53 protein-coding genes and 1 riboswitch (2 of these 54 only partly in view) are annotated in these 56,562 nt (G+C 67.6%); of the genes, 31 read left to right on the forward strand and 22 right to left on the reverse strand.

The genetic code is table 11. The features are described from left to right. From ACIP5Y_RS46540 to ACIP5Y_RS46550, 3 genes are all read right to left on the reverse strand, one after another. A protein-coding gene (locus ACIP5Y_RS46540; RefSeq protein ID WP_400360226.1) for an RNA-binding S4 domain-containing protein crosses the window boundary here: on the reverse strand, positions 1–303 show its 5' portion. The gene continues 108 nt to the left of window position 1, outside the view; the window shows 303 of its 411 coding nt (coding positions 1–303); its start codon is at positions 301–303; the stop codon falls past the left edge of the window. 55 nt (positions 304–358) lie between these two features. Then, positions 359–1,036: a C40 family peptidase gene (locus ACIP5Y_RS46545; RefSeq protein ID WP_400360227.1), complete on the reverse strand. Its 678-nt coding sequence runs from the start codon at positions 1,034–1,036 to the stop codon at positions 359–361. Between the two features lie 16 nt (positions 1,037–1,052). Then, positions 1,053–1,215, reverse strand: a riboswitch (cyclic di-AMP (ydaO/yuaA leader). 185 nt (positions 1,216–1,400) lie between these two features. Further along, positions 1,401–1,649, reverse strand: coding sequence for a hypothetical protein (locus ACIP5Y_RS46550; protein ID WP_400360228.1), 249 nt, complete (start codon positions 1,647–1,649; stop codon positions 1,401–1,403). A 188-nt stretch (positions 1,650–1,837) separates the two neighbouring features. Between ACIP5Y_RS46550 and ACIP5Y_RS46555 the strand changes: the two genes are divergently transcribed. From ACIP5Y_RS46555 to ACIP5Y_RS46570, 4 genes are all read left to right on the forward strand, one after another. Beyond that, positions 1,838–3,022, forward strand: coding sequence for an AAA family ATPase (locus tag ACIP5Y_RS46555; protein ID WP_400360229.1), 1,185 nt, complete (start codon positions 1,838–1,840; stop codon positions 3,020–3,022). Between the two features lie 127 nt (positions 3,023–3,149). Then, positions 3,150–5,105, forward strand: a complete 1,956-nt coding sequence (locus tag ACIP5Y_RS46560; protein WP_400360303.1) for an acyl-CoA dehydrogenase family protein — start codon at positions 3,150–3,152, stop codon at positions 5,103–5,105. A 346-nt stretch (positions 5,106–5,451) separates the two neighbouring features. Continuing rightward, a complete protein-coding gene (locus ACIP5Y_RS46565; protein ID WP_400360230.1) occupies positions 5,452–6,429 on the forward strand; it encodes an alpha/beta fold hydrolase in 978 nt (325 codons plus the stop codon). Between the two features lie 203 nt (positions 6,430–6,632). Then, positions 6,633–6,923 carry a hypothetical protein gene (locus ACIP5Y_RS46570; protein ID WP_400360231.1) on the forward strand — a complete coding sequence of 97 codons (291 nt, stop codon included), beginning with the start codon at positions 6,633–6,635 and terminating at the stop codon, positions 6,921–6,923. Positions 6,924–7,072: 149 nt separating this feature from the next. Here the strand turns inward: ACIP5Y_RS46570 and ACIP5Y_RS46575 are convergent, their stop codons facing one another. Next, positions 7,073–8,533, reverse strand: coding sequence for a hypothetical protein (locus ACIP5Y_RS46575; protein WP_400360232.1), 1,461 nt, complete (start codon positions 8,531–8,533; stop codon positions 7,073–7,075). A gap of 206 nt (positions 8,534–8,739) precedes the next feature. Here ACIP5Y_RS46575 and ACIP5Y_RS46580 point away from each other — a divergent pair, with 206 nt between their 5' ends. Beyond that, the gene (locus ACIP5Y_RS46580) at positions 8,740–10,167 is read left to right on the forward strand and encodes a wax ester/triacylglycerol synthase domain-containing protein (protein ID WP_400360233.1); all 1,428 of its coding nucleotides are present in this window, start codon (positions 8,740–8,742) and stop codon (positions 10,165–10,167) included. Here ACIP5Y_RS46580 and ACIP5Y_RS46585 read toward each other — a convergent pair. Next, positions 10,129–11,148: an alpha/beta hydrolase gene (locus ACIP5Y_RS46585; RefSeq protein ID WP_400360234.1), complete on the reverse strand. Its 1,020-nt coding sequence runs from the start codon at positions 11,146–11,148 to the stop codon at positions 10,129–10,131. The two genes, ACIP5Y_RS46580 and ACIP5Y_RS46585, sit on opposite strands and share 39 nt — an antisense overlap. Positions 11,149–11,894: 746 nt before the next feature. On the opposite strand from ACIP5Y_RS46585, the gene ACIP5Y_RS46590 reads away from it, so the two are divergent. The 4 genes from ACIP5Y_RS46590 (at position 11,895) to ACIP5Y_RS46605 (ending at position 15,736) form a co-directional block, all read left to right on the forward strand. Further along, on the forward strand, positions 11,895–12,725 hold the full coding sequence (locus ACIP5Y_RS46590; protein ID WP_400360235.1) for a hypothetical protein: 831 nt from the start codon (positions 11,895–11,897) through the stop codon (positions 12,723–12,725). A gap of 36 nt (positions 12,726–12,761) precedes the next feature. Next, a complete protein-coding gene (locus ACIP5Y_RS46595; protein ID WP_400360236.1) occupies positions 12,762–14,684 on the forward strand; it encodes a fumarate reductase/succinate dehydrogenase flavoprotein subunit in 1,923 nt (640 codons plus the stop codon). A 2-nt stretch (positions 14,685–14,686) separates the two neighbouring features. Beyond that, positions 14,687–15,433, forward strand: a complete 747-nt coding sequence (locus ACIP5Y_RS46600) for a succinate dehydrogenase/fumarate reductase iron-sulfur subunit (RefSeq protein ID WP_400360237.1) — start codon at positions 14,687–14,689, stop codon at positions 15,431–15,433. Positions 15,434–15,598: 165 nt separating this feature from the next. Beyond that, entirely contained in the window at positions 15,599–15,736 is a 138-nt protein-coding gene (locus ACIP5Y_RS46605) for a hypothetical protein (RefSeq protein ID WP_397007779.1), read from the forward strand. 42 nt (positions 15,737–15,778) lie between these two features. Here the strand turns inward: ACIP5Y_RS46605 and ACIP5Y_RS46610 are convergent, their stop codons facing one another. Together ACIP5Y_RS46610 and ACIP5Y_RS46615 are read right to left on the reverse strand one after the other, a co-directional pair. Further along, positions 15,779–15,982, reverse strand: coding sequence for a DUF397 domain-containing protein (locus ACIP5Y_RS46610; protein WP_400360238.1), 204 nt, complete (start codon positions 15,980–15,982; stop codon positions 15,779–15,781). Then, positions 15,979–16,866, reverse strand: a complete 888-nt coding sequence (locus ACIP5Y_RS46615) for a helix-turn-helix domain-containing protein (RefSeq protein WP_400360239.1) — start codon at positions 16,864–16,866, stop codon at positions 15,979–15,981. The genes ACIP5Y_RS46610 and ACIP5Y_RS46615 overlap by 4 nt, the downstream gene beginning before the upstream one ends. Before the next feature lie 235 nt (positions 16,867–17,101). Between ACIP5Y_RS46615 and ACIP5Y_RS46620 the strand changes: the two genes are divergently transcribed. The 3 genes from ACIP5Y_RS46620 (at position 17,102) to ACIP5Y_RS46630 (ending at position 18,950) form a co-directional block, all read left to right on the forward strand. Beyond that, entirely contained in the window at positions 17,102–17,305 is a 204-nt protein-coding gene (locus ACIP5Y_RS46620) for a hypothetical protein (protein WP_397007785.1), read from the forward strand. A 314-nt stretch (positions 17,306–17,619) separates the two neighbouring features. Continuing rightward, the gene (locus tag ACIP5Y_RS46625) at positions 17,620–18,087 is read left to right on the forward strand and encodes a GNAT family N-acetyltransferase (protein WP_400360240.1); all 468 of its coding nucleotides are present in this window, start codon (positions 17,620–17,622) and stop codon (positions 18,085–18,087) included. A gap of 2 nt (positions 18,088–18,089) precedes the next feature. After that, positions 18,090–18,950: a hypothetical protein gene (locus tag ACIP5Y_RS46630; protein ID WP_400360241.1), complete on the forward strand. Its 861-nt coding sequence runs from the start codon at positions 18,090–18,092 to the stop codon at positions 18,948–18,950. A 16-nt stretch (positions 18,951–18,966) separates the two neighbouring features. Here ACIP5Y_RS46630 and ACIP5Y_RS46635 read toward each other — a convergent pair whose 3' ends face one another. From ACIP5Y_RS46635 to ACIP5Y_RS46650, 4 genes are read right to left on the reverse strand one after another with little or no spacing between them, the layout of a single operon-like run. Continuing rightward, complete coding sequence (locus tag ACIP5Y_RS46635; RefSeq protein ID WP_400360242.1) at positions 18,967–19,959, reverse strand: SCO2521 family protein; 993 nt, start codon at positions 19,957–19,959, stop codon at positions 18,967–18,969. Continuing rightward, positions 19,952–20,965: an SCO2522 family protein gene (locus ACIP5Y_RS46640; RefSeq protein WP_400360243.1), complete on the reverse strand. Its 1,014-nt coding sequence runs from the start codon at positions 20,963–20,965 to the stop codon at positions 19,952–19,954. The genes ACIP5Y_RS46635 and ACIP5Y_RS46640 overlap by 8 nt, the downstream gene beginning before the upstream one ends. Continuing rightward, on the reverse strand, positions 20,962–21,885 hold the full coding sequence (locus ACIP5Y_RS46645) for an SCO2523 family variant P-loop protein (RefSeq protein WP_400360244.1): 924 nt from the start codon (positions 21,883–21,885) through the stop codon (positions 20,962–20,964). The genes ACIP5Y_RS46640 and ACIP5Y_RS46645 overlap by 4 nt, the downstream gene beginning before the upstream one ends. After that, on the reverse strand, positions 21,882–23,759 hold the full coding sequence (locus tag ACIP5Y_RS46650; RefSeq protein ID WP_400360245.1) for an SCO2524 family protein: 1,878 nt from the start codon (positions 23,757–23,759) through the stop codon (positions 21,882–21,884). Before ACIP5Y_RS46650 ends, ACIP5Y_RS46645 begins: the two co-directional genes overlap by 4 nt. Before the next feature lie 208 nt (positions 23,760–23,967). Between ACIP5Y_RS46650 and ACIP5Y_RS46655 the strand changes: the two genes are divergently transcribed. The 3 genes from ACIP5Y_RS46655 to ACIP5Y_RS46665 are packed head-to-tail and all read left to right on the forward strand — an operon-like array spanning position 23,968 to position 27,005. After that, entirely contained in the window at positions 23,968–24,876 is a 909-nt protein-coding gene (locus ACIP5Y_RS46655) for a carbohydrate ABC transporter permease (RefSeq protein ID WP_400360246.1), read from the forward strand. Beyond that, positions 24,866–25,699 (forward strand): carbohydrate ABC transporter permease, encoded by an 834-nt coding sequence (locus tag ACIP5Y_RS46660; protein WP_400360247.1) that lies wholly within the window; start codon positions 24,866–24,868, stop codon positions 25,697–25,699. The genes ACIP5Y_RS46655 and ACIP5Y_RS46660 overlap by 11 nt, the downstream gene beginning before the upstream one ends. A gap of 16 nt (positions 25,700–25,715) precedes the next feature. Next, positions 25,716–27,005 carry an extracellular solute-binding protein gene (locus ACIP5Y_RS46665; RefSeq protein WP_400360304.1) on the forward strand — a complete coding sequence of 430 codons (1,290 nt, stop codon included), beginning with the start codon at positions 25,716–25,718 and terminating at the stop codon, positions 27,003–27,005. 15 nt (positions 27,006–27,020) lie between these two features. Here ACIP5Y_RS46665 and ACIP5Y_RS46670 read toward each other — a convergent pair whose 3' ends face one another. Both ACIP5Y_RS46670 and ACIP5Y_RS46675 read right to left on the reverse strand, forming a co-directional pair. Next, positions 27,021–27,953: a DNA-3-methyladenine glycosylase family protein gene (locus ACIP5Y_RS46670; RefSeq protein ID WP_400360248.1), complete on the reverse strand. Its 933-nt coding sequence runs from the start codon at positions 27,951–27,953 to the stop codon at positions 27,021–27,023. A 209-nt stretch (positions 27,954–28,162) separates the two neighbouring features. Next, positions 28,163–30,919 (reverse strand): FAD-binding and (Fe-S)-binding domain-containing protein, encoded by a 2,757-nt coding sequence (locus tag ACIP5Y_RS46675; protein WP_400360249.1) that lies wholly within the window; start codon positions 30,917–30,919, stop codon positions 28,163–28,165. A gap of 146 nt (positions 30,920–31,065) precedes the next feature. Between ACIP5Y_RS46675 and ACIP5Y_RS46680 the strand changes: the two genes are divergently transcribed. The 5 genes from ACIP5Y_RS46680 (at position 31,066) to ACIP5Y_RS46700 (ending at position 36,526) form a co-directional block, all read left to right on the forward strand. Next, a complete protein-coding gene (locus tag ACIP5Y_RS46680; RefSeq protein ID WP_400360250.1) occupies positions 31,066–32,946 on the forward strand; it encodes an ABC transporter ATP-binding protein in 1,881 nt (626 codons plus the stop codon). An 86-nt stretch (positions 32,947–33,032) separates the two neighbouring features. Next, positions 33,033–33,962 carry a class I SAM-dependent methyltransferase gene (locus ACIP5Y_RS46685; protein WP_400360251.1) on the forward strand — a complete coding sequence of 310 codons (930 nt, stop codon included), beginning with the start codon at positions 33,033–33,035 and terminating at the stop codon, positions 33,960–33,962. A 135-nt stretch (positions 33,963–34,097) separates the two neighbouring features. Next, on the forward strand, positions 34,098–34,565 hold the full coding sequence (locus tag ACIP5Y_RS46690) for a hypothetical protein (protein WP_400360252.1): 468 nt from the start codon (positions 34,098–34,100) through the stop codon (positions 34,563–34,565). A gap of 72 nt (positions 34,566–34,637) precedes the next feature. Beyond that, complete coding sequence (locus ACIP5Y_RS46695; RefSeq protein WP_400360305.1) at positions 34,638–35,714, forward strand: DNA polymerase IV; 1,077 nt, start codon at positions 34,638–34,640, stop codon at positions 35,712–35,714. A 29-nt stretch (positions 35,715–35,743) separates the two neighbouring features. Then, the gene (locus tag ACIP5Y_RS46700) at positions 35,744–36,526 is read left to right on the forward strand and encodes an enoyl-CoA hydratase/isomerase family protein (RefSeq protein WP_400360253.1); all 783 of its coding nucleotides are present in this window, start codon (positions 35,744–35,746) and stop codon (positions 36,524–36,526) included. Positions 36,527–36,611: 85 nt separating this feature from the next. Here the strand turns inward: ACIP5Y_RS46700 and ACIP5Y_RS46705 are convergent, their stop codons facing one another. Beyond that, the gene (locus ACIP5Y_RS46705) at positions 36,612–37,433 is read right to left on the reverse strand and encodes an alpha/beta fold hydrolase (RefSeq protein ID WP_400360254.1); all 822 of its coding nucleotides are present in this window, start codon (positions 37,431–37,433) and stop codon (positions 36,612–36,614) included. A 141-nt stretch (positions 37,434–37,574) separates the two neighbouring features. Here ACIP5Y_RS46705 and ACIP5Y_RS46710 point away from each other — a divergent pair, with 141 nt between their 5' ends. After that, positions 37,575–38,564: an oxidoreductase gene (locus ACIP5Y_RS46710; protein ID WP_400360255.1), complete on the forward strand. Its 990-nt coding sequence runs from the start codon at positions 37,575–37,577 to the stop codon at positions 38,562–38,564. Here the strand turns inward: ACIP5Y_RS46710 and ACIP5Y_RS46715 are convergent. From ACIP5Y_RS46715 to lon, 4 genes are all read right to left on the reverse strand, one after another. Then, complete coding sequence (locus ACIP5Y_RS46715) at positions 38,561–39,262, reverse strand: endonuclease/exonuclease/phosphatase family protein (protein WP_400360256.1); 702 nt, start codon at positions 39,260–39,262, stop codon at positions 38,561–38,563. The two genes, ACIP5Y_RS46710 and ACIP5Y_RS46715, sit on opposite strands and share 4 nt — an antisense overlap. A gap of 82 nt (positions 39,263–39,344) precedes the next feature. Continuing rightward, on the reverse strand, positions 39,345–39,710 hold the full coding sequence (locus ACIP5Y_RS46720; protein WP_400360257.1) for a DUF5073 family protein: 366 nt from the start codon (positions 39,708–39,710) through the stop codon (positions 39,345–39,347). Further along, a complete protein-coding gene (locus ACIP5Y_RS46725; RefSeq protein ID WP_400360258.1) occupies positions 39,707–40,516 on the reverse strand; it encodes a heavy metal-binding domain-containing protein in 810 nt (269 codons plus the stop codon). Before ACIP5Y_RS46725 ends, ACIP5Y_RS46720 begins: the two co-directional genes overlap by 4 nt. 122 nt (positions 40,517–40,638) lie before the next feature. Beyond that, complete coding sequence (lon, locus tag ACIP5Y_RS46730) at positions 40,639–43,092, reverse strand: endopeptidase La (RefSeq protein WP_400360259.1); 2,454 nt, start codon at positions 43,090–43,092, stop codon at positions 40,639–40,641. Positions 43,093–43,293: 201 nt separating this feature from the next. Here lon and ACIP5Y_RS46735 point away from each other — a divergent pair, with 201 nt between their 5' ends. From ACIP5Y_RS46735 to ACIP5Y_RS46745, 3 genes are all read left to right on the forward strand, one after another. Further along, on the forward strand, positions 43,294–44,142 hold the full coding sequence (locus ACIP5Y_RS46735) for an alpha/beta fold hydrolase (RefSeq protein ID WP_400360260.1): 849 nt from the start codon (positions 43,294–43,296) through the stop codon (positions 44,140–44,142). Then, complete coding sequence (locus ACIP5Y_RS46740; protein ID WP_400360261.1) at positions 44,135–44,707, forward strand: TetR/AcrR family transcriptional regulator; 573 nt, start codon at positions 44,135–44,137, stop codon at positions 44,705–44,707. The genes ACIP5Y_RS46735 and ACIP5Y_RS46740 overlap by 8 nt, the downstream gene beginning before the upstream one ends. A 97-nt stretch (positions 44,708–44,804) precedes the next feature. Next, positions 44,805–45,710 carry an alpha/beta fold hydrolase gene (locus tag ACIP5Y_RS46745; protein WP_400360262.1) on the forward strand — a complete coding sequence of 302 codons (906 nt, stop codon included), beginning with the start codon at positions 44,805–44,807 and terminating at the stop codon, positions 45,708–45,710. Here ACIP5Y_RS46745 and ACIP5Y_RS46750 read toward each other — a convergent pair. Then, positions 45,626–46,813 (reverse strand): erythromycin esterase family protein, encoded by a 1,188-nt coding sequence (locus ACIP5Y_RS46750; RefSeq protein WP_400360263.1) that lies wholly within the window; start codon positions 46,811–46,813, stop codon positions 45,626–45,628. The genes ACIP5Y_RS46745 and ACIP5Y_RS46750 overlap by 85 nt on opposite strands. Before the next feature lie 144 nt (positions 46,814–46,957). On the opposite strand from ACIP5Y_RS46750, the gene ACIP5Y_RS46755 reads away from it, so the two are divergent. Beyond that, complete coding sequence (locus tag ACIP5Y_RS46755; RefSeq protein WP_400360264.1) at positions 46,958–47,959, forward strand: zinc-binding dehydrogenase; 1,002 nt, start codon at positions 46,958–46,960, stop codon at positions 47,957–47,959. 3 nt (positions 47,960–47,962) lie between these two features. Here ACIP5Y_RS46755 and ACIP5Y_RS46760 read toward each other — a convergent pair whose 3' ends face one another. After that, the gene (locus ACIP5Y_RS46760; RefSeq protein ID WP_400360265.1) at positions 47,963–49,039 is read right to left on the reverse strand and encodes a metallophosphoesterase; all 1,077 of its coding nucleotides are present in this window, start codon (positions 49,037–49,039) and stop codon (positions 47,963–47,965) included. A 123-nt stretch (positions 49,040–49,162) separates the two neighbouring features. Between ACIP5Y_RS46760 and ACIP5Y_RS46765 the strand changes: the two genes are divergently transcribed. The 6 genes from ACIP5Y_RS46765 (at position 49,163) to ACIP5Y_RS46790 (ending at position 54,812) form a co-directional block, all read left to right on the forward strand. Further along, positions 49,163–50,518 (forward strand): hypothetical protein, encoded by a 1,356-nt coding sequence (locus ACIP5Y_RS46765; RefSeq protein WP_400360266.1) that lies wholly within the window; start codon positions 49,163–49,165, stop codon positions 50,516–50,518. Positions 50,519–50,584: 66 nt separating this feature from the next. Beyond that, the gene (locus tag ACIP5Y_RS46770) at positions 50,585–51,376 is read left to right on the forward strand and encodes a TIGR03084 family metal-binding protein (protein ID WP_400360267.1); all 792 of its coding nucleotides are present in this window, start codon (positions 50,585–50,587) and stop codon (positions 51,374–51,376) included. 363 nt (positions 51,377–51,739) lie between these two features. Next, positions 51,740–52,378, forward strand: coding sequence for a hypothetical protein (locus tag ACIP5Y_RS46775; RefSeq protein ID WP_400360268.1), 639 nt, complete (start codon positions 51,740–51,742; stop codon positions 52,376–52,378). Between the two features lie 10 nt (positions 52,379–52,388). Next, positions 52,389–53,579, forward strand: a complete 1,191-nt coding sequence (gene lhgO / locus ACIP5Y_RS46780) for an L-2-hydroxyglutarate oxidase (protein ID WP_400360269.1) — start codon at positions 52,389–52,391, stop codon at positions 53,577–53,579. Between the two features lie 72 nt (positions 53,580–53,651). After that, positions 53,652–54,152, forward strand: a complete 501-nt coding sequence (locus ACIP5Y_RS46785; RefSeq protein ID WP_400360270.1) for an SRPBCC family protein — start codon at positions 53,652–53,654, stop codon at positions 54,150–54,152. 9 nt (positions 54,153–54,161) lie between these two features. Next, positions 54,162–54,812, forward strand: coding sequence for a ribonuclease H (locus ACIP5Y_RS46790; protein WP_400360271.1), 651 nt, complete (start codon positions 54,162–54,164; stop codon positions 54,810–54,812). Positions 54,813–54,902: 90 nt separating this feature from the next. On the opposite strand, the gene ACIP5Y_RS46795 is transcribed toward ACIP5Y_RS46790, so the two are convergent. Together ACIP5Y_RS46795 and ACIP5Y_RS46800 are read right to left on the reverse strand one after the other, a co-directional pair. Then, a complete protein-coding gene (locus ACIP5Y_RS46795; protein ID WP_400360272.1) occupies positions 54,903–55,802 on the reverse strand; it encodes a hypothetical protein in 900 nt (299 codons plus the stop codon). Positions 55,803–55,885: 83 nt separating this feature from the next. Next, positions 55,886–56,562, reverse strand: partial view of an MlaD family protein gene (locus ACIP5Y_RS46800; protein WP_400360273.1) — the 3' portion only. 487 nt of this gene lie beyond the right edge of the window; only the last 677 of its 1,164 coding nucleotides appear in the window; its start codon lies beyond the right edge, outside the window; the stop codon is at positions 55,886–55,888.

Raw genomic sequence — 56,562 nt, forward strand, 5'->3', positions numbered from 1 at the left:
GGGTGGCGGCGGGCTCTTGTCGATCAGCACCTGGCTCACGACGGCCGCGCCCACCCGCTTGGTGATGAGCCGCTCGACGATGACGATGCGTTCCAGGCCATTGACCCGGACGCGGATCTCGTCACCGGGTTTCAGGGTGTGCGCGGGTTTCACGGGGACCCCGTTCACGCGCACATGGCCTGCGCGGCAGGCGGTTGCGGCGGCCGACCTGGTTTTGAACAGCCGGACGGCCCAGGTCCAAGAATCGACTCGGGCCTGGGCCGTTTCGGAAAATCCGGTGCTCGCTGGAGCTGGCGTCACCACGCCACCATACGGTGTCGGCGCGACGCGGTGGGTACCTACGTAGGTGGGTGGGTACCTAGGCGTTGATGCGGCGGGCGGTGACGACTTCGCTCGGACGCAGGGTCGCGTAGGAGACGGTCTCGCCGCTCTGCGGGGCGTTCAGCAGCTTGCCGTCGCCGGCGTAGATGCCGGCGTGGCCGCCGCCGTTGGTGATGACGATATCGCCGGGCTGCAGGTCCTGGTAGGCGACCGGCATGCCGACGTTGGACTGCTCGAAGCTGGTGCGCGGCAGCTGAACTCCGGCCTGCTTGTAGGCCCACTGGACGAGACCGGAGCAGTCGAAGCTGTACGGGCCGGTGGCCCCCCAGACGTACTCGGAGCCGATCTTGGTCTGCGCGGCCTGCAGGGCGACGTCACCCGGGCTCTGGTGCTGCGGGGCGGGGAAGAGATTGGGGAACGGCGACTGGCCGAGCTGCGGCAGCAGGGGCGCGGGGTTGGCGGGCTGGCCCACCTGAACGCCGGCGCCGGGGACGGCGTTCTGGACGTTCTTGACCGTCTCGTTGAACTGCTGCACCTGGGGTGCGAACTGATCCGGCACATCGAAGTTTCCGATGCCCGGGATGTCGACCGTGGCAGCGGCGGCGGTGATCGCCGGGAACGCGCCTGTAGTCGTTGCCGCCATGGCGCCCATGACAATGGCGCCCTTGACAGAATTCGGCAGCCGGGATTCCCGCTGCAAGCTGTGCCTACCCACCGAGCCGCATCTCCGATCTTCCTACTCTGACCGCCGACCGAGTTAGCTGACGGGTTCGGGCCCGGAAGTAGGCCCTACTCCAACGGCGGTTGGCCGTAAGGAGATTCACCCCGAACTGGATTGGGTCCCCGGCTCGAGTGAGAGATTGTTGCTCTCACTCGATTGGGCGGTAACGTCGCGGGCCGCCTCTCCGATGAAGCGACAGACTCCGCTAAGTCACGAGAAGATTACGGCTAGCGATGTGTGTTGTCCACCCCAACGCACGGGTGTGTTGTGACCTATGCAATTTCCCCAGGTGGATGCTCGAAATCCCGTTCAGCGCCCTGGATCACGGCTCGATATACCTGATCGAATTGACCGTTATCTAGCCATCCCCGAGCACTCGTTCGAGATCCTCGATGCGCCGGCGCGCGTCCGCCAGTTCGACCTCGAGCTGACCGAGCGCCATGACGAGCGGGCCCACCGCGAGATCGGCGACCAGTTGCGGATCGTCGTAGCCGCGTTCGATGGCGACCAGGATGTTCTTCCGGATGCGCGCCGCGACGGTCGCCTCGGCGGGTACGTTCCAGGACTCCACCACCTCCGCGACGGTGGGCACTGTTTCTTCCGTCATGAACCCTCCTGCGCTGGATCCTTCGCGAACCACGCATAAGGGTAGAGAAGCGAACAGACCCTGGGGGTGCGAACGCAATCGGTCGCGTATGCCTATCGATAGCTGTATCTACTTCTCCCGGTAGACGCCCGGATAATCCCGGATTCTTCCCCTTCGGATCCGGCGTTCGCACGCTACGGTTGGGCGGCATGGACCCGGTCAGGAATCCCTACGCGCCCGGCGCCGGCCAGCGGCCGCCCGAACTCGCGGGCCGCGATCGCCAGCTGGACGCCTTCGACATCGTGCTGGAGCGGGTGTCGCGCGGGCGGCCGGAACGCAGCGTCATGCTCACCGGACTGCGCGGCGTGGGGAAGACGGTGCTGCTCAATCAGCTTCGCTCGGCGGCGCGTTCGCGCGGCTGGGGCACCGGCAAGCTGGAGGCGCGCCCGGATCAGGAGCTGCGCCGGCCCTTGTCCTCGGCGCTGCACATGGCGGTGCGGTCGATCGCGGTGGAGCACCGGAATCCGGAGCAGGCGGACGACTTCCTCGGCATTCTCAAGGCATTCGCGCTGCGCTCCACCGCGGATAAGGGGATGCGGGAGCGCTGGAATCCGGGCATCGATGTGCCCGCGGTGACCGGACGCGCCGATTCCGGGGATATCGAGATCGATCTGGTGGAGCTGCTCATGGAGGCCGCGCAGCTGGCGCGGGACACCGGCGTGGGCATCGCCCTCTTCATCGATGAGCTGCAAGATCTGGGCGCAGCGGACATTTCGGCCATCTGCGGGGCCTGCCACGAACTCAGCCAGGACGCCGCGCCCTTGATCGTGGTGGGGGCGGGCCTGCCGCATCTGCCCGCGGTGCTGTCGGCCTCCAAGAGCTATTCGGAGCGCCTGTTCTCCTATCACCGCATCGATCGCCTGGACCGGGAGTCCGCCGACCTGGCGCTGCTCGCGCCCGCCGAGCGGGAGGACGTGAAGTTCACCCAGGAGGCGCTGGAGGAGCTCTACCGCAAGGCGGACGGCTACCCGTATTTCGTGCAGGCGTACGGGAAGGCGACCTGGGATGTGGCGGCGCAGAGCCCGATCTCGGCCGATGATGTGGCGGTGGCGGCGCCGCATGCCGAAGAGGAACTAGCGGTCGGTTTCTTTGGCTCTCGCTACGAGCGAGCTACTCCGGCCGAGCGTGAATATATGCGAGCGATGGCCGATTTGTCCGGAGATGACGGCCCGGTGGCCACGTCTGCGGTCGCAAATGAGTTGGGCCGCAAGCCCGCATCACTGTCCCCCGCCCGTGACGGGCTGATCAAGAAGGGCCTGATCTACTCGGCGGAGCGCGGAACCATCGGATTCACGGTGCCACACTTCGGTCGTTATCTTCGCGGAGTGCAGTAACCAGCCACTAGCTACACAACCAAGATCATTGCCCGACAAGCCATTTCGATCTTTGCCAGCCCCTACCGGTGGGTAACAAACACTCCTACACTCGAATGTGATTCTCATCACGGTCGAGGAGGACATCATGGCGACTGCCGCGAAAGTCGATGCCACCGAAGAACAAGCGAGAGCGCTTGTCGAAGAATCCCGCGAAACCACCTGGGTCAAGCCCTCTTTCGCGAAGGAGATGTTCCTCGGCCGGTTCCGGCTGGACCTCATCCATCCGTTCCCGCAGCCCAGCGCCGCGGATTCGGCCAAGATCGAGGCCTACCTGACCCGGCTGCGGGCATTCTGCGAAACCATCGACGGTCAGCGCATCGAGGCGGAAGGTCGCATACCGGACGAATACGTACGCGGGCTGGCCGAACTCGGCTGCTTCGGCCTGAAGATCCCGGAGGAGTACGGCGGCGTCGGCCTCTCCCAGGTCGGCTACAACCGGGCCCTCATGCTGGTCGGCTCGGCGCATGCCAGCCTCGGCGTGCTGCTCTCGGCGCACCAGTCCATCGGCGTCCCCGAACCGCTCAAGCTGGCCGGCACCCCGGAGCAGAAGCGAGAGTTCCTGCCGCGCTGCGCGAAAGGCGCGGTGAGCGCCTTCCTGCTCACCGAGCCGGATGTCGGCTCCGACCCGGCCCGCATGGCCTCCACCGCCACCCCGACCGCCGACGGCGAGGCCTACGAGATCAATGGCGTGAAGCTGTGGACCACCAATGGCGTGGTCGCCGAACTGCTCGTGGTCATGGCCCGGGTGCCGAAGAGCGAGGGGCACCGCGGCGGCATCTCCGCCTTCATCGTGGAGGCGGACAGCCCGGGAATCACTGTGGAGCGCCGTAATTCGTTCATGGGCCTGCGCGGCATCGAGAACGGCGTCACCCGCATGTACAACGTGCGGGTGCCCAAGCGGAATCTGGTCGGCCGCGAGGGCGACGGGCTGAAGATCGCGCTCACCACCCTGAATGCCGGGCGGCTCGCCATCCCGGCCATGTGCACGGCGGCGGCCAAGTGGTCGCTCAAGATCGCCCGGGAATGGTCGGGCACCCGTGTGCAGTGGGGCCGGCCGGTCGGTGAGCACGCGGCGGTGGCCGAGAAGATCTCCTTCATCGCCGCCTCGACCTTCGCGCTGGAGTCGGTGCTGGACCTGTCCGCCACCATGTGCGACGAGAACCGCAACGACATTCGTATCGAGGCGGCGCTGGCCAAGCTCTGGGCCTCCGAAATGGCCTGCCGGATCGCCGATGAACTGGTGCAGATCCGCGGCGGGCGCGGTTACGAGACCGCGGCCTCGCTGCAGGCGCGCGGCGAAAGAGCCGTCGGCGCCGAGCAAATGGTGCGCGATCTGCGCATCAACCGCATCTTCGAGGGCTCCAGCGAGATCATGCGGCTGCTCGTCGCCCGCGAGATGGCGGATGCGCACATGGCCGCGGCCGGCGCGCTGGTCGACCGCAATGCCGAACTCAAGGACAAGGCCAAGGCGGCGGTCGGCGCGAGCGGTTTCTACGCCAAGTGGTTCCCGCAATTGGCGGTGGGCGTGGGCACGGCCCCGGTCGCCTTCGGCGAATTCGGCCCGCTGGCAAGGCATATGCGCTTCGTCGAGCGGATGTCGCGCAAGCAGGCCCGCGCGCTCATGTACGGCATGGCGCGCTGGCAGGCCAAGCTCGAGTACAAGCAGGGCTTCCTGGGCCGCATCGTGGATATCGGCGCGGAACTCTTCGCCATGGCGGCCGCCTGCGTCCGCGCCCAGTCGCTGCGCGTGGCCGGCGACCCGGACGGTGTGGCGGCCGAGGAACTGGCCGACGTCTTCTGCCGCCAGTCCCGCCTGCGCGTGGAGCAGCTCTTCGAATCCCTGTGGGCCAATACCGATGACGCGGACACCGACCTCACCCGCGGCGTCCTCGACGGCCGCTACAAGTGGCTGGAGGGTGGTGCGCTCGACCCGAGCGAGGGCACCGGTCCGTGGATCTCCGAATGGCAGTTCGGTCCCTCGGTGGAGCAGAACCTGCTGCGCCCGTTCCTCCCGTCGACCAAGTCGGCGGCCACCACCTAACGGGAGCAGTAGATAGAAATCTGCCGCTTTCTAGCGATTCGGCTAGAGAGCGGCAGACTTCGGTCGAGATAGGGAGCCGAGGTGGGCCGGGCTGCACTCGTGGCCTATCTACAGATATCTACTCAATTCGCTAGAAATCTGTAGATACCGCAGACGAGGCTGGTTGGCAGGAATCTCTAGCGGGCTCTAGCGAGATGCAGAGAAGTTCGTAGATTTGCCTGGCAAGCCGTAGGTCGATCATCGGCGACAGTTGCACAACTTGTGCATAACGCCTGGTGTAGCGGGTTAACGCGGCGGCAATCACTATCGACAACCGGGCAAGAGGCGAACTCTTCAGGAGCACGTCATGTCCACTGCCAACCGCCCGGCGGCCGAGTTCGACGGCCGCCACATCACCGTCTCGGCCGACGACGGCGTCCCGATCGCGGTCCGCGAGTTCGGCACGCCCGAGGCTCCGGTCACCGTGGTCTTCGTGCACGGGCATTGCCTGCGCACCGAATCCTGGGCCTTCATGCGCACGCATCTGCTGGAACGCTGGGGCGACGACACCCATATGGTGTTCTACGACCATCGGGGACACGGGGATTCGGGTGCGGCCGATCCGGCCACGTACACCATCGACCAGCTGGCGCACGATCTCGACGCCGTGCTGCGCACGGTCGTGCCGGTGGGTCCGATTGTGCTGGTGGGCCATTCGATGGGCGCCATGACCGTGCTCGCCTACGCGCGCCTGTTCCCGCAGACGATCGGGACCCGGGTGGTGGGCGTCGGCCTCATCTCGGCGGCGGCCAACGGGGTGACCCGGGTGGGCCTGGGCCGGCTGCTCAGCGGGCCGGCGGTGAGTTCGCTGCAGCTGGCCATCCGGCGCGCGCCGCGGGCCATGCAGGCGTCGAAACACTTCAGCCGCAGGATCTTCGAGCCCATCATGCGCGATGCCACCCTGGGCACCCGCAAGGTGAGCCCGCGGGTGCTGGCGGTGGCCACCGCCATGGTCAACGAGACGCCGCTGCTCACCATGGCCAGCTTCCTGCACTCGCTGATCCGTTTCGACGAGACCGCGACGCTGCACCAGCTGGGTGCGATTCCGGCGCTGGTGCTGGCCGGTTCGGCGGACATCATGATCCCGTTCGCGCATTCGGTGGTGCTGGCCTCGCAGCTCGACGACGCCGAGCTGGTGCGGCTGGACGGGGCCGGTCACAGCGTGATTCTGGAGCGCGCCGAGGAGGTGGCGACGGCCATCGTGACGCTGGTCGATCGGGCGGTCGCGAGCCGGTCCGGGCGGGGGCCGGAGGAGTGCGGTCCGGAGTTGGCCATCGCGGGCTAGAAAGGGACCCCGTTTCGGGTGTACCCGGTACGGGTTGGGGGTTTCGGGGTGTTTGTCCAGAGGCCCGAAAATGGCACGGGCGTGCGGTCGGGACAGGCCCGCTACCTGTGGATTTGCGTTTCGGACGAGACGGATCGCCAGTCTTCACGTACTGTGTTGTAGATCACGATGTGTGGTCTGTCACACGGCTCGAGGAGGTTTCGATGACACGCAGCGAGATTGCCGAACTCCGCTACGCGGTCGGCCAGCTCCGGCAGTGCGTCGGCGCTCTGCGTACGCACTACGGGGACGACAACACGGTCCGCCGTTTGGAAAACGATCTCGAACGGCTCGTCATCGACGCCGACGAGTTCGAGCACACCCCGCCGGCTGAGGTGGTGACCCAGCGGCAGCAGGAGACCATCTACGTCCCGGACGCCAAGCACCAGGAACAGGACTGGCTGGGCGCGCAGGACGAGGGACTGGGCTTCCACTCCCGTCCCCGCACCAAGTAAGCAGAGAACCGACCCCGGGAGCTCTCAGCGGCGCTCGGGGCACAACGCCGTGCGGCTTCGACAATGGCGTCGAGGTCCGGCAGGTCGCGCAGGGCCGCCGGCGGGCCGAGCCGACGTCGCAGCGCGCATTGGCGGCCGAGTCGCGCGCATCAGGCGCGGTGGCGACCGGAGCGGCGAGCGCGGACACCGTGGAAACGGGCGCCGCGCGGGGCCTGCTCCATCGGGACCACATAGGCGGATTCGACGATCACCGAGACGGCCCGGGCAGGACCGGCCGAGGTCGCGGCCAGGCCGTAACCGCCGGCGCTGCGGGCCAATTCGTGCAGCAGGGTGGTGATCATGCAGAGGCCGGAGGCGCCGCCCGGATCACCCAGCGCGAGGGTGCCGCCGTGCACATTGAGGCGCTCACCGTCCGGGTCCTCGTAGCCGAGTGCGCGCATCAGGGCCAGCACCTCGACGGCGCTCGGCTCGTCGACGGCCAGCAGATCCAGATCGTCGAGGTCGAATCCGGTGTGCCACAGGGATTTGGCGATGGCCGAGGTGACGGCGGGCACCGGGGCGTCCGGTTCCGCGGTCGCGGTGGTCCAGCCGGTCAGGTAGCCCATGGGGGCGAGGCCGAGGTCGGCCAGGCGATCCTCGGCCACGATCAGGCAAGCCGAGGCGCCGAAGGCCCGGGCGCTGCTGTTGCCCGCGGTGAGTATGCCGTCCGGACGCAGCGACGGCAGCAGGGCGAAGGCGCGAGGCGAGACGTCGTCGCGCAATCCCTCGTCCCGATCGACCAATTGGGCCGCACCGGAATTCCCGCTGCCCGGCGCGGCGCACACCACCGGCGCGGTCTCCTCTCCGAAGAACCCCTGCCGTCGCGCCCGCGCCGCCCGCCGATGACTGGTCGCCGCGAACTCGTCGGCCGCCACCCGCGAAATGCCGTACCGCTGCGCCAGCATCTCGGCGTACTCCAATTCCGCTGCGCCGAAACTGGACTCGGCCGCCGCGAGTACCGCGGCCTGCTCGACGGTCGTCGCCTCACGCGGGTCGGCGACGGCGACGGACCGCGCAGCGGACTCGGCCGCGGGGTCATCGTGGGCGGAAACCGGGGGCGATGTGGCGGCGCCGAGCATCGCCGCCACGATCCCGGGGCGGGGCTGAGCTGCATTGCCGGGGGGAGCCGGCGGCCGGGCCGGATCGCTCGGGAACGGCAAGCGCTGGGCGGGCGGCGGATCGGCGGGCGGGTGGCTGCGGACCGCCGGTCGGTCGGATTCGGTGGTGGCGCAGGCGTATTCGGCGCCGATGGCGAGGACTATGTCGGCGGCGCCGGATTGGATCATCATGGCGGCGGTGATGAGGGCGCGCAGGCCGCCGCCGGGGCCACCGCCGATGGGGAATTCGCCGGCGGTGGGGGAGACGCCGGTGCGGGCGGCCGCGGCGCGGACGGCGTGGGGTTCGGGGACCGCGGTGACGAGGGTTTCGATGCGGGCGGGGTCGAGGCCGCTGCGTTCGGTGGCGGCGCGGATGACGGTGGCCAGCAGGCGGTCCGGGGGCACCGTCGACAGTTGCCCGCCCGGTAGGCCGATCGGTGTGCGCACCGGCATCACGATCGCGGCTCTCCTCATCACCGGCTCCCTTCGAACCTCATCACCGGCTCCCCCGCGGGGTATAGCTCGGACACAGGCCATCACAGAGTTGTTGCTGTCGTGTGACGAAATGTGAACGGCTTTCCGCGCTCCGCCCGTCGCGGGTGAAATGTGGTGCAAGTCACTGAATCTCCGGGTCGCGCCCTATCGAACGACCGGTAGCTAGACTTTGCCTCATCGAACAATTGACCCCGCGGGACGCCGTTTTCGTCTATGACGAATTCGAACGGCATCCGTCGAATATCGTCGCCGTCTACGCTTTCGACGCCACCGCGCCGGAGGCGACGCCACCCGAGTCCGATGCGGTGCGCGCATGGGTACGGGCGCGCATCGGGCACTTCCCTCGCTCTCGGCAGCGGCTGGCGCGCGTGCCCTGGGATCTGGATCTGCCGTACTGGGTGCCGGACCGGGACTTCGCTCTGGACCGGCACGTGGCATCGAGCGAACCCGGCCTGACATGGGATGATGCGCGCGAGCGCATCGCGGAGATCGCCGCCGCGCGAATGGATCTCGATCGGCCGCCGTGGCGCGTCGATGTCTTCGCCCGGGTACGCGGAGTTCCCGGCGCACCGGGGGACACCGCGACCCTGGTGGTGGTCCGGTTCCACCACAGCGCGGGGGACGGAGTCGCCACTCGCGCCCTGGAATCGAAGCTGTTCGACGCCGGCGCCGAAATCCCTGCAGGTGCTGCGGATACGGGCCGAGCATGGTCGGCTCCGCGGGCGGTCGCGCGGGCGGTGGCCGTACAGCCGTATCGGCTGGCGCGCTTCGCAATCGGCTTGCGCCGGACCGGTCTCGCGGCGGTCGAGGTGCGGAAACGGGCCGCGGCGGGGCTGATTCACGAACCACCGGCCTGCCGGCCCGCCACCCGCTTCAATCGCCGCGTCGACCCGGTGTTCGGCTTCGATCTGGTGCGTATTCCACTGTCGTCGGTGCTGCGCGCCAAAGCGGCAGCCCCGGAACGGGTTACGGTCAACGACTTGATCCTGGCGGTGGTGTCCGGCGCGCTCAGGACCTTACTGGCGGAGCTGGAAGAGACTCCGCCGTCGGCACTGGCCGCCATGGTGCCGCGTTCCATGCGAGGTGTGGCGCAGTGGGATTCGGCCAATCAGTTGGTGCAGCTCTCCGTCGATCTGCATACCGATCTGGCCGATCCGGTGGCTCGGCTGCTCGCCATCCGGGAGTCGGCGCGACGGGAGAAGGAGCGCAGCGCCGATGAGGCGGTGCAGGGCCGGGAGTCGCGGGTACAGACGTCCCCGGCGTGGCTGCTGCGGCTCGCGGGCTGGGCCCGGGCGCGGCGGGTGTTCGACGAGCTGGACACGGTGCCGTTGTCCAATACCACCGTCAGCAATGTGCCGCCGGTGGCGGAGCGGCTGGAATTCCTGGGCGCGCCGATGATCTGCGCGTTCGGCGCACTGCCGATCATGGACGGGGACGGCCTGCGGCAGGTGACCACGTCACAGGGGGACGAGCTGATCATCGCGTTCAGCGCGGACAAGACGATGATGCCGTCGACCCGGCACTACGGCGAACTGCTGCTGCGCTCTTTCGACCAGCTGTGTGTGGCGCTCGAATCAGCCGAGGCCGAGCGCGTTCTCGAACATCGGCCATGACTTGTGCAGCTCGTCCTGCCAGTAACCCCAGGAGTGGGTGCCCGGATCGTCGAGGCTGTAGGTGATGTCGGTGCGCCCGAGTTCGCGGGTGCGTTCGGCGAGCCGGGTGGTGCAGTAGTGGGCGGCGGCTTCGATGCCGCCGCCGAGCAGCATCTGATCGGCGAGGGTCTGCGGGTTGTCCCGGACGGTCGGGTCGTCGATCCGGTCGTGTGCGCCCGGTAGTCCGGTGCCGCTGGAGATGTACATGGGGATGTCCGGCAGCCGGTCCGCGTGCAGCAGCACATCGTGGTCGCGCCACGCCTCGCCGTCGAGCGGGCCCCACATGTTCCGGGCCTTCCCGTTTCCGATGCTGATCACCAGGTTCATGAAGGCTTGTCCCAGTGGATCACTTGTCATGGCGCAGCCACTGTAGGAAGCGACCGAACGGTAGAGCGCCGGTGCTTCCATGGCGAGATCGAGGACCGAGCTGCCCGCCATGGAGATGCCCGCCAGGCCGTTCACGCCGTTGGTTCCGTAGGTCCGGTCGATGACCGGGGGTAGTTCACGAGTGAGGAAGGTCGACCACATATTGCGGCCGTTGTTGCCGAGCGTCTTGCCGAGGCCCGGGTCGGGCTGCTGCCAGTCGGTGTAATAACTGAACGCGCCTTCCATCGGGATGACGACGTTGATGTGCTTGTCCGCGAAGAAGTTCTGCAGGTCGGTCTGTGCCACCCAGCTCGCTTCGTCTTCACCGCCGCCCGCGCCGTTCAGCAGATACAGGGTGGGGGCCGGGGTCCGGGTGTCCCGCGGGCGCAGGATCTGCAGGGTGATGTCGCGGTCCATGGCCGCGGAGTGGACGGTGAGCCGGACCAGCCTGCCGGTGTCGCCGAGGGTGGCAGGTGCGGCGAGGGTGCGGGGCTGCGCCGCCGTCAGGAAGCACAATGCGGCCGCGAGGAGGAACGTTGCCCGGAACATATTGCCGTGCAACAACTTCGGAATCATGAGAGCGCCTGGATAGCGGGATCGGCAGGGGGCACACCGGATCCGGGCGTGCCCCCACTCGTGTTCGGTCCGGGTTACTTGCCGGCGGCCGGTGTGCCGCCGCTGATGGTGATCAGCGCGTTCACCAGCTTGGTGCCGACGTCGCCGATGCTGCCGCTACCCTTGCCGAGCAGGTCGAACAGCGATCCCATGGTGTCTCCTTCGAATTGCTTTGTGTTGCTTTGTGTTTCTTGCGGTCTTGCCCGGCTACTTGCGGAAGTGCGCCAGTGAACCGAGGAAGGTGTCCAGTAGTCCGTCGCCCGCTACGGCGGAGCCGAGGGCCGGTATGAGACTGGACAGCAGGGAACTCAAAGAACCCATGGTGGATCTCCTTATGTGCGCATGTCGTCTCGCTTCGCGTACTGCCAAGCCGCCAAAGCGAAACGGTCACGATCAGCTAACGACTGTGACGGGGGCAACATATCAAGCGCCCAGTTCATGATCAATAGGTTCCGGATGGAATTTATTCGCCCCCGAAAATACGGGCCGGCACAACCGATTTCGGGCCACTGCGGCGTCGATAGCCCTTGATTCACTGGCGGAGCGAAACATGCCCGGATCCGGGAAATGTGGCGCAAATCACGGGATCACGAAATCGCGCTACACGGCTCCGGCGATAGCTGCGCTGTCGTAAGGTGCTCACCATCACATTCGATGCCGGAGGTAACGATGACGTTCCACGGGGTAGGGCAGCGAGGCAAGTCAGAGTGAGCGCCGCACCAGTCAAGGCTCCTGAATCGGGCACCACCGGAGTTTTCGGTAAGGGCCGCGCCGCCATAGCCGCGCGCACGCTGCGTACCGACCGGTGGTGGGTGCCACCGGCGGCCACCGTGCTCGGCCTGGGCGCGTTCGTGATCTACGCGACCATCAGATCCTTTGTGCGAACGGCATATTGGGTCGACAGCTACCACTATCTGACGCCGTTCTACTCGCCGTGCCTGAGCGCCTCCTGCGTCTCGGGATCCAGTCACTTCGGGCAGTGGTTCGGCCATCTGCCCATGTGGATCCCGCTGGGCTTCCTGGTGCTGCCGTTCCTGCTGCTCTTCCGGCTCACCTGCTACTACTACCGCAAGGCCTACTACCGGTCGGTCTGGATGTCGCCGCCGGCCTGCGCGGTGGCCGAGCCGCACGCGAAATACACCGGCGAGACCCGGCTTCCGCTGATCATCCAGAACGCGCACCGCTACTTCTTCTACGTCGCGGTCATCATCTCGGTGATCAACACCATCGACGCCGTCGACTCGTTCCACGCGCCCGGTGGCTTCGGGCTCGGCCTCGGCACCATCATCATCACCGCGAACGCGCTGCTGCTGTGGGCGTACACGCTGTCCTGCCACTCCTGCCGGCACATCTCCGGCGGACGGCTCAAGCACTTCTCGAAGCATCCGGTGCGGTACCGGTTCTGGACCCAGGTCTCGAAGCTGAACACCCGGCACATGCAGCTGGCCTGGACCACGCTGGGCACGCTCACGCTGACCGACTTCTACGTCATGTTGGTCTCGAGCGGCGCGATCAACGATCCCCGGATCATCGGGTGACCCCATTCCACTTGTCCCACAGGAGTATTCGGTTCCATGCCTGAAGTCGAACGGCACAAGTACGACGTCGTCGTGATCGGTGCCGGTGGCGCCGGCCTGCGAGCGGTCATCGAGGCCCGTGAACACGGCCTGTCGGTGGCGGTGGTGTGCAAGTCCCTGTTCGGCAAGGCGCACACCGTCATGGCCGAGGGCGGCTGCGCGGCCGCCATGGGCAATGCCAATGACAAGGACAATTGGCAGGTCCATTTCAAGGACACCATGCGCGGGGGCAAGTTCCTCAACAACTGGCGCATGGCCGAACTGCACGCCCAGGAGGCTCCGGACCGGGTCTGGGAGCTGGAAACCTATGGCGCGCTGTTCGATCGGACCAAGGACGGCCGGATCAGCCAGCGCAACTTCGGCGGTCACACCTACCCGCGCCTGGCGCACGTCGGTGACCGCACGGGGCTGGAGATCATCCGCACCATGCAGCAGAAGATCGTGTCGCTGCAGCAGGAGGATTTCGCGGCGACCGGCGATTACGAGGCGCGCATCAAGGTGTTCGCCGAATGCACCATCACCGAACTGCTGAAGGACGGCGACAAGATCGCCGGCGCGTTCGGGTACTGGCGCGAGACCGGGCGTTTCGTGCTCTTCGAGACGCCCGCGATCGTCATCGCCACCGGTGGCGTCGGCAAGTCCTACAAGGTGACCTCCAATTCGTGGGAGTACACCGGCGACGGGCACGCGCTGGCGCTGCGCGCCGGGGCGACGCTCATCAATATGGAGTTCCTGCAGTTCCATCCGACCGGGATGGTCTGGCCGCCCAGCGTGAAGGGCATCCTCGTCACCGAGGGCGTGCGCGGTGACGGCGGAGTGCTCAAGAACTCCGAGGGCAAGCGGTTCATGTTCGACTACATCCCCCCGGTGTTCAAGGGCCAGTACGCCGAGAGCATCGAGGAGGCGGATCAGTGGTTGAAGGACAACGACTCCGCGCGCCGCACCCCCGACCTGCTGCCCCGTGACGAGGTGGCCCGCGCCATCAACGAGGAAGTGAAGGCGGGCCGCGGCACCGAGCACGGCGGCGTGTATCTCGACATCGCCTCCCGCCTGCCCGCCGAGACCATCAAGAAGCGGCTGCCGTCCATGCATCACCAGTTCCTGGAGCTGGCCGATGTGGATATCACCAAGGAGCCCATGGAAGTCGGGCCCACCTGCCACTACGTCATGGGCGGTATCGAGGTCGACCCGGACAACCAGGCCGCGTCGGTCCCGGGGCTCTTCGCCGCCGGTGAGTGCGCGGGCGGTCTGCACGGGTCCAACCGGCTCGGCGGCAACTCGCTCTCGGATCTGCTGGTCTTCGGCCGGCGCGCGGGCCTCGGTGCGGCCACCTATGTGGAGCAGCTGGCCGCGCGGCCCAAGATCTCCGACGCGGATGTGGCCACCGCCGCGAAATCGGCGGAGGCGCCGTTCGATTCGCCGCAGGACGCGCCCGGTGAGAATCCGTACACGCTGCACATGGATCTGCAGCAGACCATGAACGATCTGGTCGGCATCATCCGCAAGGAACACGAGCTGAAGCGGGCCATCGAGCATCTGTCGGAGCTGCGCGACCGGTACGACACCGTGACCATCGAGGGGCACCGGCAGTTCAACCCGGGCTGGCATCTGGCCCTGGATCTGCGCAATATGCTGCTCATCAGTGAATGCGTGGCGCAGGCGGCCCTGCTGCGCACCGAAAGTCGCGGCGGCCACACCCGCGACGACCATCCGGGCATGGACCCGGACTGGCGTAACAAGCTGCTGGTGTGCCGGGTGGATCCGGACGAGGTCGGCTTCACGGTGCCGTCGGTGACGGTGACCGAGGAGGCCCAGGTGCCCATGCGCGAGGACCTGCTGCGGCTGTTCGATCCGGCCGAGCTCGAAAAGTACTACACACCGGCCGATCTCGCGGTGCTGCACGACGGAAAGGCGGAATAGCCATGGGTTACGACGCGAAGTTCAAGGTGTGGCGCGGCGATATCGAGGGCGGCGGGCTGCAGGACTTCACCGTGCTGGTGAACGAGGGTGAGGTGGTGCTCGACATCATCCACCGGCTGCAGGCCACCCAGGCGCCGGATCTGGCGGTGCGCTGGAACTGCAAGGCGGGCAAGTGCGGTTCGTGCTCGGCGGAGGTGAACGGGCGGCCGCGGCTGCTGTGCATGACGCGCATGTCCACCTTCACCCCGGAGGAGGTCGTGACGGTCACGCCGATGCGTACCTTCCCGGTGATCCGGGATCTGGTCACCGATGTGTCCTTCAACTACAAGAAGGCCAGGGAGATCCCGTCCTTCACGCCGCCCGTGGATCTGAAGCCGGGCGAGTACCGGATGCAGCAGCAGGATGTCGAAAGGTCGCAGGAATTCCGCAAGTGCATCGAATGCTTCCTGTGCCAGAACACCTGTCACGTGGTGCGTGACCACGAGGAGAACAAAGTCTCGTTCTCCGGTCCGCGCTATCTGATGCGCATTGCCGAACTCGAAATGCATCCACTGGATGTGGCGGATCGCCGCGAGTTGGCCCAGGACGAGGCGGGTCTCGGCTACTGCAATATCACCAAATGTTGCACCGAGGTTTGTCCCGAACACATCAAGATCACCGACAATGCCCTGATCCCGCTGAAGGAACGGGTGGTGGATCACAAGTACGACCCGATCGTCTGGCTCGGCAACAAGCTGTTCCGAAGGTAAACCCTTCATACGCTTTCGGTCGAGAGCCGGTTGAGATCACGAAACGGCACCCGTTCGGCAACGAACCCATGTTTGCCGCGGCTAAGCATGGGTATCCAACCTTTTGTGGACCGAGGACTGAAGAATTACCGTCCCCGGTACCGGAAATTGGGTCCGGATGATTGGGTGGAACGACTGATCGTCGGGATGCTCTTCGCGGTATCGGCGATGGGCGTGTACGTACTCACCGGAGCATTGATGTCGGCGCTGGCCATCGGAGTGCTGGTCGCCGCGGTCGCAATCGGAGTGGTTGCGATCCTGTGACGAAGGGGTTCACGGGAATTCCCGTGAACCCCCAGGCAACCGTCAGTGCCCGCCGGTGTCTCTCCCCAGGCCGGCGGTGAACGAATCCCATTCCGCGGCACCGAACACCAGTGCCGGACCGTCCGGATTCTTACTGTCCCGCACGCCGATCCGGCCGTCGGACAGGAAAGCCACCTCTACGCACTCCTTACCGGCGCCGCTGCGACTGCTCTTGAACCAGCGTGCCCCGGAAAGCTCCAAGCTCATGCCGAATACTCCTTCGCCACCTGCCGCAGCAGGTTTCTGCTGTCCTGGACGTCCAGCGCGCAGCGTTCCAGGCACTCGAGCGCCCGGCGATAGCGCTGAACATCGCCCTGTCTTTCGAGATACAGATCGCCGGTGAACCCCTCGACATAGACCACGGGAGGCTCCACCGGCTGCCCCTTGCCGTCGGTTCCGAATTCGAGGATCACGAACGGGCCGGTCGAAAGTCCCAGCGGGACACCGGCCGCGAAGGGCAGGATACGCAAGCCGACATTGGGACGAGTACTGATGTCCGCCAGCTGCCGCACCTGCGCCGCCATCACCCTTGCACCTCCCACTGAGCGGCGCAATACCGATTCGTGCAACACCATGGCGACCGTCGCCGGCTGCATCCGGCGGGTGATCATGGCCTGCCGCTGCAACCGCAGCTGGACGCGCCGATCGAGCTCCGCGGCACCGTCTTCGGGATAGCCGAGCCGGTTCAGGGCCCTGGCGTAATCCGCGATCTGGAGCAGGCCCGGCACCAACTCCGATTGGTAGCAGGACAACTGCTGCGCGGATGCCTCGAGACCCACGTAGACGTCGAAGTTCTCCGGAATGAGATCGCCGTAGGAGTGCCACCAGCTCTTGACGGCCGCCTGCTGCGCCAATCCCTTGAGTCCGTCCGCGATTTCGCCCGGGATTCCGTAGATGCGGCACAGCTCCTGGACGTCGATGGTGCGGATGCGGTCGGCGTTGCCCTTCTCCAGGCGCTGCAGCGTGCTCGCGCCCCACTCCATGAGTTTCGCGGCCTCGGCTATCGTCAGTCCTGCCTGAATGCGCCAATCGCGCAGGTAACGGCCCAGCTGGCGGCGGGGCAGGGTTGATGAAGCAGGACCATCTGACACAGCGCGCTCCGTTCGTCGGTCGCGGGGGCTTCGTCCACTATGGAGAATCGTCCTCCCCCAAGCGGATTCGCTGCTGGGAATTCGCGCAATTTTGCGTTCTCATTCTCGAAATCCCCCCACGCGGAGTCTGCTCATGGTGTGCTGGAGATGTGCCCGGAGCTGAAGTAGCTAGGCCCCTTTCCTTTCCTGAACCTCCGGGCACTTCAGGAACCAGTAGGAACAAGGAGTCTCGGCCGTGCAACTCACCACCCTGAACATGCCGGTAGCCGGATTGCTGCGCTGCGGTACGGAGCCGGTCATCATGACCGTCGAACAGGCCCACGCAGCAATGCAATTGCATCTCGATTGCACCGTGGAGACATGCAGGGTGCGGCGGCGGGCACGGGCGACCCTCGTGGAGGAGGGGCGGTGCGTGCTCGATGAACGCGCACTGCCGTGACGATCAGAACGCATTCCGTCCGGATCGCCGGGACCGCGCGGCACGCCGCCTGGTCTGGCTGCTGATGGACCTCCGATACGTGGCCAGGGGTTCTCGGGGAAGGCCCCTGGCCTCGAAGAACGCTGCCGCACAGCGCTTTCGAGCGTCCCATGTCCAACCTCCGGCACGGTGACGCAAGCCCCTCCGCGGTGCTGCAGCGCGGTTCGGCCCGCCCCTCTGGCAGACGGCGGGCGGGCCGAACCGCATCCAAGACCCTGCCCGACGCCTACCCTGGAGCCATCTCGCTGTTGTGCCGGTGAAGGGGAACACCGTTGTTGGCCTTCGAACAATCGCAGGTCCCGGCCTTCCGGGCCGCGTCCATGACCGACCTGAGCGCCATCCGCACGCTGGAAGTGGTGGAGTTCGAGCATCTGGCCTATCCGTATTTCGTGCTGCGCCAGCTGTTCGAGGTACACGGATCGGACTGGATGGTCGCCGAAGACAATGGCGAAGTCTGCGGCTATGTCCTGACGGCCATCGGGCCGGAGGGCAGCGCCTGGTTCCTCGGCTTCGCCGTCGCCGGCCACTGCCGCGGGCGCGGCTACGGCCGGGCCCTGCTGGAGACCGCGCTGGAACACTGCCGGACCAGTCAGGTGGATCAGGTCTTCGTGACCGTACGGCCGGGCAATCGGGCCGCCCGGCATCTCTACAAGGAGGTCGGCTTCGTGTGGACCGATCACGAACACGACTACTTCGGCGCAGATGAGCCACGAGATGTGCTGGTGCGCAAGCTTTACCATTGATCATGCTGGAAAAGAGCGCGCCCTCCTCGCCGTTCGTGGCGGCCATGAGCACGCGCATCGAAAGGCACGCCGACGCATACGCCGAAGAGGTCGCGGTGTTCGTCGATCTCCCGGGCCGGCTGCGGCGGCACACCAGCGAACTGCCACTGCTGGATACCCTCACCCGGCACGTGGAATCGGTGCTGGGCACCTATGACCCGCCGGGCATCCGGCGTGCGGGGGACAGTCTGGTCTTCGGGAATCTCTATGCGCCCGTGCTGTTGCAGACCGCATCCGGCGCCGACGTGTCCGTCGACACCACGGAGCTGCTGACCGCGCTGATCGCCGCCGAGGTGGAATTCCGCGGACCACTGCGCTTGAGCCGGACCCAGAACCGGCAGCTCGCGGAGACCTATGAGCGACTGGGGAAACCGCTCATCCGGGCCGGACTCCCGGCGCATGCGGCGCTGGCCTTCCGGCGAGCGGGCAGTCTGTACCGGATCGACGAGGACAGTGACGCGGAGGATCGGTGCGGGCTCGCGCTGTCCCGGGCCCGGCGGCTCGCGCAGCCGGCCGCCTGGAAGCGGGCCGGCGGGCTGGTGCCGGATCTGATCTGCGGCTACGGATATCGGCCCTTCCGCATGCTGTGGCTGGTGGTGCTGCAACTGCTGCTCTTCACCGTCGCGGTCGCGCTGCGCGCGGATCAGCCGCTGGCCGTCACGCTGTACCAGGCGCTGACCAACTATCTGAACCCGCTCGGCATCGGCGATACCCAGAACCTGCGGGTCGGCGGACGGGCGCTGTTCGCGCTCGAGGCCTATATGGGCACCTTCACCATGTCCGTCTTCTTCGCACTGCTGGTGCGGCGCTGGTTCCGGCTCTGATCGGCGCCCGATCGGCTCACCACTCGGTGGTGCTGATCTTGGCGCTGCGCAACGCATCCAGCGTGGCGACCGCCAGGCGGTCGCGCAGCTGCCCGATCTGGGCCGTCCACTGCCGGGTGAAACCGGGATCGACCTCCAGTCGCGTCCACAGTTCGCGCAGGCGCGGCGGGGTGTGCGCACCCGGCATCCACAGATGCACCAGTTGTTCCAGCAGCGGGCTGAGCAGTTCGGCGGTATCGCGATGCGGGTCGGTGCGCGCGGCGTCCGAGAGCGCGGAGGCGAGGGTGGTGAGCAGCCAGTCGTGCACCGCCAGGTCCTCGCAGAAGCGTTGCACGGCAGCGAGATCCCGGACGGTGGGCACCATGATTCGTACCGACCGGGTGGATTCGTCCTCCAGCCGGAAGGCGAACAGGGTGCGTCCGCGCACCGCCCCGCCCACCGGCGGCGCCACCCGCGCCGCCCAGCGCACCCGGGTGGCCGCGGTGCGCACCGGCGGGCGCTGATCCAGGCGGCCGTCCATGCGGACCTGGGTGAGCAGGCGGTCGCTGATGGAGGCCAGGTCCAGGGTGGTGGCGGTGGAACCCTCCAGGTAGCCCTCGGTGAGATCGACCGCGGCGGTGGTGTCGTCGCCGATCCGGTGGATCAGTTCCACCGATCCGACCTGCGTCAGATAGTGCGACCACGGCCGCCGGTTGGTATCGGCGGCGCGAACCACCTTGGTGGCGGCCGAACTCTGCGCGATGCGGCCGCCGACCAGCACCGCGTGCGCGGCCACCGTACCGACCGCGCGGCTCTCCGACTTGGACACCGTGGCGAGCTGACAGTCCACGCCCACCGCGGAACTCGGCGAGATCGCCAGCGCCAATGGACGTTCCCGCAACAGCACCCGCTGTCCCGGCAGCAGCGACAGCAGGGCCGAGGCCTCCCGCCCGGCCAGCGCACCCGAGGACGGCAACAGGGTGGTGCGCACCTCCCCCAGCAGCACCAGCGGCTCGGTCACCTCAGACATCCCCGAGGAAGACATGGTCCAGCCGCCTCGTCGCCTCGACCGGCACCGACACCGGAATCCGCTCCGCCGCACCACGTTCCCGCAACTTGGCCAGCACTTCGTCATCCTGTTGCAGATGGTCGAGGATGACCCGCACCGCATGCTCGATGCCGAGATAGCTGTACGGCAGCACCGACACCGCCCGATAGGCGGCGAACGGCGCGGCGCGCTCGTTCAACTGCACCACGGCCGGCATCTTCCACCAGTCCGCCGGCCACTCACCGCTCCACGGCTCCGGCTTGGCCACCACCGCACCGTCATTGCGAATCATGCCCAGCCGCAACAACTGCCAGATCGACGCCAGGAACGGGCAGGACCATTTGACGATCTCCACCTGCTCACCCGCGACCTCCTCCAGCGCGCGGCTCCACAACTGCACATCCAGGAAGATCGAGTGATTGCGCGCGCCGAACTCCTCCGGCGGCCGGTACCGGGCGATCCGCATGGCCTGGCCCGGATCGTATTCCGAGGAGCGGCGGCCATTGCAGAGCCAGCCGGATTCCGCGGTCGGCGGGCGCCGGCCGGTGGCGCCGGGATCCGGTTCGGCCACGATGCGCGCGGCCATCATCTCCGCGAGCCGTACCGGCGCGCCCACCGGTTCACCGTCCAGCAGCGACGGCACCTCGGCGCAACCCGCCTCGCGGGCCAGGTAATCGATGCGCACCCCGCACTCCTCGGCGGCGCCGAGCAGCTTGGTGAGGATCTCGCGCGGATCGGTCTCGTGCCGGAAGTAGTCGTCCACCAGGAAACAGGTGCTCACCCGCGCACCCGGCCCGTATTCCGCACGGGCGGCGTCGGTATACGAACGCACCAGCGGCGCGACCTTGCGCAACTGCGCCTTGATGCGGTCCACGCCATTGACGAGGTCGTCCATGTAGAAGTGGCCGACCTCGATCGACAGATGGGAGAGCGGTTGTCCCACCACCCGGTTGCGCTCGCCGGCCTCGCTGTAATCGGTCGCGGTCATTCCAGCCTTTCCCAGACTGCCCGGTTCATGAGCCGGGTGGCGAGATGACGGAAAGCGTCGACGGTTTCCGGATTGGCGATCCGTGCGGATACGTCGATATCCAGGATCACCTGTTCGCGGCATTGCAGCATCGGTTCCACCGGAGTCCTGCCCAGCACCACCGTGGAACCCATCTCATTGCGAATGGCCGCCCGGTTCAGCGTGTCGTGCTGGCGCTGCAGCCAGGCCGCCTGGGCCGGACGCAGGCCCATCGCATCGTTCAATTCCGGTACCGCGGTGCGTACATAGCGTATCGAGTTGCGGAGCTGTTCGCGGTCGTGACCCCACTCCACGCCGGTGCCGAGCACACCGTGCTCGTCGTACACCAGGCTGTGCCCGGCCACGATGTGCTGCCGGGTCCAGCGGTGGAAGATCAGCCAGCGCGAGACGGTCTCGGCCAGCTGCGCGGAGCGGGTCGCGCTCAGTGCCAGGGCCAGCGCGATCGAACGGCCCGCGCTCAGATCCACGAAGGTGACGTCGAATTCCTGTTCGCAGGTGGCGAACAGGGCGGTGCAGCGGCGCACCATGGGCTCGTCGAGCGTGGTGAACTCGGAGCCGCTGTGATCGCCGGGGAACAGCACCAACCGGCCGGACGGATGCCGGGACTGGCTCAACTCCACCCGGTCGGTCTCCGAGCGCACACTCACCCGCGCCGGAAACCCGCTGTCGCCCAGCAGATACGAGTGCAGGCCGATACCGTCGCCGATACCGGTGTCGATGCGGCTGATCTCGAAAGTGCCTCCCGCCGTGGGCGATCCGAAATCGAAGTCCAGATACGCCACCTTCAGGCCCGTCATGCTCAACCAGTACGCCATATTGCAGCTGGTCACCGAGCGACCGGTGCCGCCCTTGTCCGAGGCGGAGAACACGAGCACGATCACACACTCCTGGTGGCGTCGAACCGGGCGTAGGCGAGTTCGTCCAGTTCCAGCAGGGCCTGCGAGGCGAGACTCGAAGCGGTGCCGGGACGTTCATCGATGAGCCTACGGGCGCGCTGCAGCCGCTGCTCCGCCAGGGCCAGGGCCGTCCGATTGGACGAGAGGTCCTGCTCCCCGAGCTCCAGCAGCTCCCGATTGAGCAGGTGCTCCGCCTCGGTGAGCAGCTCCATGGCGCGCACCACCAGATCCGGCGACCGCAGCGGCGGTTCCCGGTACATGCGGGCCGCCGCCACCAGGCATTCCACCACCCGCTCGGTGAAATACCAGGACGGCTCATGGATTTCGGGGCCGCCCAGAATGCGGCTGGGGTCGTCCCACAGGCCGGTCACGGGGCCTTCCCGGAAGGCCCGCCGGTCCAGGTGATCCATGATGGACTGGGCCAGCAGCTCCAGATCGTCGCGGGTCTCCATGGTGCGGGACAGTCGTGCCGCCTGCAGGGTGCGCTTCAAAAGCACCGTGGCGTAATCGGATACGGTCCACACCAGCTTCGGACCGGACGCCGCCTCGCCGCTGCCGAGCAGGCTGAGGGTGACGCCGGGGCTGTGCATCTCGCGGGCCGGATCGTCCTCGGTGAGGCGGCTGATGATGCGGCCGCGGCGCGCCAGTTCGTCGAAAATCGGTGCGGCGCGGTTCAAGTCGTCATCGCTGGCCTCGCGATTGAGCAGATCCTGCATGAGCACCGCGGAGACGACGAGGCTGAAGTAGTCCGACTCCTCGCCGTCGGAGGTGCGCCACGGAATGTCCTCCAGCGGCCAGCGGCCCGAACCGAAGCGCGCGACCGCCGACCAATAGCGTTGCGCCAGATCCCAGCGCAATTGCAGGGCCTCGGCCAGCCGGCGCTGCCGGGTGTCCAACAGGTCCAGCTCGCGGGTGCGCACCGAGGTCAGGTCATTGATGCCGTCCAGCGCCACCACGGTGAAATGCAGGTAGGGACGCGCGACGGCATAACCCGGGCGGCTCGCGATGGGCAGGTCGACGAAGCCGATGGGCGCGGCCTGGTCGACCAGGCTCCAACTCCAGCCACATTCGAACAGCAGGCGGTCGTCGTAGAGGTCCACGCCCGGGGTCTGGCTCAGGGTGAGGTCGTTGCGCAGGCGGATGCGCACGCGTTCCAGCCGCCGGCCGACCGAATCCACCACCGCTTCCGGCGCCGTGCCGGTCTGGTTCAGCATGGACAGCATCGCCTTGCCCTCGGGTGATGCGGGTTTGACCGTATTGACCACGAAACTGCGCACCAACCCGACCATGGCGGCGGTCAGGCGGGTATTGATGCGCCCGTCCAGTCGCTCGATGCGCGCGCTCAGTTCCTTGGCCTCCGGGCGGGACTGCCCGGCCGTGAAGCCGTGGAAGCCGCGCAGGAATTTGAGCGCGGCCAGGCAGAGGGTCAGGGACATGGAATACGAGTCGACGACATCGAGCCGGCGCTGGTCGGCGGTGGGCTCCTGCGAATTCGCGGAAGACAGGTAACTGCCCGCCGCGAAGACCGGAATGTCTTGTTCGACGCCCGAATCCGACGTCCCCACCTCGGTATAGCGGTCGATGTACTCCTCGAGCACCCCGACCAGGGTCGCGCCGATACGCGCGGGACTGCCCAGCGGGGACAGCACGGCTTGAATGTCCTCGGCGATATCGTCCGGGCGATCCAGTCCGAAGCCGTCGATCTCGGTGGCCGGATACAGCAGGCACAACAGCTGTTCGGCATCACTGATGGAGTTGGAGCCGTTCCGGCCGCCCCAGCTCCACTCCTCACCGCGGTAGCAGGCGGTCAGCAGCGACCGCCACACTCCGAGGATCTGCTGCCGTGGCTGAATTCGCATCGACGCCGTCCCCTAATGCTTCGTCCAAAGAGATCCGGGCCCGTGGTGGCCCGCCTCGCCGGTCCGCCCGGAACAAGCGCGGCACAAACTATCATGCGGCAGCGCAGGCCACCGGGTGAAACGAAACCCCCGCGCGCACAGGAGATATCCGGCGAAACGGGCGTGGGGTGACGGGGTGCGCGGGAGCGCCCCGGTAGCGTCGCTGCACATGAACCGCACGGTTCGCGGGCAGGCCACCGCCCGCGGCACCACCAGTGCCACCAGCTACCTCCTGCTGCTGCCGAGTTTCCTCGGCATCGGCTGTTTCCTGCTTGCCCCCGTCGCGGTGGTGCTGTGGCTCAGCGTGCACAGCTGGAACCTGCTGGGGCCCATCGAATTCACCGGGCTCGCCAACTGGCGGTCCGTGCTGAGCGACCGGCAATTCGGGCATTCACTGCTGGTGACGCTGGCGCTGACCGCGCTCGTGGTGCCCGCGCAGACGGTGCTCGGCTTCGCCATCGCCGCGCTGCTGGCCCGGCGCGGACGCGGGGGCGCGGTACTGCGGGTGGTGTACGCGCTGCCGTGGATGTGCGCACCGGTCGCGGTCGGCGTGGTGTGGCAGTGGATCTTCGCGCCCAGCGGCGGGGCGATCTCGGCGCTGCTCGGGCGGCCGGTGGAATGGCTCAGTTCACCCACGCTGGCACTGCCCTGCGTCGCCGCGGTGATCGTGTGGATGAATGTGGGGTACGTGGCGCTGTTCTTCGTCGCGGGGATCCGGGCCATTCCCCGGGAGATCCTCGACGCGGGCGCGCTGGACGGGGCCACCGGATGGCGGCGCACCCGCTGGCTGATCCTGCCGCTGCTGCGGCCCACCACGTTCTTCGTGCTGGTCACCGGCGTGCTCACGGTGTTCCAGACCTTCGACGCCGTGTACGCGCTCACCAAGGGCGGGCCGGGGCATGCCACGGATGTGGTTGCCATGCGGCTCTATTCGGAGGCATTCGAGGCCGCGCATCCCGGACGGGCGGCGGTCATGGCGGTGGTGATGTTCGCGATCATGTTCGCCATCACCCTGGCGCAACATCGGTACTTCCGGAATCGGACCAAGCGCGGGGAGGCGGAGCGCTATGAGTACTGAGACGCGCGGCCCGCGGCTGCGGTCCGGGGCGGCGTACACGCTGCTCGTAGCCGGTGCACTGGTGGTCGTCGCACCGCTGGTGCTGAGTGCGTTCACCGCGTTCAAGACGCCGCGGCAGTTCGCGAACGAATCCGCGCTGACGCCACCGCATCCCGTCACTCTGGACAACTTCCGGACCGTGCTGGATCAGGGGCTCGGGCGGGCCGCGCTGGTCACCGCGCTGATGACCGTGTTCATCACCGGCGGGCAGCTCATCGGATCGATCCTCGCCGCATACGCGTTCGCGCGCACCAGCTTCCCCGGACGCGATGTGCTGTTCTGGGTGTACCTGGGCACCATGATGGTGCCCAGCGCCGTCACGCTCATTCCCCTGTACTTGATGTTCGCGAAACTGGGGTGGCTGAACACCTTCTGGGCGCTGGTGCTGCCCTTCATGTTCGGCTCGCCCTACGCGATCTTCCTGCTGCGACAGTACTTCCGGGCCATTCCCGGCGAGATGATCGACGCCGCGCGCATGGACGGGGCGAACACGCTCGACATCCTGGTGCACGTGGTGGTGCCGTTGAGCCGGCCCATCCTGGCCACGCTCACCGTCATCACCGTCGTCACCCAGTGGAACAACTTCATGTGGCCGCTGGTCGCCGCCTCCGGGCCGAAATGGCAGGTGCTCACGGTGGCCACGGCCAACCTGCAGACGCAGTACAACGCGCAGTGGACGCTGGTCATGGCCGCCACCACCCTCGCCATCGCGCCGCTGGTGGTGTTGTTCGTGGTGTTCCAGCGGCAGGTGCTGCGCTCCATCGCGGTCACGGGGCTGAAATGAGGCGGCGCTCATGAGGATCAGGGAATCCACCCGGGTACTGCTCGGGATCGCGCTGGCCGCCGTGCTGCTGGTGGGCGCGGCACTGTGGCTGGGACACGACAGCGGCGGGTCCGGGCGCACCGTGGTGCGGCTGCGGATCTGGGATCAGAGCTTCGTGGCGGCCTACCGCGCCTCACTGGACGAATTCCAGCGGGCCGATCCGGATATCGAGGTGCGGATCACGGTGGTGCCGTGGGCTTCCTACGCGCAGAAGCTGCGGCTCGATGTGGCGGGCGGGGTGGCCGACGATCTGTTCTGGACCAGCCTCTACGAGGACTATGCCGACAGCGGGCACCTGATGGATATCGGGACGGCGCTGGGTGCGCAGGCCGCGCAGGCATGGGATCCGTTCGCGGTCGCACAGTTCACGCGTAGCGGAAAGCTCTGGGCGGTGCCGCAATTCGTGGATGGCGGCACCGCCGTGTACTACAACCGCGACCTGCTGAACGCCGCCGGCGTGGATCCCGCCGCGGTGACCGCCGCGCGCTGGAGTCCCGTCGAAGCCGCCGATACCTTCCGGCCCTTGCTGCAGCGGCTGGCCAGCGTCTCCACCTGGCCGTACAACGCTGCCGATGACTTCCAGTCCATCACCCTGCCGTTTCTGGGATCGGCCGGGGGCGAGTTCCAGCAGAACGAGCGGTTCGTGTTCGCCGGCCGGCAGGGGCACGACGCCTTCGGATACACGGTGCGGCTGGTGGCCGACAAGCTGTCACCGTCCGCGGCGGATACCAATTCCGGCGGCGGCAATACGAACGGAGACTTCGCCAAAAATGCCTTCCTGCAAGGCAAGATGGCGTTGTTCCAGTCCGGCAGCTTCAATCTTGCGACCGTGCAGCAGCAAGCCGGATTCCATTGGGGACTGGCATTGATTCCGCAGGGCCCCGCCGGGCGGGTGAGCGCGAACAATTCCATCGGCGTGGCCGGGAACTCCGCCTCGTCGCATCCCGCGGCGGTGCGGCGGGTGCTGGCGTGGCTGGGTAGTGCGGCGGGCAATCGCTACCTGGGGGAATCCGGGTCCACGATTCCGGCCGTCGTGTCCGAACAGCATGTGTACCGGGATTATTGGGCCGCGCGCGGAGTCGATGTGGCGCCGTTCTTCGATGTGTTGCGGGGCAGGCGGATCGCGGCGGGCGGCGGGCCCGGATTCCAGGCAGCATTGAATGCGGCGGACCCGATCTTCCAGGAGATGTACCTCGGGCGCATCCCGGTGCCGCAGGCGCTGGAGCAGGCACAGGACGCGGCGAATACCGCTGCCGCGCAACAGTAGCCGACGCCTGCGAAGTCAGATCCGGCTGTGATCGGTGTACGGGGTGCGCGGGCCGAACTTCGGCTTCCGGGCGAAACCGGCGAGACCGAGCAGGCGCACGGCGCGATAGCGGTGCGGGCGCAGCGGTTCCAGGTACTCGACCATGGCGTCATCGTCGATGGGTCGGCCCAGCAGGGTCCAGCCCACGATGGACGCGAGGTGGAAATCGCCCACCGACAGGGCATCCGCATCGCCGAAGGCGCGCTGCGCGATCTCCGCGGCGGTCCATACACCGATGCCGGGGACCGTGCGCAGCCGATGCGCGGCGTCGGCGTGGCTCAATCCCGCCGCTTCTTCCAGCTTCGATGCGATACGGGCGGCCAGCACAATGGTTTTCGAGCGCTGCGGCTCCACATTGGCGCGGTGGTAGACCCAGGAAGGGATGTGCCGCCAGGTCTCGGCATCGGGCATGAGCCGCAGGCCCTCCGGGCCGGGTCCCGGCGCGGGGGTTCCGTAGCGCCACACCAGTTTCCGCCACGACGCGTGGGCGGTGCGGGTGTGCACCTTCTGCTCCAGGACGGCGGGGACCAGCGCCTCCCACACCAGACCGGTGCGCAACATGCGCAGACCCGGATTGAGCCGGTGCGCCTCGGCGACCTTGGGATGGTCGGGCGCGAAATCGTTCAGGTCCTCGTCGAGGCACAGCATGTCGGGCAGGCGTTCCAGGAACTCCTCCGCACCCGGGCCCCAGGCCTGCGCGGCCACGCTGTTCCGGTCGGCCTGCGTCAGCCGGTAAGTCACCGGTCCGCCGGGTAGCCGGGAGGCGTGCCAGTGCGCGCCGTCGGGAGTCTCGTGGTGACACGGATCACCGAAGCCGCGGCGCAGCGGAGAAATGGTGGCGGCCAGGTCGATCGGGCGCTCGGAGCGCACCGTGCGCGCGCGGGCGGTCACGATCGGTGCTGCGGTCACCGCGTCATCTTACTGTTAACGCGAACTCCGAATACGGCGATGTTCCCACCGTTGGTCTAAATGCTCGGCAAATAGATGGCATTCGCCATAGGAGGTTTCTCGTGATCACCAATCTGATCAATTTCCTGCTCGGCGTGTGGGGCAACATCTCCGCGGGGAGCAGCGGTTATCAGATTCCGCCGGGCACCCTGCCGTTCGGCAGCTGACCCTCACGGCTCCACGAGAAACTGCACCAGGTGCCGGAATCGCCGGCCGGTCAACTGATCGGCCTGGGTCCGGCAGGAGAAACCATCGGCCAGCAGGACCGTCTCGGGGGCCGCGGCGCGTACGGCCGGGAGCAGCGCGTTCCCGGCCACCGCGACGGAAATCTCATAGTGGCCCCGTTGCATTCCGAAATTACCGGCAAGTCCACAGCATCCAGTGATTTCGATCACCGAAGCACCGGTGCGCTCGATAATTCGGCGGTCCGCCGCGAAGCCCAGCGCGGCGTGTTGATGACAGTGCGGCTGTACCAGCACGGTGTGCCCGCTGCGATCGGGCGGCGCCCAGCCGGGCCGCGATTCCAGGAACTCGGACAGGGTGCGCACCGCACCCGCCACCGTCACGGCGCGCGGATCCTCCGGCAGCAGGCGCGGCAGATCCTCGCGCAGGGCGGCCGTGCAGGACGGTTCCAGACCCACCACCACACCACCCGCGCGGACGTGTTCGTCCAGCGCATCAACGGTGGCGCGCAGCCTTTTCCGGGCACCGTCCAACTGACCGGTACTGATCCAGGTCAGACCACAGCAGACCCGGCGCTCCGGAATGCGGACGGTCAGGCCCAGCCCCTGCAGCAGACGCACTGCGGCCCAAGCGATCTCCGGGTCGAACGCATCGGTGAAACTGTCGATCCACAGCATCACTTCCGATTCATTGTCCCGTTGCCGCCAGCCGCGCCGGAAACTCCTGTCCGCCAGCACCGGAACCGGGCGGCGCGGATCGATGCCCGCCGCACGCAGACCGGTACGCCGCAGCACACCGACCCCGGACAAGGCATTGGCCAGGCGCGGAGCCCGGGTCGCGGCCGCCAGCCACTGCGGTAGCCGGCCCAGGGCGTAATGATCCACCGGGCGGAAGCGGCCCCGGTAGCGGCGATACAGGGTCTCGGACTTGTAGGTCGCCATATCCACGCCGGCCGGGCAGTCGGAATGACATGCCTTGCAGGACAGGCACAGGTCCAGGGACTCCGCGACCGCGTCCGAACGCCAGTCCAGGGCGCCGCGCACCACCTCCTGCAGGACGCGGGCGCGGCCACGGGTGCTGTCCTTCTCATCGGCGGTGGCCTGATAGGACGGGCACATGAAACCGCCGGAGGCGTGGTTGTCGGCGCGGCACTTGCCGACACCCACACAACGGTGCACGGCCGCACCGAGATCCCCGTCGTCGGGAAAGGCGAAACCGCCCACTGTCGGGAGGGGCCGCAGACCGGCCAGGCGCAGGTCCGCGTCGAGGGGGCGCGGGTGCACCAGGATGCCCGGGTTCAGCACATCGTCCGGATCGAAGAGGGATTTGAAGCCGGCGAACGCGGCCAGGGCCGCTTCGGAGTACATGTGGCGCAGCAGTTCCGAACGGGCGCGGCCGTCGCCGTGTTCACCGGAGAGCGAGCCGCCGAACTTCACCACCTGCCGCGCCGCGTCCTCCAGGAAGGCCCGGAAGCGTTGCGGCGCATCGGCTATCGGCAGATCCAGGCGCACATGGATACAGCCGTCACCGAAATGGCCGTAGAGCAGGCCGTCCACGCCGTGCTCGCGGGTGAGCTGCTCGAATTCGCGCAGATACGCGCCCAGTTGATCGGGCGGCACGGCGGCGTCCTCCCAACCGGGCCAGGCCGGACGACCGTCCGGGGTGCGGCCGGCCAGGCCCGCGCCGTCGGCGCGAATGCCCCACAGGGCCTGCGCCTCCGCGCGATCCGTGACCAAGCGGGTCGCCACGGCATGCGCGGTAGTGCGCAGCAGCGCGGCGGTTTCCACAGCCTCTCCGGGTGTCTCGCCCTCGAGCTCGACGAGCAGCCAGCCGCCGCCGGCGGGCAGCTCGGGCACCCGGCCGCGATGTTTGCGCACGACATCGACCAGACGGGCGTCCATACCCTCGACCGCGATGGGCCGGACGGCCATGATCGCGGCGATATCGTCGGCGGCCGTGGGCATATCGGGATAGCCGAGCACCACCAGGACCGTCGCGGCCGGGACCGGAACCAGGTCCACCGTCGCCGCGAGCAGCAGGCCGCAGGTGCCCTCGGTACCGACGAACGCCTTGGCCACCGCCGAACCGCGTTCGGGCAGCAGATGCTCCAGGCTGTATCCGGACGCCTGCCGTTCGAAACGGCCGAGCTCGGTACGGATGACCGCGAGGTTCGCGCGCGTGAACTCGGCGAGGCCCGGCACCGCCGCCGGGTCCGCGGCGAGGGTGCGTTCCGCGCCGGTTCCGTCCAGAATTCGCAACTCCCGCACCGTATCCGAGGTGCGGCCCCAGGCGACCGCGCGCGGCCCGCAGGCATTGTTGCCGATCATCCCGCCCAGCGTGCACCGGTTCTGTGTCGAGGGATCGGGACCGAACCGCAGGCCGTGCGGCGCGCCCGCACGCTGCAGCGCCGACAACACCACGCCGGGTTGCACACGCGCGGTGCGTAGTTCGGGATCGACCTCGTGAATGGCATTCATATGCCTGCTGAAGTCGAGCACCAGTCCGGGCCCGACGGCGTTCCCCGCGACCGAGGTGCCGCCACCACGCGCGGTGATCGGCAGCCCCTCGGCCCGCGCGAAGGCGAGCGTCTCGGCCACATCGCCGTCCGTGCGCGGAAAGACCACGGCGGCCGGCAACACCCGATAGTTCGAGGCATCCGAGGAATACTCGGCACGCCGCCGGTCCGAGGCGTCGACCTCGCCCGCGATCCGGCCGTCCAGCGCCCGCTGCAGTGCTCCCGTCACACCGCCAGCCTAGGGATCCGGCGCGCGGCATGTTCGCGCTGCGCGAACTCCCGACCTGCGCGGCAGGACTTGCTCTCAACCTTTGTTGAGGTCTTAGTGTCGGTGGTGCGGGGTTCGATGGAACTCCCAGGGTGAGGAGCAGCGGGATGAGTATGGAATCCGTGGCGTGGAATCAGCTGTATCGGCAGATGAACGCGCCCACCGAACAACGGCCACTGCGGCTGGCCACGGCACGGCGGATTCTGGCCTTCGCGCGCCCGCATCATCGGCGGCTGGTGACCTTCCTGGTGTTCAGCGTCGGGTCGGCGCTGCTGGCGGTGGCCACGCCGGTGCTGGCCGGGCGGGTGGTGGACGACATCGTGGGCCGCGCCGCGCCGCGCACGGTGGTGGTGCTGGCGGTGATCATCGCGGGGGTGGCGCTGTTGGACGCGGCGCTGGGACTGGTCATCCGGTGGCTGTCCTCCCGCATCGGTGAGGGGCTCATCTTCGATCTGCGCACCGCGGTCTTCGACCACGTGCAGAAGATGCCCATCGCCTTCTTCACGCGTACCCGGACCGGCGCACTGGTGAGCCGGTTGAACAATGACGTCATCGGGGCGCAGCGGGCCTTCAGCACCACCCTGTCCGGCGTGGTCACCAATGTGGTGACGCTGGCCCTCACCCTGGTGGTCATGCTGCAACTGTCCTGGCAGATCACGTTGCTGACGCTGGTGCTGCTGCCGGTGTTCATGCTGCCGGCGCGGCGCATGGGCACGCGGATCGCCGGAATCCAGCGGGAGGCCGCGGGACTCAATGCGGCCATGAGCACCCAGATGACCGAGCGGTTCTCCGCGCCCGGCGCCACCCTGGTGAAACTGTTCGGGCGTCCGCAGCAGGAGTCCACGGAGTTCTCGCTGCGGGCCGGGCGGGTGCGCGATATCGGGGTGCGCGGCGCCATGCTGCAGACCGTGTTCGTCACCGCGCTCACGCTGGTGTCGGCGCTGGCGCTGGCGCTGGTGTACGGGCTGGGCGGCTACCTGGCGCTGAAGGGACAGCTGGAACCCGGTGCGGTGGTGGCGCTTTCGCTGCTGCTGACCCGGCTGTACTCGCCGCTCACCGCGCTGGCCAGCGCCCGAGTGGACGTGATGTCGGCGCTGGTGAGCTTCGAGCGGGTCTTCGAGGTGCTGGACCTGACGCCGCTCATCCAGGACGCCCCGGATGCCGTCGAGGTGCCGGAGGGCCCGATCACGGTGGAACTGGACGCGGTCAGCTTCGGCTACCCGTCGGCGGACAAGGTGTCGCTGGCCTCGCTCGAGGATGTGGCCACCCTGGACACCCGCGGCGGTGAGGAAGTGCTGCACCAGGTTTCGCTGCGCGCCGAGCCCGGGCAGCTGGTGGCGCTGGTCGGCTCCTCCGGTGCGGGCAAATCGACCATCGCCCAGCTGGTTTCGCGGCTCTACGACGTGGACTCCGGCGCGGTGCTGCTGGGCGGTAAGGATGTGCGGCAGTTGCAGGGCCGTTCGATCCAGGACACCATCGGTCTCGTCACCCAGGACGGGCACCTGTTCCACGACAGCATTCGCGGCAATCTGCTGCTGGCCAGGCCCGAAGCCACCGAGGATGAACTCTGGGATGCCCTGCGCCGGGCCCGGCTGGGCGACCTCATCGCCTCGCTGCCGGACGGCTTGGACACCGTGGTCGGCGAGCGCGGCTACCGGCTCTCCGGTGGGGAACGGCAGCGGCTCACCATTGCCCGCCTGCTCCTGAAGCAGCCGCGCGTGGTGATCCTGGACGAGGCGACCGCCTCGCTCGACTCCACTTCGGAGGCGGCCGTGCAGGAAGCATTGGCCGAGGCCCTGGAAGGCCGCACCGCGCTGGTCATCGCGCACCGGCTGTCCACCATCCGCAATGCGGATCAGATCCTGGTGCTCGAGCACGGCCGCATCGTGGAACGCGGCAGTCACGCCGAACTGCTGGCCCAGGAGGGCCGGTACACCGAGCTGTACCGCACCCAGTTCGCCGATGCGAGCGAACCCGCCGCGGCCTGATCGGGGCGCGGCCCGATCAGCAGCAAATTTGCCGGAACAGCAAAAGTTCTGGGTGTGTGCGCCCATGGCCCGATAGCGTCGGGACCATGGGCGCACACACTCACGAGCACACGCACGCGCAGGGCAACCAGGGCCATCACCATGGCCACACCCAGGACGGGATCGACTGGACCACCCAGATCGCGACCCTGCGCCGAGACGACGCCATGAGCGCCGCCGCACAGGCGGAGATCGCGCGGCGACTGATCGGGCTGCTGGACGGTGCGCAGCCGACGGTGGTCGATATCGGTGCGGGCGCCGGCGGGCAGAGCGCGGCCTTCGCGCGCGAGCTGGCCACCCGCGGCGGCGGGCGAGTGGTGATCGTGGATGCGGTGCCGGGGCTGCTCGAGGTGGCGAGGGAAACCACCCTCGCCGCGCTCGCGGGGGACGCATCCGTCGCGGTCGAGATCGTCCACGCGGACGCCGGTTCCGATGAATTGGTTTCGGCGGTACCGGAAGCCGATCTGGTGTGGGCTTCCCGATCCGTGCATCATCTGCCCGATCAGCAGGCAGGCACCGACCGGTTGGCACGACTGCTGCGCACCGGCGGGCGATTGGCGCTTGCCGAGGGCGGATTGCCGACCCGTTGCCTCCCTTGGGATCTCGGCATCGGGCGGCCCGGCTTGCAGGACCGGCTGCTGGCGCGGCGCGATGAGGCCTTCGTCCGGATGCGGGCCGATATCGCGGACACCGTCCCCATGCCCTACGGCTGGAACACCGCACTGTCCAAGGCCGAGCTCACCGAGGTGACCTCGTTCAGCGTGCTGACCGATCACCCCGCCCCCGCCATTCCCGCAGTGCGGGAAAGTGTTTCGTCCTGGCTCGGCTTCCTGCGGGAACGCGGCAGCGACTTCCTCGACGAGGAGGATCGCACCACCCTGGACACACTCCTGGACGAATCCGCCGATACCTACGTGGAAAAGCGCGACGACATCTACATGCTGGGCGTGACGACCGTCTTCCTCGGAAAGCGCTGACCGTGATCCGGGGTGTGCCGAGCTGTGATCGATCCGTTAGAGACGGGCAGTCCCAAACACCCTGCTGTCGGGCATAATTCGAGCTCCCAGGCATTCTTTACATGATCGTTTCACTTTGCCGGGGGAGGAGTTTCGGTGACCCGTACCAAGGAGCAGCGCCCCGCGCCCATCCGGATCGACGATATCGAGCGGATGTTCGGTGCCCGGCGAAGTCGGCCCGCGGCCGTGGAACCGCCGCTGGAGATCCGTTGTGCCAGCGGCACGCGGCGCACCGACGCCGACTGGACGGTACCGAAACAGGTTGTCGCCGAATGCCTCACCGGCAAATTGGTGATCGACTTCACGCAGGCCTACTGCTCCCGCCGGGAGATCGACGTACGGGTGAACGCGGACGTCGGGGCCATCGTGCTGGTGGTGCCGCGCGGCTGGCGGGTCGATGTCGAGGGCGTCGAACACGGCACGGGCACCGTCACGAACAAGGTCCGGCTGCCGCGCTTTCCGGGCGCACCGGTGATCCGGGTGGCCGGCCGGGTGGAGACCGGAACGGTGAAAGCGCGCTACGCGTACCGCTCACCGCTCAATTGGTTCCGCCGCTCGCGCTGAGCGAGCTGTTCCGGGGCCCGGGCACCAGCCCGAATTCCGACATTTCCGCAGACCATGCGGTATGACGGAGGGGTGGCGCGATGGCTGTTGCACATCGACCTCGACCAATTCCAGGCCGCGGTCGAATTCCGGCGGCATCCGGAACTGCGCGGACAGCCCGTCATCGTGGGCGGGAACGGGGATCCCGCCGAACCCCGCAAGGTGGTGTCCTGCGCGTCCTATCCGGCGCGGGCCTTCGGCGTGCGTGCGGGCATGCCGCTGCGCACCGCGGCCCGCATCTGCCCGGAGGGCGTGTTCCTGGCGCAGGATCCGGCCACCTACGCCGAGGCCTCCGAGGAGATCATGGCGTTGCTGCGCACCTTTCCGGGGCGGGTCGAGGTGCTGGGCTTCGACGAGGCCTTCCTCGCCGCCGATACCGATGATCCCGAGGAACTCGCGCGAGAGATCCGCGCCGCCATTGCGGACCTGGGCCTGACCTGCGCGGTCGGTATCGGGGACAACAAGACTCGCGCCAAACTGGCCACCGGATTCGCCAAGGCCGTCGGGAAAACCGGGGACAACGCACCGGCCGCGGTGGACGCGGACGAGACCGGGACCGGGATCTTCCGGCTGACCGGGGAGAACTGGACCGAGCTCATGGCGCACCGGCCCACCAGCGCGCTCTGGGGGATCGGCGCTCGCATCGCGAAACGGCTGAGCGGCCTGGGGATCGAGACCGTCGCCGACTTGGCCGCCGCCGACCGGCACGAACTCGCGACGGAATTCGGACCGAATACCGGCCCTTACCTGTGGGTACTCGGGCACGGGCTGGGCGACACCGATATCGCCGAGCCGCGAGAACCCGTGGGGCACAGCCGCTCCGAGACCTTCCCGGCCGACCTCACCACCCGCGAGGAATTCGATGCCGCGATCACCCGCCTGGCGGCTCAGGTGGCCGAGGAGACCATCGCGAGCGGCCACAGTATCGGGCGCGTCGGCGTGACCGTGCGGACAAAAACCTTTTTCACCCGTACAAAACAGCACAAACTACCGGCGCCGAGCACCGATGTGGACGAGATCGTGCAGTCTGCGCTCGAGATCCTGCACCGTTTCGAACTCGATCGGCCCATCCGGCTGCTCGGGGTGAGGGTGGAATACGCCATGCTGTGAGCAGGAACCCGGACGGAAGGCGCCCATTCATGAGCAACTACCAGAACATCCTGTTCGAGCACGATGGTCCGATCGCGCGCATCACCCTGAATCGGCCGGATGCCGCCAATGGGATCGATCAGGCGCTGGCGGACGAACTCGCGCGAGCCGCGACGTACTGTTCGGACGATCCGGCCATCAAGGTCGTGGTGCTGACCGGAGCCGGGCGCTTCTTCTCGGCGGGCGGCGATGTGCGAGCCATGTCCGAGAGCGGCAATACGGGTCAGTTCATCGAGAAGCTCGCCGCCACCCTGCACCACGCGGTATCCGCGCTGGCCCGGATGGATGCGCTGCTCATCGTGGGTGTGAACGGGGTCGCGGCGGGTGCGGGGTTCAGCCTCGCGGTAGCGGGCGACCTGGTAGTAGCGGCCGAATCGGCCAAGTTCACCATGGCGTACACCAAGATCGGGCTCAGCCCGGACGGCGGCGCGTCGTACTACCTGCCGCGGATCATCGGCCTGCGCAAGACCCAGGAACTCATGCTCACCAACCGGACCCTCAGTGCGGCAGAGGCATTGGAGTGGGGACTGTTGCACCAGGTGGTGCGGGATGTCGAACTCGCCGACGCCGTCGAGGAATTGGCGCAGCAGTTCGCGCAGGGGCCCAAGGAATCCAACGCCCACGTGAAGAAGCTGCTGCTGGTCTCCGGCCAGCACACGCTGGAGGAGCAGCTGGCCACCGAGGCGGCCTTCATCACCCAGGGCGCCGAGTCCGCGGACGGCGCGGAGGGCATTGCCGCGTTCATCGGCAAGCGGGCGCCGAAATTCGCCTGACGACAGCACAATTCGACCGACGCGTTTCGGGGCCGGTCCGAGAATCTCGGACCGGCCCCGTGCACGGTGTATCCCGCGATGAACATCAACCCTTGATGAACGTGTGGATCTCGCTGTTCACCTCGTCCTGATGGGTCAGGTAGAGGCCGTGCCCGGCGTCCCAGTACTCCTTCAGCACGGCGTGCGGCGCCAGCTTCACGGCTTGGTGGCTGCTGAGTTCGATCGGGATGGACTGATCGACCAGGCCGTGCAGGATCAGGGTCGGAATCGTCAGGGCGGCAACGTCGGCGCGGTAGTCGGTCATGAGGGCTTCGCGCTGGACGGTCAGCGCGACATACGGCGCGGTCGACAGGCAGCGCTTCATCTCCTCGTCGATCATGGCCTGCGAGGTGCCCGGCCGCAGATGCGTGGCGAAGTAACCCTGTGCGCGATCGGCGAACCACTTGGCCCGGTCGGTGCGCAGCTGGCGCAGCGACTCCTCGGCCAGGGCCGGCGGGACGCCGACCGGGTTGTCCTCGGTCTGCAACATGAACGGAATCGCGGGCGCCAGCAGCGCGGTGCGGGTGATCCGGTCGGAGCCGTGGCGGTTCAGGTAGCGGACCACCTCGCCGCCGCCGGTCGAATGCGCGACCAGCGTGACATCACGCAGATCCAGCAGTTCGATGAGAGCGGCCAGATCGTCGGCGCGGGTATCGATGTCGTAACCGCCGGACGGGATATCCGAGCGGCCGTGGCCGCGGCGATCCGGGAGGATGCAGCGGTAGCCCTGCTCCAGGAAGTAGTGCAGCTGGTATTCCCACATATCGCTGTAGAGGGACCAGCCCGCCACGAAGACGATCGGCGTACCGGTGCCGTAATCCTGGTAGGCGAGGGTGGTTCCGTCGGACGGGCTCTGGTAGGTCGGCATATCTGCTGCGCTCCTTCGATTCTCGCTTGCGAGAACAAGATTGCCGCGCCCGATGAACGAAAGCCATTACCCGAAAGGTAATGCCACCGATTCCAGCGGCAAGACCGCCCTGACCAGCATCGGGAGCCCTATGCTCGGTCCATGGAGTTCCAGGCGATGGTGGCACACGAAACCGATAGCGGTATCACACTCGTGCACGAGCGGATCACCGATGATTTCCTCGCTCCCGGCGAGGTGACGATCAAGGTGCACTACTCGAGCGCCAACTACAAGGACGGACTCGCCATCACACCCGGCGGCGGGGTGGTGCGCAACTACCCGATCATCCCCGGCATCGACCTCGCCGGTGAGGTGACCGCCTCCACCGATCCGGAATTCGCCCCCGGCGATCTGGTGGTCGCGCACGGCTACGACATCGGCGTGGCGCAGCACGGCGGCTACGCCGAATACGCGCGCGTCCCCGCGAAATGGGTGGTGCGGCTGGACGGGCTCACCCCGCGCGAGGCCGCGACGCTGGGCACCGCCGGATTCACCGCGGCCATGAGCGTGCAGGCGCTGCTGGACCACGGGCTCACGCCCGCGGACGGTCCGGTGCTGGTCACCGGCGCGACCGGCGGGGTGGGCAGTGTGGCGGTGGATATCCTGGCGGGCTTGGGATTCGAGGTCGTCGCCTCGACCGGCAAGCTGGGCGCCGGTGAACTGCTGTCGGCGCTGGGCGCGAACTCGGTCATCGGGCGGCTGCCCGGCGAGGAGAAGGTGCGGCCGCTCGGCAAGGCGCAGTGGGCGGGAGTGGTCGACAGCGTCGGCGGCAAATCCCTCGCGCACATCCTCAGCACCGTGAAATACGGTGGCGCGGTGGCGGTCAGCGGCCTCACCGGCGGGCCGGACCTGCCCACCACGGTGCTGCCCTTCATCCTGCGCGGGGTGTCGCTGCTCGGCGTGGACTCGGTGCAGTTCCCGATCGCGCCGCGGCGGGAACTGTGGGCGCGGCTCGCGAAAGACCTGAAGCCGCAGCATCTCTCGCTGCTGGAGAACTACGCGCCGATCACCGAGGCCGAGGCGGTGCTGCGTTCCATACTGGACGGAAACCATTCCGGGCGTACGGTGCTCGGCGTGGCGGGAGAGTTCTAGCCCACGAGTGCGGTCACGAGGTTGTGGTCGGATTCGCCGGCCACATCCTCGACCTGAAGGTCGCGCACGGGCACCCCGTGCGCGACAACATGATCGATGAACTGGGACTTGGCGCCCGCCGTCCGAGGGCGAGTCGGCACCGAACCGTACGGGTGGGCCGAGACGATGAATTCCGGGCCCAGCGCATCGGCGAGGACCGCCCGATCGACATTGAAGTCGCCGAGCAGAATCGACGGGCCCGCGGCGGCGACCTCGGCCAGCCGGGCCAGCTGCGGGCCCCGGCGCATATCGCCCGTCACGTGGGTGGCGATGACCGTGATGCCGTCCGCCTCCACCGCCAGTAGGCCCTTGCCGGGATCCGTGGCGAACGGCTCGGCGGTGAGCAGCCGGGCACCGGCGTCGGCGATCAGCACCAGGCTTTCGCTGCGATCCGCGAGCGGATCGGCGAGCCGGCGGGGACGCGGGATGCGCGGATAGTCGAGGACGTGGAAAACCCGGTCCGGCAGCGATTGCCGGAGGCTTGCCAGCTGGTCACCGCTCACCTCCTGCAGGGCGATTATCCGCTCCGGACGCTTCTTGACCCGGGCGGTGACCGCGGCGATCCGATCGGATTCGCCGGGCCAGCGGTCCGCTATCTCGCTCGCCCAATTGTCGGCATGGATGCGGTGCAGGACATTCCAGGTCACAACGGTGATCACGTAAGCAGACTACGAGATCGATTCGGTACCTGCAGGTTTCGTTTCATGTGAAACAACAACATTTGCTGCGAGTTGACGGAAATCAACCCGCGAGCACTTCCAGCGCGGCGGTCAGATGCGGCAGCGCTGCCGGACCGTAGGACGAAACGATCTCGGCCAGCGAGCGCGCGATATGCGGCGCGATACCGGCGGCCGGCAACAGCTCCTCGGCCAGCACGATGCCACCGACCACATGCCCCGCACGAATCCGATTCTCGCCGGTGACCTCGTAACGCCACGAACCGATCTGCACGCGCTCCGGCTCCGAACGGAACATGCCGCGGCGGGCCGGGGTTCGCGTCACACCCGGCACACCCGCGAACACCGTGAAGACCAGGCCGAGGCCGCCCGGACCCGAGAGCGCCGACGTGATGGCGCGCGTGGCGGCCTCGGTATCGAAATCGGTCACGAGTTCATTCCGAGAGTGAACTGCGGATGGATCGGGTCGCCCTCGCCGATACGGCGGATGGCGGTGCCGGAGGCATAGAACTCCACCGTGTGGAAACCCCAGGCGTAGTTGGCGATCTCGAAGTTCACGCCGGTAACGCCCTGGCCGCCATCGCGTTCCGCCTCCGCCTGCATGCGGGACATGGCCAGTTCCCGGGCCTGATAGTTGCCCTGGGTCCACTGCGGCATCTCCATATTGCGGCCCATCTGGCTGAGCATCTGCCGGAAGCCCTGCACCGCCACGTGGAAGACACAGTTGCCCATCACGAAGGCGATCGGGGCATAACCGGTGCGCAGCAGGGTCACCAGATCCTGGCCGGAGAGATGACTGGTGAACGCCTGGCCGGTCGGGCGGCGGTAACTGCCCGGGGACTTCTCGAAGCGGACCGCGGTGCCGACCGCGATGAACTCCAGATGCTCCGCCGAATCGCCGTGCTGCCGCCACTCCAGGCGGACGCCGACCACACCGTCCGCGTGCAGGGCATCGGCCTCGGCCTGCATGCGGGACATGGCATTCCAGCGGGCGCGGTAGGTGGCCTCGGTGAGGACCGGGAGTTCCTGCTGCTGGCGGATACCGGTGAACTGGAAACCGACGTGATAGACGGATACGCCCATCACCAGGTCGATCGGCTCGAAGCCCGCACCGTGCAGCAGCGCGAATTCGTTGACCGACAGATCGGACGTGAAGATCCGGTCCGCGTGCGAGAGTCGCTCGCCCGCGACCTGGTCGAGCTGCTGCGGCTGCGGACTCGGCTGGTTGGGTTGCATGATGTTCGCCCCTCCATGTGATCCCCGTTGGATCCCTACCGAGGGTAGTGCGCGAAATGCCGATTTACACGGCAAAAAGGGGTCCGGGGGCTAAGCCCCCGAACCCCCTTACCTCGCCCATCTCAAGCGGTGGCGCTCAGCGCCCGCCCGTCGTAGGCCGGTTCGGCGACCGGCTCGATGGCGTAGGCCAGGATCTCGGCCACGTCGGCGACGGGACGGACATCCAGGGCGGCCAGCACCTCGGCCGGGACCTCGTCCAGATCCGGCTCGTTGCGCGCCGGGATGAACACGGTCTTCAGGCCGGCCCGCTGGGCGGCGAGCAGCTTCTGCTTCACGCCGCCGATGGGCAGCACCCGGCCGTTCAGCGTGACCTCACCGGTCATGCCGACATCCGCGCGGACCTGCCGGCCCAGGGCCAGCGACACCAGGGCGGTGACCATGGTGACGCCCGCCGACGGACCGTCCTTCGGGACCGCGCCCGCCGGGAAGTGGATGTGGATATTGCGATCCAGCACCTTCGGCTCGATGCCGATCTCCTCGAGGTGGGAGCGGACGTAGGTCAGGGCGATCTGCGCCGATTCCTTCATGACGTCGCCCAGCTGACCGGTCAGGGTCAGTGAACGATCACCTTCGGCGCCGTTGGCCTCGATGTAGAGGACATCGCCGCCGGCGCCGGTCACTGCCAGACCCGTTGCCACGCCGGGCACCGCGGTCCGTTCCACCCCGTCCGGGGTGAAGCGCGGACGACCCAGGAATTCCTTCAGGTCACCCAGCCCGATCACCAGCTTGCCGGAACTCGCTGCGACGACACCGGATTCGGCCTCGTAGCCGAGTTCCTTGTCGTAACCCAGACTCTCCGGGACGAATTCACCCTTGGCGATCAAGGTTTCGGCCTCGGCCAGATCCGCCGTCTCCGACAGCTTGGTGGCCGCCTTGCGCAGCGCCTTGGCGATCAGCCGCTCCATCTGCCGCACACCGGCTTCCCGGGTGTAGTTCGCGGCGACCTCGCGCAGCGCCTCGTCCGTGATCGAGACCTCCTCGGCGGTCAGGGCATTGCGCTCCAACTGCCGCGGGATCAGGAAGTCGCGGGCGATGGCCACCTTGTCGGCCTCGGTGTAGCCGTCCACGGTGATCAGTTCCATGCGGTCCAGCAGCGGGCCCGGGATGGTGTCCATGACATTCGCGGTCGCGATGAACAGCACATCGGACAGGTCCAGATCCAGGTCCAGGTAGTGGTCGCGGAAGGTGTGGTTCTGCGCAGGGTCCAGGACCTCCAGCAACGCCGCCGCGGGATCACCGCGGAAGTCGGAGCCGACCTTGTCGATCTCGTCCAGCAGGACAACGGGATTCATCGAACCCGACTCCTTCATGGCGCGGACGATGCGGCCGGGCAGCGCGCCGACGTAGGTGCGCCGGTGACCGCGGATCTCCGCCTCGTCGCGCACGCCGCCCAGGGCGACGCGAACGAACTTGCGGCCCAGGGCCCGTGCCACCGACTCGCCCAGCGAGGTCTTACCCACACCGGGCGGTCCGACCAGCACCAGCACCGCGCCGGAGCCACGTCCGCCCACCACCTCCAGGCCGCGTGCGGCCCGGCGGGAACGGACAGCCAGGTACTCGACCATGCGGTCCTTGACCTCGTCCAGGCCGTGGTGATCGGCGTCCAGCACCGCACGCGCGGCCGAAACATCGGTGGAGTCCGTGGTTTTCACGCTCCACGGCAGTTCCAGCACGGTGTCCAGCCAGGTGCGGATCCAGCCCGATTCCGGGCTCTGATCGCTGGACCGCTCCAGCCGCCCGACCTCGCGCAGCGCGGCCTCGCGGATGTGGTCCGGCAGGTCGGCGGCCTCGACGCGGGCGCGGTAGTCGTCCGCACCGTCCGGCTCGTCCTCGCCCAGCTCCTTGCGGATCGCGTTGAGCTGCTGGCGCAGCAGGAATTCGCGCTGGGTCTTCTCGACGCCCTCGCGGACGTCCTCACTGATCTTCTCGCTGATCTCGGTCTCGGCGATGTGCTGGGTGGTCCACTCGATCAGCTTGCGCAGGCGGGCAACGGTATCCGGGTTGTCCAGGATCTCCCGCTTCTGTTCATTGCTCAGGTACGAGGCCCAGCCGGCCGCGTCCGCCAGCGCGGAGGGATCGGTCATCTGGTTGACCGCGTCGATCACCTGCCACGCCTCGCGGCGCTGCAGCACGGAGATGACGAGCTTCTTGTATTCGGCCGCAAGCTCTTTGGTGCGGCCGTCGGCGGCCGGAATCTCGACCGGTTCGGCCTCGACCCAGAGCGCCGCGCCCGGGCCGGTCACGCCGTGCCCGATCTTGGCACGTTCCTCGGCCTTCAGCACGGCGGCGGGGGCGCCGCCGCGCATGCGTCCGACCTGTTCGATGGTGGCCACCACGCCGTAGGTGGCGTAGCCCTCGTCCAGGCGCGGCGCGACCAGAACCTGGTTGACCTTGCCCGCACGTGCGGCATCGATGGCGGCCTGTGCGGACTCGTCCAGCTCGATCGGGACGACCATGCCCGGGAGCACGACCGGATCGGTCAGGAACAGGACCGGCAGGTTCTGAGGTGTAGTCACGTCTTCGACCCCTTCCAAGGTTGAGCGTTACCCAGTCAACCCCCGGGGTATACCGAATGTTCCACCATCGTGTTCGCCGGGGGCGAACATAGGCCGGCAGCGATCCGAACTGCGGAAACAGAAAGTTCTTGACTCACTTGGCTAAAGCGATTAGCTTTATAGCTATCGCAGTTAGCTTCTCCACTCAGGGAGTGAAAGACCATGACTCAGTTCATCGACATCGACGGTGGCCGGATCGCTTACGACGAGATCGGCGAGGGACCGCTGGTCGTACTGCAGCACGGAATGGGCATCACCCGGCAGGGCTACCGGCACCTGGCGCCGCTCATCGCCGCCGCCGGCTACCGCGTGGTGAGCGCCGATATGCGCGGACACGGTGAATCCAGCATGGGCTGGCCGTCGGTCATCGGTAAGGAAGCCATCACCCGCACCGACGTGGCCAACGACCTCGTCGCCCTGATCCGGCAGCTGGGCGGGCCCGCGGTCATCGTGGGCCACTCGCTGGCCGGCGGCTCGGCCACCATCGCGGCGGCACAGGCGCCCGAACTGGTGAGCGCGATCGTGGAGATCAACCCCTTCACCCTGACCCAGAAGACCGATATCGCGGCACTGTTCACCAACGCCCGCCACCGCCGCGGCATGATCCCGCTGATGGGCACCATGATCTTCAAGAGCCTCGGCCAGTGGCTGAAGTACCTGAACGTGGCCTACCCGATCAAGCCGGCCGACTACGACGAGTACATCGCCGAGGTGGCCGCCAAGCTGCGCGAGCCGGGCCGGTTCGCCGAGTTCATGAAGACCGGCAAGTCCACCCCCGCCGACGCGGAAGCCCAGCTGCCCAACGTGACTCGGCCCGCGCTGATCATCATGGGCACCGAGGACCCCGACTTCCCGAGCCCGCAGGCCGAGGGCGAGCGCATCGTCGCCGCCCTGCCCGCCGGACTGGGCAGCCTCGGCCTGGTCGAGGGTACCGGTCACTACTCCTTCGACGAGGCCGCCGACCGCACCGCCGCACTCATCCTCCCGTTCCTGAAGGAACACCATGCCTAGGGTCGGGCTCAGCAAGGCCGACGTCGTCGCGGCGGGCGCCCAGCTCGCCGACGACGTCGGCTACGCGAATCTGGCCCTCGGGCCGCTGGCCACCCGGCTCGGCGTACGCACCCCCTCGCTGTACAAGCACATCGAGAGCCTCGCCGACCTGCAGCACTGCATCGCCGCGCTGGCCATCACGGAACTCGACGCACAGACCCGCGACGCCATGCACGGCAAATCCGGTAGCGACGCGCTCGTCGCCTTCGCCCATGCCTGGCGGCACTACGTGGTCGAGCATCCCGGCCGGTACACGGCCACCATCGGGGCCACCTTCGGCGGGCCGGATGATCCACTGCTGCAAGTGAGCACGCGAATGATCGAGTCCGCGGAGGCGGTGCTGCGCGGCTACGGCATCGCCGAGGCCGATATGGTGCACGCGCTGCGGATGCTGCGCTGCACCTTCCACGGCTTCTCCACCTTGCAGGTGTCGGACGGCTTCCAGTGGAGCGGCGACGCCGAGGAGAGCTTCGACTGGATGGTCGGATTCCTGGACCGCGGGCTCACCGAAGCCGGGCGCCGCTGATCCCGGAAGCGGCGCCGTATTCCGAAAAGCGTTCCGGGACCGACGCTTCCGGCGGACCATGAGATGGTCACACTGGCCGCGTGGTCTCGGGAGAGTCATGGAAGACTTCGAGTACGACGGAATCCGGATCGCCTACGTTCGGCGGGGTGAGAGCGGCCCGCCCGTGGTCATGCTGCATCACGCAGGCGCCTCACATCTCGTGTGGATGCCCCAGATGCAGGCGCTGGCAGGTGAATATCGCGTCTTCGCACTCGATCTGCCCGGCTACGGCGTCTCGTCCAAACCCGCGGACGACTACACGCTCGAGCGCTACACCGAACTGATCCATCAGTTCCTGGTGCGGCACGAGCTCACCGGCGTCAGCCTGGTCGGGAATTGCCTGGGCAGTGCCATCACCCTGAACCTGACGCGGCGGTATCCGGAGCTGATCCGGGCGGCCGTCGTCATGAATCCACTCACCGAATCGACTGTGCTGCACGGCCGGCTCGGCCGGGCCGCCCGGCTGGACCTCGCCGTGCCCGAGGCCGTGGTGCGCGCCTTCGACCGGTGGCACACGCCGTACTGGCTGGCTCGCGGCACCGTCCGCTACTGGTTCACCAGCCGCCGGGCCTTCCGGGAATGCCCTTATACGACGGCACTGTCCGCGGGTTACCCGGCGCGGGCGCTGCTGCGGATGATTCGCGACCTGCCATCCTTTGCCGCGCTGGACGATTGGCCCGACCGCGCGCAGCTGCCGCCGATCTGCACCGTCTGGGGTAACGACAACCGGGTGCTCTCCGCACCGGCCGGCCGCACCCTCAATGCGCGGCTACGGCCCGATCGGGCGGAATTCCTCGACGGCTGCGGGCATGTGCCCATGCTCGAACAGTCCGCCCGGGTCACCGCGATACTCACCGAATTCCTCGGTGCGGCAGGTGATCAGGCCAGCCAAGTCACCGCCGAGGCGGAACGGACGTGGACCAGCACCCCGAAGGAATCCGACAGGGAATCGACCGTCATATAAGCGGACTCGTCCCGGGCCGGATCGTAGACACCCGCGATCACCCGCATCTTCGCGGGAACCCGCGTCACCGCACGCACCGGCTCGGGCCGCAGATCCACCCAGTGCACGGGCGCATCGGCCGTGCTCAGCTCGTGATCGAGGAAGTCGGGCGCCGCGGGCGGGACGACCACCACACCGAGATCGCCGTGATCGAAACCGATTGCCACCGCGGCGTATCCGTCACCGAACCGGGCATGGAGCACACTGCCGATCGTCGGCTGCGCGCCCTCGCCCGCGGCCATACCGAGCGTGAACGGAGCCGCCGACACGTGGGCGATGCCGTCCCAATACACGATGCGCTGCCCGTGCCGGGCATGGTCGTCGATGATCGACCCCGCCCAGATCTCGGCCTCACCGGCGAAGCTGCCCCGGCCCGCCACGGAGTTCTCGTGATATCCGACGATCAGCGCCATCCGCTCCCGGGCATCGGCGGGGACTGGCAAGGCGTTCACCACGTCGGCCGCCGCGCGCGCCTGCTCGGCGAACGGTGCGCCCGAATACATTCCGCGGGCGCGCTGCACATGCTCGTCGGTGGCATGCGCGGTGCGAATCACGTCGAAGATCGCCGCCACCTCGGCGATCCGATCCACCGAGACAGCACGCACCGCGTCCAGCACGGTGTCGTAGTCGGCGGTGGTGGCCTGGAACGGCTTGACCGCGATGACGCGGATCCGGTCGTTCTCGTTGCGGCGGTTGAAATCCCGGATCCACTCGAGTACCGCCGCGACCTGCGCGGTGCGGTTCGGCCGCCAGGCTGTGGCCAGCGCTTCCTCGGCGGTACCGGCGCCGGCGCGCACGTAGGCGTCGAGGCGGGCGGCGACGTCGGCGCTGTCCTGGAGCGCGAGGACGCGGAAGCCGTGCTCGGAGACCAATTCCCGGAACAGCTGCTCCTGGATCGCGGCGATCTCGCGGGAGAAGCGGGTGGATTCGCCGAGGCCGACCACGGTCGCGGTGGCGAGGGAAGCGGCCAGTTCGCGGCCGGCGGCGGCATCGAACGGGACCGGTCCCCGCTCGGCCAGTAGACGGGCGATCGGATGGGCTGCGGTGTCGGTCATTTCGCTCATGCACCCATCTTGGAACCTGAAGGAAGGTTCAGGTCAAGACCGCGGATTACCCGGCAGGCGGGCAAACCGGTCGGATCGCCGCCGCGGCCGCCTACCATGGCGCCGGGGAGGACCCGAACCACCGACCGCGAGGAGTCGAGAACGATGCTGGCCGCACGACTGCACCTGGGACCGGAACGCCGCCTGGAGCTGGACGACGTGCCGGTGCCCGAGCCCGGACCGGACCACGTCCTGGTGAAGGTCGAAGCGGCGGGCGTCTGCCTGTCCGATGTGCACCTCATCGACGGGACGCTGACCCCGCTGTTCCTGAAGGGCGATGTCGTCACCCTCGGGCACGAGGTGGCGGGCACCGTGCACGCCCTCGGGCCGGGCGTCACCAAGGCGAAGGTCGGCGACCGGGTGGTGCTGCAGGCGGGTGAACTCCGCGATGGCGCGACCTTCACCCGCGGCGTCGACTACGACGGCGGCTGGGCCGAATACACGCTCGCGCGCGTGGACACCCTGGTGCCGATCCCCGACGACCTGCCGTTCGAACAGGCCTGCTTCATCCCGGACGCGGTATCGACGCCGTGGGGCGCCATCACCGCCACGGGCGAGGTGAAAGCCGGTGAGCCGGTGGGCGTCTGGGGCGTCGGCGGACTCGGCGCACACGGGGTGCAGTTGCTGCGCCTGGTCGGGGCGGCGCCGATCATCGCCGTCGATCCACTGCCGGCCGCGCGGGAACGGGCCCTCGAATTCGGCGCGGACCTCGCGCTGGATCCGGCCGATCCGGATCTGCGGGCGAAGATCTTCGCCGCCACCGGAACCGGGCTCGCCGCGGCCTTCGACTTCGCCGGCGTGGCGGCGGTGCGTGAGCAGGCCGTCGTCTGCCTCGGCCCGCACGGGCGGCTGGTGCTGGTCGGGCTCACCGACAAGCCCATCACCATTACCGGTGGTACGGCGTTCAGCTTCTTCCAGCAGCAGGTGCGCGGCCACTATGGTTCGGCGCCCGAGGACGTCGCCAAGCTGGTGAAACTGCAAGGACTGCACCGGGTCGAGTTCTCCCGCTCCGTCAGCGCCGTCGTGCCGCTGGCCGACGCCGCCAAGGCCGTGCACGCCTTGGAAGCCAAGGAAGGCAACCCGATCCGGATCGTCCTGAAGCCCTAGGGTTTACGCCAGTCGGCGCTGGAAGACGTTGGTGGCGCCGCCGTTCGCGAGGTCGACGGTGTAGACGCCGAGGTCGGCCGTGGCCGGGGTCAGGTCCAGGATCATGAAGCCCAGGTCCGTGTAGTTCTGGTACAGCGCCGTATTCGGGGTGTGCCTGCCGGAGGCGGCCGGTTCGTCGTGCACGGACTTGGCCGCCGCGCCGGAGATGATCTGGCGGGTGCCCTTGCTCGGCGTGTCCGGCTCCAGCACCTGCAGCGAGTGATCGTGGCCGGAGAGCAGGAACTGGCAGCGGCCCAGCACATGCGCCTCGAAGAAGTCCTTCACATGGATGCCGTTGATGGGCGCGATGGACAGGCCCTCGTATTCACCGGCGTTCCCGTGCGGGCCGTTGTTCAGGTACGGGTGGTGGGTGCAGGCGATCTTCCAGGTCGCGGGGGAGTCGTCGATGGCCCCGTCCAGCCAGGTCGCCTGTTCGGTCATGAACTGGCCGTCGGGCGCCCAGTAGGGCTGGAACAGCGGCGGCAGGTAGGCGGCGATGGGATTCAGGTCCAGCACGAAGAATTCGACGACCGGCTGCTCCTGCGGAATCCGCACCGAGTAATAGCGGGACGGCATGAACCAACGGCGGGACCGCGCGTGATAGGCCACCTCGTGATCGCCGCGCAGCAGCCAGCCGCCGTCGCCGGGCAGCAGCGAGGAATTGTCGTGATTGCCCTGCACCATGAGCCACGGGAAGTCGAGGTCGTGGTTGGGCTCCTCGAACTTGGCGCTGAACTGGGCATCGTCATCGGCCCACGGGCCCTGCTCGTAGACATTGTCGCCGAGGCCGAGGGCGAAGGAGAACGGTTGGCGCGCATGCTGTTCCCGCATGGCGTCGGCGACCTGCCACTGCGGGCGGGCGCCGGTGCCGGCGTCGCCGGTGATGAGAATGCGCAGGTCGGTCGAGCCGGGGAAGGGGAACTTGCCGACCGCGGGCGCGGGATCGGCCCGGGCGGGAGCGGCGGTGGCGGCGGCCGCCAGGGCGGCGACGCCCGCGGCCGTTGCGGTCCCGGTGAGGAACCCGCGGCGGTCGACTGTCATGCTTGAACTCCTACCTGACTCCGGTCGATTGACCAGTATTCTTGCCGGTGCGGTACGCCACCTGAACTGTAGGGTTGGGTGTCCGATTTCTCATTACACGCTCGGCCGTAGGGGGACACAGCCATGACGACGCTGGCATCGGGTCTGTTCCTCGACTGGGAGCAGTTGACCGGCCAGACGAAACTCGTCATGGATCTGATCAGCTTCCCGATCTTCAGCGCCATCGCGGGCTGGCTCACCAACTGGACCGGCGTACTGATGTTGTTCTGGCCGGTGCGTTTTCGCGGTTTCCGCATCCCCGGCCTCGATATTCTCTATCCGTATTTCCCGCGCCGCGTCCAAGTGCTGCCCACCTTCTCCGGCGACGGCAGACAGCTCGGCTTCCAGGGCTTCATTCCCGCGCGCGCCGAGAAGATGGCCAGCATCTGTGTGGACAAGGCGCTCATGCGCATCGGCAGTCCCCGGGACTTCATCCACGAACTGGATCTGGAAGGCATCGCCGACTACATCGCGGAGGTCGGGCGCAAGCAGGTGCCGTCCATGGTCAACGAGATCATGTACCGCGAGAACCCGGATATCTGGCGCGCGGTGCCCAATGCCGCGCGGAATGTGCTCTACCAGCGCGTGGAACGGGAACTGCCGACGCTGGCCCGGCGCGCGTTCGAGCAGCTCGGCGACAATGTCGACCAGCTCATCGACATCAAGGACTTCGTCATCCGCTATCTGCGGGAGCATCCGGAGATCCTGAAGGACCTGACCACCACCATCGCGGCGCCCGAGCTGAAATTCATGGTCAAGATCGGGCTGCTGGGCGCGCCGTTCGGTGTGCTGCTGGCGCTGTATATGAACGTGCACAAGGACATTCCGGTGGTCGGCTGGCTGCCGGGCTGGCTGATGATCCTCAGTGCGACCGCGGCCATCGGCGTGATCGTGAACGTCATCGCGGTGAAGGTGGTGTTCGAGCCCGGCGATCCGCAGCCGCGCTACAAGTACCTGTGGAAACAGGCGCTGCTGGCCAAGCGGCAGCCCGAGGCCGCGGCCGATCTCGCCACCATCCTCGCCTACCAGGTGCTGACGCTGCCCAACCTGTCCAGGGAACTGCTCGAGGGCCCGAACGGGGACAAGACCCGGCAGCTGCTGGAACGGCTCATCGCGCAGGAGATCCATCGGCAGCTCGGCGTCACCCACACGGTCATCCGGGCGGCCTTCGGCAGGCGGCAGTTCGACAATCTGACCATCGGGGCGGCGGACGCGGCGGCCGGGCTCGCGCCGACGCTGGTCGCGGACGAGGAATTCGCCGCGACACAGGCGAAGAAGATCGAGGAGTTCGCCGCGCGGAAGCTCAAGCAGCTGACGCCGGGCGAGTTCATGGAGATGTTCTATGCGTCCGTGGAGCAGGATGCATGGCTGCTGTATCTGCACGGCGCCGCGCTCGGTCTGGGTGTGGGGATCGTGCACCTGATCCTTTTCGGCTGGTAGGCCGAGCCTTTCGAAATACAAGCACGCGTGCTTGCATTTCTCCGGGGCGACTGCGATGCTGGCCGGGTGGCCGATCTCGAGGCGCTGCTCGCCGATTTCACTGCCGAATGCGATGACCTGGACCGCCTGATCGCGGATCTGGAACCGGCCGACTGGCAACGCGGCACGCCCGCCGCGGGATGGACCATCGCCCATCAGATCGGGCATCTCACCTGGACCGATCGGGTTGCGGCAGTGGCGGCGACGGATGCCGACGCCTTCGATGCGCTGGTGCAGGCCGCACTACCGCGGGCCCTGACCTTCGTCGACGAAGCCGCCGAGGAAGAGTCGAAGACGCCGGCCGATCAGCTGCTCGCCGATTGGCGGCGCGACCGCGTGGAACTCGTCGAAGCATTGCGCGGCGTGCCGGCCGGGACCAAACTGCCGTGGTTCGGCCCGCCGATGAGCACGGCTTCGATGGCGACCGCGCGGCTCATGGAGACCTGGGCGCACGGACAGGATGTGGCCGATGCGCTGGGTGTCACGCGCACCCCGACCGCGCGGCTGCGGCATATCGCGCACATCGGGGTACGGACCCGCAACTTCGCGTACCTGACCCACGGCCTGACACCGCCGGCCGAGGAATTCCGCGTCGAACTGACCGCGCCCGATGGCAGCGGGTGGGGCTGGGGGCCCGAGGACGCGGCGCAGCGAATTTCCGGCCCCGCCTTGGATTTCTGCCTGCTGGTCACGCAGCGGCGGCATCTCGATGATCTCGCACTGCGGGTACAGGGCGCGGCGGCGCTCGAATGGCTCGGCATCGCACAGGCTTTCGCCGGTCCGCCCGGAGGCGGCCGAACGGCGGGCCAGTTCGCCTGACCCGCCGTCGATCCCGGCCTCCGGCCAAGAATCCCAATTCCCACCGCAAGAATCCCAATTCCCACTGAGGGCGCGACGAGCGCCAGCGTGGGTGCGCCGTGCCTGGTGCCGACCGGACGCCGTTGGCCGGAGGTTTTCGATGGCAGTCGAGATGACGCTCGTCGCTACTCGGGTATTTACCCACCCTTTCGACAGGGGAAACCTCGTCGTGTAGGGTCTCCCGGAACCGTGATCCTGGTCACAGGGGCGTCGGGTGTTACCGCGCGCCACCGTAACCTGGACGGGCGTACGACTTTCAATGGTGCGGGTCGATGCGCCGAAAGGCGCAGGGGGACCAGGGGAGAGGGAAAGGAACGCACCATCATGTCGCAGATTTCGGCGACACAGGCCGACGGCTCGACCCGCCGCACGGCCCAGGTGTTCCGCTACGGCGCAATCGTCACCGCCGGGATGGCCAGCATCGGCCTCACCGTCGCCGCCGGATCGTATATCGCCAATGAAATGGCGCTGCGGCCCGGCAAACTCATCGCGGAGCCCGCCGCCAACCAGCCGCCGATCGACCTCGGCACGGACGGTGCCGCACCGCGGCCGGTGCAGGCCGGGCCCATTGCCGAAAGTTTCATCCAGAACGCCGTTTTCCCGGCCCGCATCGCCGAAACCGCTACCCCGCAGCTCATTACGGAGCACGGCGTCGCGGGCACGGCGTACTCGGCGACCGGCACCCAACCGCGGGTGGGCGCGCAAGTACATCTCGGCAATACCTTCGTCGGCGCACAAGTCGTTCCGGTGCAGCACGACTCGGTCAGCGTCACCGTCGATACCAATGTCTTCGCCACGCTCACCGACCTGCTGCTGCACACACCGCTGGGCGAGCAACTCGGCATCACCGGCGACCCGGCCGCGGTCACCCGATTCCAGACCGATGTGAACACCCGCGGCGTGGTCACGGTGACCCTGACCGATCCGGGACTGGGCCACTACGTCGCCACCACCACTGTGTGAGACTTCCGGTGTGTACGACTACTGCGTGATCGGCGGCGGCATCGTCGGGGTGGCGACCGCGCACCGAATTCTGCGACGGCATCCGGGTGCGCGACTGGTGCTGGTGGAGAAGGCGAGCACGCTGGGCGTGCACCAGACCGGGCACAACAGCGGGGTCATCCATTCGGGCATCTATTACGCGCCCGGCAGCCTGAAGGCGCGGTTGTGCGTGCGCGGCGCGGCGCTGACCAAGGAATTCGCTGCCGCACACGACATTCCGTTCCGGGTGTGCGGAAAACTGCTGGTGGCCACCGATGCCGCGGAGCACGCGCGCATGCTGGCGCTCCACGAGCGGTCGGTCGCCAATGGGGTCGAGGTGGAACTGCTCGACGCGGCGGAACTGCGGCGGCGCGAGCCGCGGGTCACCGGGACCGGGGCGCTGTTCGTGCCGGGTACCGGAATCATCGACTACCTGCGGGTGACCGCCGCGCTGGCGCAGGAGGTACGGGACGCCGGGGGCGAGATCGTGCTCGGCGCGGAGATCACCGCCATCGGCGAAACCGATGCCGCGGTCACGGTTTCCGGGCCGGCCGGTCGCTGGGAGGCGGCGCGGCTGGTGGTGTGCGCGGGGCTGCAGGCCGATCGGCTGGCCCGGCTGGCCGGGCTGGACATCGGATTGCGCATCGTGCCGTTCCGGGGCGAGTACTACCGCTTGCCGGCGCACCGCAGCGAACTGGTGAAAACACTCATCTATCCCATTCCGGATCCCGAATTGCCGTTCCTGGGCGTGCATCTGAGCCCGACCATCGACGGGGAGCTGACGGTGGGACCGAACGCCGTGCTCGGGCTGGCCCGGGAGGGGTACCGCAAGGGCAGCGTGAACCTGCGGGACGCACGGGAGATCCTGGGCTATCCGGGTTTTCACCGGGTGGCGCTGGCGAATGTCCGGACGGGCCTGCGGGAGATGCGCAATTCGATGTTCAAGCGCGGTTATCTCGCGGAGTGCCGGCGCTACTGCCCGGAGCTCACGGCTGCCGATCTGTTGCCACGGGAGGCCGGCATCCGCGCGCAAGCCGTGCTGCCGGACGGGACGCTGGTTCATGATTTTCTGATCGAGCGGACGGCGCGTTCGGTTCACCTTCTGAATGCGCCGTCACCTGCGGCGACCTCCGCATTGCCCATTGCCGAGTACATCGCCGACCAAATTGGACCAATGACCTAATTCTCGTATAGGCAATAATAAATAGGATTGCTGTAGTACTTTTATGGGCAGCCGTGGGACAGGGAGCAGCCTATGGGCCATTTCAAGTACGCGAGTGACGTCGGAGCACCGGTCGAAGTCGCGTTCACCTACACGGACAACCATCAGTTCGTGCCGGACTGGGCCTTCGGGGTTGCCGACTTCGAACCGGTCGGGGACCTCGATCACGGATCCGGGGCGGTCTTCGCGACCACCCTCCGGGTCGGGCTCTGGCATCCCACGGTCGAGTGTGAGATCACCGAATACCGTCGCAACGCGGTCATCGAGTACACACTCCGCAGGCGCCGGACGGGGAAGCCGGCGCCTGCCGGCTCCCCGCTTGCTGTGCTGAACCTGCGGTTCGATCCGCTCGGGTATGGTCGAGCCGTTCTCACCTCGGAAACCGAGTACTGGGCTCCGCAGGGGCTCACGGGCCGCTTGCTCTCCCGAATGCTCGCTGCCGCCGTACAATCCATGGTGCGACGGACGGAATCTCAATTACGCAGGGAGATAGAGGAATTCCACGGAACGGATCTTGTCGGCCGGATTGCGTAGGGTAGTCCCATGATCATCGTGAGCACCGACGGATCGTGCCTGCGTAACCCGGGTGGCGCCATCGGCTGGGCGTGGGTCAATCATGGCGGCGGGTCCGCCAGCGGTGGCGCGCCGTCGGGCACCAATCAGATCGCCGAGCTACGCGCGCTATTGGAGGCCGTCCGGGCTCATCCCGGGGCCGAACCGATGCTCATCGAGAGCGACTCCCTCTACGCGATCAAATGCGCCTCCGAGTGGATCAACGGCTGGCGCACCAATGGCTGGAAGACCTCCTCGGGCGGCGCGGTGAAGAATGTCGAGCTGATCCAGCAGATCGACCGCGCCATCGCCGGCCGGCCCGGGCCGGTGCGCTTCCGCTGGGTGCGGGGGCACGTCGGCAACTACTTCAACGAACAGGCCGACACGCTGGCCGGGCAGGCCGCCCGGCAGGTCGCCGCCACCGGGGTCGCGACCGACTCCGGCGCCGAGGAACCCGAGCCGTTCGATCCCATTACCGAGCCGATCCCGGTGGAGCCGAGCACCGAACCGATCCCGATGGTCCCGCCCGCCGAGCACGCCGGCGACAAGGTTCCGGCCACGACACATTCCGCACCCCAGACGCCGCGCCGCAAGGCCGTGGCCGCGAAAGCGGCTGTGTCGGACACGCTGACGCTCTTCTAGGGCCCGACGCCCTCACGATGCAACGCCGCCGCCGGTGTATTCACCGGCGGCGGCATTCGTTTCGCGGTAGCTGGTTGCGTATCGCGGTGGCTAGTTACCCGGCTTCGGAGCCTGGCCGGGAGCCGGGGCGCCCGAGGGGGCGGGAGCGCCGGACGGCGCCGGCTGGTCGCTCGGCGCCGCGGCGCCGGGATCGTTGCCGGGGACCACGGAGTTCTTGAGACCCTTCATGGCCGGCGAATCGAAGCTGGACACCTTCCACTTGCCATCGATCTTCTGGATATCGACGACACCGGGGATGGTGATGGAATCGGGGGTCGGCGCCAGGGCGCTGGTGCGCGACTGCGTGAGCATCATCAGCACCTTGGCCTTGCTGTCATCGCCGGACTCCCAGGCACAGTGGATCTCGTCCACGCGGGCCTGCACCTTGGTGTCCTTCATGTTGTCCTTGACGATGCCGCCCATGACGGACCAGGTCTGCGCCCAGTCGCCGGTGGACAGATCGTTCACGTTCTTCACGTAGGTGTCCAGGCTGTTGGCGTCGTACGTGCCGAGGGCCTTGCCGAAGTTGCAGGTCGCGGCGGTGGCCGCATCGCGGTAATCGAGCTGCTTCTGCAAGTTGCTGCTGTGCATCCATAAACCCACGCCCCCGGCCGCCACGGCGACCACGACCACGCCGGCCGCGAAGGCGGCGATGACGGGCGTCGTGAAGAAACTGCCGACGGACTTGGCTTCCGGAGTGGGTTTCGGTTCCTTTGGCGGCTTGGGCTCTTTCACCGGCTTGTCCAGCTTCGGAGTTTCCGCAGCGGCAGCGACGGGCGCGGTGCTCAGCTCCTCGGTCGGCTTCTCGTCGGTGGTTTCCGGCTCGGAAACGGTTGCCTCTGCGCCCGTTTCCTCTGAGCCCTTTTCCTCCGGCTGCTCAGCGTCGGTGGTGCCCCCCGCTACGACGGCTTCGTCTTCAATTTTCTTTTCCTGGGCGGCATCGTCCGACATCGGCTCAATCCCCACACTTTCCCGGCGCGCTGCGGACGCGCCGATTCGGTTTCAGTCAGAAGTCCGTATTCAGTTGGCGGGATTCACTTGATCGGCGGAAGGGTCCGCGCGTTCGGGTCCGCTCCCGCGGGAGCGTTCGCGCCATTATTGGGCACGTCCGGGCGAGGCGCGTTGGCGGAGCCCCGGATCTGTTGATCCGCCGGGGGATTGACGCAGTTGCCGGCCCACCGCGGGAAGGTGGCATCGGTGGCCACGTCGGGCCGCACCATCTTGGTGTCGTAGTCGCAGAACGGCCGCGGCCAGATGTCGACAATGGTGTAGAACTCGTTGTCGTGGGCGGGGACGCCCATGGCCGAGGTGCCCACCACCAGTGCGGGGAACAGCGCTTGCAGCGCCGGAACTCGCAGCTGGGCGGCCTTGGTGATGGCCGCGAAGTTGGTGGCGAGGCTGGTGATCGGGTCGGCGTTCTTGTCGAGCACCGCTCCGAGGGTCTGCAACTGCCCCGGTGCCTGCTCCAGGATCTTCTGCAGCTCGGCATTCGCATCGTTGAACTGTTTGAACAGCACACCCGAATTACGAGTCAGCGTACCCAGATCCGGCTGGGCCATCGAGGTGGTACCCGCGATGGTCTGCAGATTGCGGATCAGGTTGGTGGTCTGGGGGAGCAGATTGTCCAGGCCGTTGGTCGCGATGCTGATCGCGTCGATGAGGGAACGCAGCTGGTCCGGGCCACCGGAGAGGGCGGTGTCCAGTTCGGTCA

It is taken from the genome of Nocardia sp. NPDC088792 (assembly GCF_044750615.1).
In the GTDB taxonomy this organism is placed as follows: domain Bacteria; phylum Actinomycetota; class Actinomycetes; order Mycobacteriales; family Mycobacteriaceae; genus Nocardia.

What these genes read in the sequence shown, in the direction of transcription:
- ACIP5Y_RS46550 (WP_400360228.1), bottom strand. Translation starts at nt 1,649, where the DNA reads ATGACGGAAGAAACAGTGCCCACCGTCGCGGAGGTGGTGGAGTCCTGG.
- ACIP5Y_RS46555 (WP_400360229.1), top strand. Translation starts at nt 1,838, where the DNA reads ATGGACCCGGTCAGGAATCCCTACGCGCCCGGCGCCGGCCAGCGGCCG.
- ACIP5Y_RS46560 (WP_400360303.1), top strand. Translation starts at nt 3,150, where the DNA reads ATGGCGACTGCCGCGAAAGTCGATGCCACCGAAGAACAAGCGAGAGCG.
- ACIP5Y_RS46565 (WP_400360230.1), top strand. Translation starts at nt 5,452, where the DNA reads ATGTCCACTGCCAACCGCCCGGCGGCCGAGTTCGACGGCCGCCACATC.
- ACIP5Y_RS46570 (WP_400360231.1), top strand. Translation starts at nt 6,633, where the DNA reads ATGACACGCAGCGAGATTGCCGAACTCCGCTACGCGGTCGGCCAGCTC.
- ACIP5Y_RS46575 (WP_400360232.1), bottom strand. Translation starts at nt 8,533, where the DNA reads ATGAGGAGAGCCGCGATCGTGATGCCGGTGCGCACACCGATCGGCCTA.
- ACIP5Y_RS46585 (WP_400360234.1), bottom strand. Translation starts at nt 11,148, where the DNA reads ATGATTCCGAAGTTGTTGCACGGCAATATGTTCCGGGCAACGTTCCTC.
- ACIP5Y_RS46595 (WP_400360236.1), top strand. Translation starts at nt 12,762, where the DNA reads ATGCCTGAAGTCGAACGGCACAAGTACGACGTCGTCGTGATCGGTGCC.
- ACIP5Y_RS46600 (WP_400360237.1), top strand. Translation starts at nt 14,687, where the DNA reads ATGGGTTACGACGCGAAGTTCAAGGTGTGGCGCGGCGATATCGAGGGC.
- ACIP5Y_RS46610 (WP_400360238.1), bottom strand. Translation starts at nt 15,982, where the DNA reads ATGAGCTTGGAGCTTTCCGGGGCACGCTGGTTCAAGAGCAGTCGCAGC.
- ACIP5Y_RS46630 (WP_400360241.1), top strand. Translation starts at nt 18,090, where the DNA reads ATGCTGGAAAAGAGCGCGCCCTCCTCGCCGTTCGTGGCGGCCATGAGC.
- ACIP5Y_RS46635 (WP_400360242.1), bottom strand. Translation starts at nt 19,959, where the DNA reads ATGTCTGAGGTGACCGAGCCGCTGGTGCTGCTGGGGGAGGTGCGCACC.
- ACIP5Y_RS46640 (WP_400360243.1), bottom strand. Translation starts at nt 20,965, where the DNA reads ATGACCGCGACCGATTACAGCGAGGCCGGCGAGCGCAACCGGGTGGTG.
- ACIP5Y_RS46650 (WP_400360245.1), bottom strand. Translation starts at nt 23,759, where the DNA reads ATGCGAATTCAGCCACGGCAGCAGATCCTCGGAGTGTGGCGGTCGCTG.
- ACIP5Y_RS46655 (WP_400360246.1), top strand. Translation starts at nt 23,968, where the DNA reads ATGAACCGCACGGTTCGCGGGCAGGCCACCGCCCGCGGCACCACCAGT.
- ACIP5Y_RS46660 (WP_400360247.1), top strand. Translation starts at nt 24,866, where the DNA reads ATGAGTACTGAGACGCGCGGCCCGCGGCTGCGGTCCGGGGCGGCGTAC.
- ACIP5Y_RS46680 (WP_400360250.1), top strand. Translation starts at nt 31,066, where the DNA reads ATGAGTATGGAATCCGTGGCGTGGAATCAGCTGTATCGGCAGATGAAC.
- ACIP5Y_RS46685 (WP_400360251.1), top strand. Translation starts at nt 33,033, where the DNA reads ATGGGCGCACACACTCACGAGCACACGCACGCGCAGGGCAACCAGGGC.
- ACIP5Y_RS46700 (WP_400360253.1), top strand. Translation starts at nt 35,744, where the DNA reads ATGAGCAACTACCAGAACATCCTGTTCGAGCACGATGGTCCGATCGCG.
- ACIP5Y_RS46705 (WP_400360254.1), bottom strand. Translation starts at nt 37,433, where the DNA reads ATGCCGACCTACCAGAGCCCGTCCGACGGAACCACCCTCGCCTACCAG.
- ACIP5Y_RS46710 (WP_400360255.1), top strand. Translation starts at nt 37,575, where the DNA reads ATGGAGTTCCAGGCGATGGTGGCACACGAAACCGATAGCGGTATCACA.
- ACIP5Y_RS46725 (WP_400360258.1), bottom strand. Translation starts at nt 40,516, where the DNA reads ATGCAACCCAACCAGCCGAGTCCGCAGCCGCAGCAGCTCGACCAGGTC.
- ACIP5Y_RS46735 (WP_400360260.1), top strand. Translation starts at nt 43,294, where the DNA reads ATGACTCAGTTCATCGACATCGACGGTGGCCGGATCGCTTACGACGAG.
- ACIP5Y_RS46740 (WP_400360261.1), top strand. Translation starts at nt 44,135, where the DNA reads ATGCCTAGGGTCGGGCTCAGCAAGGCCGACGTCGTCGCGGCGGGCGCC.
- ACIP5Y_RS46745 (WP_400360262.1), top strand. Translation starts at nt 44,805, where the DNA reads ATGGAAGACTTCGAGTACGACGGAATCCGGATCGCCTACGTTCGGCGG.
- ACIP5Y_RS46750 (WP_400360263.1), bottom strand. Translation starts at nt 46,813, where the DNA reads ATGAGCGAAATGACCGACACCGCAGCCCATCCGATCGCCCGTCTACTG.
- ACIP5Y_RS46755 (WP_400360264.1), top strand. Translation starts at nt 46,958, where the DNA reads ATGCTGGCCGCACGACTGCACCTGGGACCGGAACGCCGCCTGGAGCTG.
- ACIP5Y_RS46760 (WP_400360265.1), bottom strand. Translation starts at nt 49,039, where the DNA reads ATGACAGTCGACCGCCGCGGGTTCCTCACCGGGACCGCAACGGCCGCG.
- ACIP5Y_RS46765 (WP_400360266.1), top strand. Translation starts at nt 49,163, where the DNA reads ATGACGACGCTGGCATCGGGTCTGTTCCTCGACTGGGAGCAGTTGACC.
- ACIP5Y_RS46775 (WP_400360268.1), top strand. Translation starts at nt 51,740, where the DNA reads ATGTCGCAGATTTCGGCGACACAGGCCGACGGCTCGACCCGCCGCACG.
- ACIP5Y_RS46785 (WP_400360270.1), top strand. Translation starts at nt 53,652, where the DNA reads ATGGGCCATTTCAAGTACGCGAGTGACGTCGGAGCACCGGTCGAAGTC.
- ACIP5Y_RS46790 (WP_400360271.1), top strand. Translation starts at nt 54,162, where the DNA reads ATGATCATCGTGAGCACCGACGGATCGTGCCTGCGTAACCCGGGTGGC.
- ACIP5Y_RS46795 (WP_400360272.1), bottom strand. Translation starts at nt 55,802, where the DNA reads ATGTCGGACGATGCCGCCCAGGAAAAGAAAATTGAAGACGAAGCCGTC.